At 32.3% G+C, this 57671-nt stretch carries 40 protein-coding genes, 1 tRNA gene and 1 pseudogene (2 of these 42 running past the window's edge); 32 read left to right on the forward strand and 10 right to left on the reverse strand.

The genetic code is table 11. From position 1 onward, the window contains the following. The 4 genes in view from GVV10_RS07770 to GVV10_RS07785 are tightly spaced (at most 41 nt apart) and all read left to right on the forward strand, a layout consistent with a single transcriptional unit that may run on beyond the window. Window positions 1–1031, forward strand: the 3' portion of a protein-coding gene (locus tag GVV10_RS07770) for a phosphoglycerate kinase (RefSeq protein ID WP_159521366.1). It extends 169 nt beyond the left edge of the window; the window shows 1031 of its 1200 coding nt (coding positions 170–1200); its start codon lies beyond the left edge, outside the window; its stop codon occupies window positions 1029–1031. 3 nt (window positions 1032–1034) lie between these two features. Further along, window positions 1035–1778: a triose-phosphate isomerase gene (tpiA, locus tag GVV10_RS07775; RefSeq protein ID WP_159521368.1), complete on the forward strand. Its 744-nt coding sequence runs from the start codon at window positions 1035–1037 to the stop codon at window positions 1776–1778. Window positions 1779–1800: 22 nt separating this feature from the next. Then, on the forward strand, window positions 1801–3096 hold the full coding sequence (eno, locus tag GVV10_RS07780) for a phosphopyruvate hydratase (RefSeq protein WP_159521370.1): 1296 nt from the start codon (window positions 1801–1803) through the stop codon (window positions 3094–3096). Between the two features lie 41 nt (window positions 3097–3137). Then, the gene (locus GVV10_RS07785) at window positions 3138–3728 is read left to right on the forward strand and encodes an SIMPL domain-containing protein (protein WP_159521372.1); all 591 of its coding nucleotides are present in this window, start codon (window positions 3138–3140) and stop codon (window positions 3726–3728) included. A gap of 229 nt (window positions 3729–3957) precedes the next feature. Here GVV10_RS07785 and GVV10_RS07790 read toward each other — a convergent pair whose 3' ends face one another. Both GVV10_RS07790 and GVV10_RS07795 read right to left on the reverse strand, forming a co-directional pair. After that, window positions 3958–4602, reverse strand: a complete 645-nt coding sequence (locus GVV10_RS07790; protein ID WP_159521374.1) for a hypothetical protein — start codon at window positions 4600–4602, stop codon at window positions 3958–3960. A 163-nt stretch (window positions 4603–4765) separates the two neighbouring features. Further along, window positions 4766–4841, reverse strand: a tRNA-Lys gene (locus tag GVV10_RS07795). Between the two features lie 200 nt (window positions 4842–5041). Between GVV10_RS07795 and GVV10_RS07800 the strand changes: the two genes are divergently transcribed. From GVV10_RS07800 to GVV10_RS07820, 5 genes are all read left to right on the forward strand, one after another. Then, window positions 5042–5914: an NAD(P)/FAD-dependent oxidoreductase gene (locus tag GVV10_RS07800; RefSeq protein ID WP_159521376.1), complete on the forward strand. Its 873-nt coding sequence runs from the start codon at window positions 5042–5044 to the stop codon at window positions 5912–5914. 5 nt (window positions 5915–5919) lie between these two features. Further along, window positions 5920–6684: an HAD family hydrolase gene (locus GVV10_RS07805; RefSeq protein ID WP_159521378.1), complete on the forward strand. Its 765-nt coding sequence runs from the start codon at window positions 5920–5922 to the stop codon at window positions 6682–6684. A 112-nt stretch (window positions 6685–6796) separates the two neighbouring features. Further along, on the forward strand, window positions 6797–7111 hold the full coding sequence (locus GVV10_RS07810) for an ArsR/SmtB family transcription factor (RefSeq protein WP_236261884.1): 315 nt from the start codon (window positions 6797–6799) through the stop codon (window positions 7109–7111). Between the two features lie 16 nt (window positions 7112–7127). Next, window positions 7128–9200 (forward strand): heavy metal translocating P-type ATPase, encoded by a 2073-nt coding sequence (locus tag GVV10_RS07815; protein ID WP_159521382.1) that lies wholly within the window; start codon window positions 7128–7130, stop codon window positions 9198–9200. Window positions 9201–9281: 81 nt separating this feature from the next. Then, window positions 9282–9656 (forward strand): Inorganic pyrophosphatase, encoded by a 375-nt coding sequence (locus GVV10_RS07820; RefSeq protein WP_159521384.1) that lies wholly within the window; start codon window positions 9282–9284, stop codon window positions 9654–9656. A 28-nt stretch (window positions 9657–9684) separates the two neighbouring features. On the opposite strand, the gene GVV10_RS07825 is transcribed toward GVV10_RS07820, so the two are convergent. Beyond that, window positions 9685–10227, reverse strand: a complete 543-nt coding sequence (locus tag GVV10_RS07825; protein ID WP_201290022.1) for an NADPH-dependent FMN reductase — start codon at window positions 10225–10227, stop codon at window positions 9685–9687. Between the two features lie 157 nt (window positions 10228–10384). Continuing rightward, entirely contained in the window at window positions 10385–11737 is a 1353-nt protein-coding gene (locus GVV10_RS07830) for an MATE family efflux transporter (RefSeq protein WP_159521386.1), read from the reverse strand. A gap of 62 nt (window positions 11738–11799) precedes the next feature. Here GVV10_RS07830 and GVV10_RS07835 point away from each other — a divergent pair, with 62 nt between their 5' ends. From GVV10_RS07835 to guaA, 3 genes are all read left to right on the forward strand, one after another. Continuing rightward, window positions 11800–12618 (forward strand): MerR family transcriptional regulator, encoded by an 819-nt coding sequence (locus GVV10_RS07835; protein WP_159521388.1) that lies wholly within the window; start codon window positions 11800–11802, stop codon window positions 12616–12618. A gap of 140 nt (window positions 12619–12758) precedes the next feature. After that, window positions 12759–13892 carry an IMP dehydrogenase gene (gene guaB, locus GVV10_RS07840; protein ID WP_159521390.1) on the forward strand — a complete coding sequence of 378 codons (1134 nt, stop codon included), beginning with the start codon at window positions 12759–12761 and terminating at the stop codon, window positions 13890–13892. Window positions 13893–13902: 10 nt separating this feature from the next. Continuing rightward, a complete protein-coding gene (guaA, locus tag GVV10_RS07845) occupies window positions 13903–15195 on the forward strand; it encodes a glutamine-hydrolyzing GMP synthase (protein ID WP_159521392.1) in 1293 nt (430 codons plus the stop codon). Between the two features lie 140 nt (window positions 15196–15335). On the opposite strand, the gene GVV10_RS07850 is transcribed toward guaA, so the two are convergent. Beyond that, the gene (locus GVV10_RS07850; protein ID WP_159521394.1) at window positions 15336–16088 is read right to left on the reverse strand and encodes a class I SAM-dependent methyltransferase; all 753 of its coding nucleotides are present in this window, start codon (window positions 16086–16088) and stop codon (window positions 15336–15338) included. A gap of 1303 nt (window positions 16089–17391) precedes the next feature. Between GVV10_RS07850 and GVV10_RS07855 the strand changes: the two genes are divergently transcribed. Next, window positions 17392–18507, forward strand: coding sequence for an ABC transporter permease (locus GVV10_RS07855; RefSeq protein ID WP_159521396.1), 1116 nt, complete (start codon window positions 17392–17394; stop codon window positions 18505–18507). 10 nt (window positions 18508–18517) lie between these two features. Continuing rightward, on the forward strand, window positions 18518–19189 hold the full coding sequence (locus tag GVV10_RS07860) for an ABC transporter ATP-binding protein (protein ID WP_159521398.1): 672 nt from the start codon (window positions 18518–18520) through the stop codon (window positions 19187–19189). A 97-nt stretch (window positions 19190–19286) separates the two neighbouring features. Here the strand turns inward: GVV10_RS07860 and GVV10_RS07865 are convergent, their stop codons facing one another. Beyond that, window positions 19287–19622 (reverse strand): transposase, encoded by a 336-nt coding sequence (locus GVV10_RS07865; protein ID WP_159521400.1) that lies wholly within the window; start codon window positions 19620–19622, stop codon window positions 19287–19289. After that, window positions 19619–20530 carry an ISL3 family transposase gene (locus GVV10_RS07870; RefSeq protein ID WP_159521402.1) on the reverse strand — a complete coding sequence of 304 codons (912 nt, stop codon included), beginning with the start codon at window positions 20528–20530 and terminating at the stop codon, window positions 19619–19621. Before GVV10_RS07870 ends, GVV10_RS07865 begins: the two co-directional genes overlap by 4 nt. Window positions 20531–20633: 103 nt before the next feature. Here GVV10_RS07870 and GVV10_RS07875 point away from each other — a divergent pair. Then, a protein-coding gene (locus GVV10_RS07875; RefSeq protein ID WP_201290023.1) for an IS3 family transposase occupies window positions 20634–21997 on the forward strand; the annotation gives its coding sequence in 2 pieces (ribosomal slippage) (window positions 20634–21134 and window positions 21137–21997; 1362 coding nt in all). A 129-nt stretch (window positions 21998–22126) separates the two neighbouring features. On the opposite strand, the gene GVV10_RS07880 is transcribed toward GVV10_RS07875, so the two are convergent. Both GVV10_RS07880 and GVV10_RS07885 read right to left on the reverse strand, forming a co-directional pair. Then, complete coding sequence (locus GVV10_RS07880; RefSeq protein ID WP_159521406.1) at window positions 22127–22978, reverse strand: KilA-N domain-containing protein; 852 nt, start codon at window positions 22976–22978, stop codon at window positions 22127–22129. Window positions 22979–23639: 661 nt separating this feature from the next. Further along, window positions 23640–24512: a toll/interleukin-1 receptor domain-containing protein gene (locus GVV10_RS07885; RefSeq protein ID WP_159521408.1), complete on the reverse strand. Its 873-nt coding sequence runs from the start codon at window positions 24510–24512 to the stop codon at window positions 23640–23642. A 1234-nt stretch (window positions 24513–25746) separates the two neighbouring features. Between GVV10_RS07885 and GVV10_RS07890 the strand changes: the two genes are divergently transcribed. The 13 genes and pseudogenes from GVV10_RS07890 (at window position 25747) to GVV10_RS07950 (ending at window position 53570) form a co-directional block, all read left to right on the forward strand. Next, on the forward strand, window positions 25747–31440 hold the full coding sequence (locus GVV10_RS07890; RefSeq protein WP_159521410.1) for a DUF4011 domain-containing protein: 5694 nt from the start codon (window positions 25747–25749) through the stop codon (window positions 31438–31440). 232 nt (window positions 31441–31672) lie between these two features. After that, a complete protein-coding gene (locus tag GVV10_RS07895; protein ID WP_159521412.1) occupies window positions 31673–33268 on the forward strand; it encodes a type I restriction-modification system subunit M in 1596 nt (531 codons plus the stop codon). Beyond that, complete coding sequence (locus GVV10_RS07900; protein WP_159521414.1) at window positions 33258–34415, forward strand: restriction endonuclease subunit S; 1158 nt, start codon at window positions 33258–33260, stop codon at window positions 34413–34415. Before GVV10_RS07895 ends, GVV10_RS07900 begins: the two co-directional genes overlap by 11 nt. A 12-nt stretch (window positions 34416–34427) precedes the next feature. Further along, window positions 34428–37577 carry a type I restriction endonuclease subunit R gene (locus GVV10_RS07905; protein ID WP_159521416.1) on the forward strand — a complete coding sequence of 1050 codons (3150 nt, stop codon included), beginning with the start codon at window positions 34428–34430 and terminating at the stop codon, window positions 37575–37577. Window positions 37578–37889: 312 nt separating this feature from the next. Further along, a complete protein-coding gene (locus GVV10_RS07910) occupies window positions 37890–40436 on the forward strand; it encodes a P-loop NTPase fold protein (protein ID WP_159521418.1) in 2547 nt (848 codons plus the stop codon). A gap of 3 nt (window positions 40437–40439) precedes the next feature. Next, window positions 40440–43022: an amidohydrolase family protein gene (locus tag GVV10_RS07915; protein ID WP_159521420.1), complete on the forward strand. Its 2583-nt coding sequence runs from the start codon at window positions 40440–40442 to the stop codon at window positions 43020–43022. Window positions 43023–43811: 789 nt separating this feature from the next. Then, complete coding sequence (locus GVV10_RS07920; RefSeq protein ID WP_201290024.1) at window positions 43812–44093, forward strand: hypothetical protein; 282 nt, start codon at window positions 43812–43814, stop codon at window positions 44091–44093. 89 nt (window positions 44094–44182) lie between these two features. Next, a pseudogene (locus tag GVV10_RS07925) lies at window positions 44183–45365 on the forward strand (IS3 family transposase). A 108-nt stretch (window positions 45366–45473) separates the two neighbouring features. Continuing rightward, window positions 45474–47063 (forward strand): hypothetical protein, encoded by a 1590-nt coding sequence (locus tag GVV10_RS07930; RefSeq protein ID WP_159521424.1) that lies wholly within the window; start codon window positions 45474–45476, stop codon window positions 47061–47063. Between the two features lie 267 nt (window positions 47064–47330). Continuing rightward, the gene (locus GVV10_RS07935; protein WP_159521426.1) at window positions 47331–48185 is read left to right on the forward strand and encodes a GIY-YIG nuclease family protein; all 855 of its coding nucleotides are present in this window, start codon (window positions 47331–47333) and stop codon (window positions 48183–48185) included. Window positions 48186–48486: 301 nt separating this feature from the next. Next, entirely contained in the window at window positions 48487–50673 is a 2187-nt protein-coding gene (locus GVV10_RS07940; RefSeq protein WP_159521428.1) for a hypothetical protein, read from the forward strand. A gap of 390 nt (window positions 50674–51063) precedes the next feature. Then, window positions 51064–51942 carry a helix-turn-helix domain-containing protein gene (locus GVV10_RS07945; RefSeq protein ID WP_159521430.1) on the forward strand — a complete coding sequence of 293 codons (879 nt, stop codon included), beginning with the start codon at window positions 51064–51066 and terminating at the stop codon, window positions 51940–51942. 56 nt (window positions 51943–51998) lie between these two features. Beyond that, window positions 51999–53570 carry an ATP-binding cassette domain-containing protein gene (locus GVV10_RS07950; RefSeq protein WP_159521432.1) on the forward strand — a complete coding sequence of 524 codons (1572 nt, stop codon included), beginning with the start codon at window positions 51999–52001 and terminating at the stop codon, window positions 53568–53570. Between the two features lie 147 nt (window positions 53571–53717). On the opposite strand, the gene GVV10_RS07955 is transcribed toward GVV10_RS07950, so the two are convergent. Further along, window positions 53718–54599, reverse strand: a complete 882-nt coding sequence (locus GVV10_RS07955; RefSeq protein ID WP_159521434.1) for a MurR/RpiR family transcriptional regulator — start codon at window positions 54597–54599, stop codon at window positions 53718–53720. 191 nt (window positions 54600–54790) lie between these two features. Between GVV10_RS07955 and gnd the strand changes: the two genes are divergently transcribed. The 4 genes in view from gnd to GVV10_RS07975 are tightly spaced (at most 18 nt apart) and all read left to right on the forward strand, a layout consistent with a single transcriptional unit that may run on beyond the window. Then, window positions 54791–55675: a phosphogluconate dehydrogenase (NAD(+)-dependent, decarboxylating) gene (gene gnd, locus GVV10_RS07960; protein ID WP_159521436.1), complete on the forward strand. Its 885-nt coding sequence runs from the start codon at window positions 54791–54793 to the stop codon at window positions 55673–55675. Window positions 55676–55688: 13 nt separating this feature from the next. Beyond that, window positions 55689–56513: a PTS mannose/fructose/sorbose/N-acetylgalactosamine transporter subunit IIC gene (locus tag GVV10_RS07965; RefSeq protein ID WP_159521438.1), complete on the forward strand. Its 825-nt coding sequence runs from the start codon at window positions 55689–55691 to the stop codon at window positions 56511–56513. Between the two features lie 18 nt (window positions 56514–56531). Next, a complete protein-coding gene (locus GVV10_RS07970) occupies window positions 56532–57392 on the forward strand; it encodes a PTS system mannose/fructose/sorbose family transporter subunit IID (protein WP_159521440.1) in 861 nt (286 codons plus the stop codon). 16 nt (window positions 57393–57408) lie between these two features. Beyond that, window positions 57409–57671 carry the 5' portion of a PTS system mannose/fructose/N-acetylgalactosamine-transporter subunit IIB gene (locus GVV10_RS07975; RefSeq protein ID WP_159521442.1) on the forward strand. Its footprint extends 232 nt past the window's final position, so 263 of the gene's 495 nt are visible here — the first part of the coding sequence; its start codon is at window positions 57409–57411; its stop codon lies off the right edge, out of view.

Genomic DNA, 57671 nt, shown 5'->3' on the forward strand with positions numbered 1-57671 from the left:
TGTCGCATTTGGGTAAAATCAATCATAAAGATGCTGAAAAAACAGAAGCAGATAAAGCTAAAAACACACTAGCACCAGTTGCTAAACGTTTACAAGAGTTATTGCCTGATACAAAGATTACCTTTGTTGGAGCAACACGTGGAAACGAATTAGAGGAAGCAGTAAATTCATTGAACGATGGCGATATCGTCTTGATGGAAAATACTCGTTATGAAATTGGTGAAACAAAAAATGATGAAAACTTAGCACGTTACTGGGCAAGTTTGGGTGAATTATTTGTCAGTGATGCATTCGGTACGGTTCACCGTTCTCATGCTTCAACTGTAGGGATCGCTCAATTCTTACCTTCAGCACTTGGTTTCTTAGTAGAAAAAGAAGTTAAGTTCTTAGGTGAAGCGATTTACTCACCAAAAAGACCGTTTGTCGCAATTCTAGGTGGGGCAAAAGTTAGCGATAAAATTAATGTTATCGAAAACTTATTGGAAGTTGCTGATAAAGTTATTGTTGGTGGAGGAATGGCTTATACATTCTTTAAAGCTCAAGGTTATGAGATTGGGACTTCTTTATTAGAAGAAGACCGTATTGAAGTAGCTAAGGCTATCCTTGAAAAAGCGGATGGAAAACTTATTTTGCCAATTGATACAGTTGTTGCAAAAGAGTTTGCACCTGATGCAGAAGCAATCGTTGTTAACTCAACAGAAATTCCTAGTGACTATATGGGTCTAGATATTGGACCTAAGACAATTGAACTTTTCAAAAAAGAATTGGAAGGTGCAAAAACAGTTGTTTGGAATGGTCCAATGGGAGTCTTTGAATTCGAAGCCTTCGCAAATGGTACAAAAGGTATCTGTAAAGCTATTACAGAAGTGCCTGATGTCTTAAGCGTTATTGGTGGTGGTGATTCTGCTGCAGCAGCAATCCAACTTGGATTTAAAGATCAAATTTCGCACATCTCTACAGGTGGCGGAGCTAGCTTAGAGTTTATGGAAGGGAAGGAGTTGCCTGGTATAGCTATAATCCAGGACAAGTAAAATATGAGAAAACCAATTATTTTTGGAAACTGGAAAATGAATAAGACCAATGCAGAAGCAAAAGCATTCTTTGAGGGTGTTGATGCACATGTAACAGATAAAGCAGACTTTGGTGTTGCTGTTCCTTTTACAACATTGGGAACATGTGTTGATAACTCAACAAAATTACACGTTGCAGCTCAAAATATGCATTTTGAAGCAAACGGTGCATACACTGGTGAAATTTCAGCAGGTATGTTAAATGAATTGGGCGTTAAGTGGGTTGTTTTAGGACACTCAGAGAGACGTCAATACTTTAATGAAACAGATAAAGACATCAACAAAAAAGCAGCTGTTGCCATTGAAAATGGTATGATTCCAATTGTTTGTGTTGGTGAAACATTGTATGAATTTGAAGCGGATAAGACAGAAAGTGTTGTTCGTAAACAAGTTTCAGGATGCTTAAGTGGTTTGAATGCAGACGATGTTAAAAATCTTGTCATTGCTTATGAACCAGTATGGGCTATTGGTACAGGTAAGAGTGCAACCGTTGAAATTGCACAAAATACATGTGCTTTAGTTCGTGATGAAGTTCGTAACTTATTTGGAAATGATGTTGCTGAAGCAGTTCGTATTCAATACGGTGGTTCAGTAAAACCAAATAACATTGAAGAGTATATGTCACAAGCTGATATCGATGGTGCACTCATTGGTGGAGCATCATTAGAAGTTGATTCATTTAAAGAAATTATTGACGCAATTAAATAAAACAAATAAGGAGGATATTTAAATGCCATTTATTATTGATATTTACGGACGTGAAGTTATTGACTCACGTGGTAACCCAACAGTTGAAGTTGAAGTACGTACAGATTCAGGTGCTTTCGGACGTGCAATCGTTCCTAGTGGAGCATCAACAGGTGAGCGTGAAGCTTTAGAATTACGTGACGGTGATAAAGATCGTTTCGGTGGAAAAGGTGTTTTAAAAGCAGTTGAAAATGTTAACAATGTTATTGCTGATGCATTGTTAGGTTACGATGTAACAGAACAAACATTAATTGACGAAGCAATGATCAAACTTGATGGAACAGATTTCAAATCAAACTTAGGTGCTAACGCAATCTTAGGTGTTTCATTAGCTTGTGCTCGTGCAGCAGCTGACTACCAAGGTATGCCATTATACAAATACTTAGGTGGATTCAATGCGAAAGAATTACCTGTTCCAATGATGAACGTTATCAATGGTGGATCACACGCTGACTCATCAGTTGATTTCCAAGAATACATGATTATGCCAGTTAGTGCAAAATCAATCAAAGAAGCATTACGTATGGGTGCTGAAACTTTCCATGCATTAAAAGATGTATTGAAAGAAAAAGGACATGTTACAGCTGTTGGTGATGAAGGTGGATTCGCTCCAAACTTAGCAAGTAACGAAGAGCCACTAGAAGTAATCGTTGAAGCAATCAAACGTGCTGGATATGTACCAGGAAAAGACATTGTCTTAGCAATGGACGTTGCAGCTAGTGAATTCTATGATGCAGACAAAGGTGTTTATGTCTTGTCAAAGAGCTCAGGCGAAGAATTAACAGTTGACCAAATGATCGATATGTTTGAAGACTTTGTTGAAAAATATCCAATCGTATCAATCGAAGATGGATTGGCAGAAAACGACTGGGATGGTTGGAAAACATTAACAGATCGTTTAGGCGATAAAATTCAAATTGTTGGTGATGACTTGTTCGTTACAAACCCAACATTCTTGAAAAAAGGAATTGAAAAAGGAATTGCTAACTCAATTCTTATCAAAATTAACCAAATCGGTACAATTACTGAAACATTTGATGCTATGGAAATGGCAAAACGTGCTGGTTATACTTCAGTAGTTTCACACCGTTCAGGAGAAACAGAAGACTCAAGTATTGCTGACATCGCTGTAGCATTCAATGCTGGTCAAATCAAAACAGGTTCAATGAGTAGAACAGATCGTATGGCAAAATACAATCAATTACTACGTATTGAAGATGAATTAGAAACATCAGCAAAATACTCAGGAATGGACACATTCTTCAACATTAAAAAATAATTAAAGCCTCGTTTGAGGCTTTTTTACTTTGGAGGTAAACAATGAGAACAATTAAAGTAAAAGGAAGTTCACAAATATTTGCTCGTCCAGATTCGATGGAATTGAAGTTTGAGTTGGCATATGAAAATCCGTTGTATGGAGAAGCTCTTAAAAGTTTACGTAAAGATCATTTGTCATTAATTAGGAGTTTGAGTGACCTAGGTTTTAAAAGTGACTATTTAAAGACAAGTGCAATGAATGTGCAAGTGTTGATGGCACATGATGAATTACCCAAGCGGTTTAGAGTATCACAGAGATTTGTTTATCGTGATAAAGTTGATTTGGATCGCTTAACAAATCTTCTTGAATCAATGGAAATGAGTGAAGATCTAAATTTTTCAATCCAATACTATAGCAGTAAGCTTGAGACGCAAGTCGAAGAAGCATTAATATTGGCATTGAAAGATGCGAAGGCAAAGGCTAAGGTTTTAGCCTTAGAATCAGATTGTAAACTACATGAAATCATTGAAATTGTTGAGCATGATGAACATTATCCAAATATGCTTAGGACGATGCAAGAAGACTTTCTACAAACATCACCGGATGATATCAGTATAGCTCAAACTATCACAGTAACTTGGTCTCTTAAATAATACAAAAGTCAGCTTCTATCACACGATAAAAGCTGACTTTTATATTTATTAATATAGAGAGAAAGTCTTACTTGTCCTTTTGTTAACGTCAAGAAGTATGGGTAAAGCTCGTTTTAACCTAAGAATACTAATCTTAAGCAGGCATCGACTATATTCACGAATCTATACGAACTCAAATTAAAATCAATTTTTTAATTGGTATCAATCAATGGTCATAAAAAATTAATAATTAATTTTCTTTTACTTTTGCGTTTAAAAGTTTTTCAATCAAAACTTCATATGATTCCGTATCATCTAACGGTTTATATGAAATATCTGATTCTTGCATTTCAAAGTTTATTTTTGAAAGCTTGTCGGTGATTTCTATAGCAGGATAGGCTTCCATTTGACGAATGTCACTCAAGAGATTATGTATTTCGGATAGATGAAGTTCTACCTTATCTTCTTCACCCGTAAACCAATAAACATAATCAAAGCCATGTAGCATTTTATTGTTTGTTAAGTCACTGGCTAAATAAAAAGCATTTGAATTATCTATTTTGTTGTAATCATCATATTTGTTTGAAGTATCAAATTCGTTTGTATAGACACCGTCTGAATTTGCATAATAGTCAAAAGTATAGATTTCCTCATTAGAATATACTCCATAGAATGTTGTTTCATGTATTTTTTCATTTGGTCCAATTTTTATTATACTAAAGCGCATATGGTCTTGTGATACCAGACTTGTTTCCTTTATTTTTTCAGGAACTTCTGTTTCGGATATGAATGTCATTCCTTCATATTTCTCAATTATTTCGGAAGCCTTTGATTCGTTACTACTGCATGATGTTAAAACAAAGATAGTACACAACAAAATCAACAATTTTTTCATGATATCCTCCTCAAATTATTTAATTACATTGTATCATATTAAAGCGGTTATTAACATTTCTCAGTAAGCTAAAAGAAACATCCGACGTTGTTAGTGAAAAGTAGGAATAGGTATAAAAAAACTGAAAGCGTAAATTAATAGAGGCTTTCAGATCAATTTATATTGGTGCTCCGTCACGGGATCGAACCGTGGACCCACTGATTAAGAGTCAGTTGCTCTACCTACTGAGCTAACGGAGCGTTTACTAGTAAATTATAACGCTTTGAGACTAAAAATCAATGGTTTTGTCGTAAAAAAATAAATATTTCGTCTAAAATTATGCGATATTTATCTATTGTATATTTTATATAAAGTTTATTGTGATTTATTACAACGTTTGCTTCATCTTGAAGTAGCCGAGGTGATAGTCTATAATTAATAAATGGTATAGAGGTGAAACATGAGAAAAGTTGAAGCTTTAATAATAGGTAAAGGACCGGCAGGCGTTCAAGCGGCTATTTACCTAAAACGTGGTGGAGTCGATCCGATTGTTATTGGCAAAGATATTGGGGCTAGTGAAATGGCTCATAAAATTGATAATTTTTATGGCTTTCCTGGAGTGAGTGGCATTAATTTAATTCAACAAGGAATTGAACATGCACTGGCATTAGATATTGAAGTCCTAGAAGATGAAGTAACTTCGATTAGTTATGAGGATGGATTTATTGTTGAAAGTACTTCGGGGACTTTTCATGCCCAAACAGTGTTAATGGCAACAGGAGCGCATCGAAATATTCCCAGAATCCGTCGAATTAGAAATTATGAAGGAAAAGGAATTTCGTATTGTGCAGTCTGTGATGCCTTCTTTTTTAAAGGTAAACATTTGGCGGTACTTGGGGCTGGTAAATATGCTGAAAGTGAAATTAAGGTCTTAGAAGCAATCAGTGATCATGTTATGTTATTAACAGATGGTCAAGAACTTGAAGGTGAATTTCCAAGTGGTATTAAAATTATTACAGATCGGTTAAAAGCTGTATACGGTGATGAACACTTAGAAGGTATTGAATTTAGAGATGGTAGTAAACTGGAACTTGATGGCTTATTTGTAGCAGTAGGAACTGCAAGCAGCAGTGATCTTGCTCAAAAACTTGGGGTTCAAGTTGAGGGAAATAAAGTGGTGGTTGATCAGAAAATGATGAGTAATATTCCAGGGTTATTTGCTGCTGGGGATTGTGTGCCTGGAGTACAACAAATTGCGAAAGCTGTCGGTGATGGTTGTGTTGCTGGTATGAGTATGGTTGACTATTTAAGAGATAAGAAAAGAGGAAAATAGATTTAATGAAGCTTTTTGCGAGTGATTATGATGGGACCTTGTATAAAAATAGAGAAATTACAGATTATGATTTAGGAATGATTCAGCGTTTTAGGGAAGAAGGGCATAAATTTGGAATTGTGACTGGGAGAACGATTGATTCTATATTATTCGAAATCAACAAGCATAATATTCCTTATGATTTTGTTGTTGGAATTAATGGTGGTGTTGTTTTAACGAAGGATCATGAAGAATTGTTTGTTAGTGAGTTATCTCAAAATGTTGCGGAAGCTGTCATGGAGACACTTCAAGATGAACGGGTCCTATATTATGGCGTTAATGATGGATATGGGATGTCTAGGGTTCATGTTGATGCTGAAGACAATGAAACAGAATTTAATATTAAGTTAAGCACACTTGATGAGTTGAAAGTAAGAGGATTTAAAGCAATGTATGTACGCAGTAAATCTGATGAGCATGCCTATCAAGTTGCGAGTAAAATCAATGAAATGTATAACGATTATGGTATAGAAGCTTATCCTAATACGAGTGCAGTTGACATTGGTTGTAGAGATGTTAGCAAATCAACCGGTATTCAACATATTCTTGATCACCTTGGATACACTAAAGATCAAGTTTATACGGTGGGTGATGCGCATAATGATGCCCCGATGTTGGTTGATTATACTAGTTTTGTGATGAGTAATGGTGTCGATGCGGTCAAAAAATATGCGAATCAAGTGGTTGATAGTGTAGGCGAAGCGATTGCGTTGACTCTCGAAAAATATTAAAGATGCGACAAGCATCTTTTTTTTGGGAGTAAAAGTCATAATGACTTGCAAAGGGTAGCGAAAAGGACTACAATATGAATACATGAACAACCACTCATGTATTGGAGGGACTATGGAAGATATCGATTCATTAAAAGACTTTCTTCTGGATGAGGAAGAATATCATGATTTATCAGAACTATTTAAAATGTTTTCTGATCCAACACGTTTACGTATTTTTACTGTTTTAGCTCAAGGTGCCATCCGTGTTGATGACTTAAGGTTGACGCTTGATATGACGCAGTCGGCTATATCACATCAATTGTCATCGTTACGTAAATTAAATTTAGTCAAAACTAGGCGAGTTGGACGAAATATTTACTATTCATTAAGTGATGATCACGTTATGCAAATCTTTATGCAAGCATTGGAACACGTTAGAGAATAAAGGGGTATATAAAAAGATGGAAAAGATTAAAGAAATTAAATTTGATTTGGAAGGCTTAACTTGTGCCGATTGTGCAGGTAAGATTCAAGATGAACTTGGGAAGAGAACTGATGTAAAACAGGCACGGGTTGATGTTGTTTTAGGTAAGGCTATCTTAGAAATGAATGAGGAAACAGACATTACTGAGGACTTTCTTGCAGATATTACATCGACAGTTCATAAGATTGATCCAATTGGAGTTCGTTTAGAAGGAACAAAGAACCATGAACACGACCATGATCATGAGCATGCGCCAATGAGTCGTTTTATTTATTTAGGCGTCATATTGATTGGTTTACGATTACTTCTAGGGGAATCGATTTGGCTGAATGCATTGATTGTTGCTGCCTATTTTCTAGTCGGTTTTCCCGTTTTAAAAGGTGCATGGAATAGTATCAAAAATGGTAACTATTTCGATGAGACTGTCTTAATGTCTGTCGCAACCATTGGTGCTTTATTCATTAGAGAATATTCAGAAGCGTTAGGTGTTATGGTCTTTTATAGCATTGGTGAGTATTACCAACATAAAGCCGTGGATGATTCACGTGCTTCAATCAAAGCATTGCTTGATAAACGTCCTGAGTTTGCTCGACGTTTAAGGGATGGTGTTGAAGAAGTCGTTGCCTGTGAAGAGATTAATGTGAGTGATGTTATTCGTATATTACCTTCTGATCAAGTTCCACTTGATGGCGTAATTATTAAAGGTCAAACAAGCCTAGATATGTCTTCTTTAACTGGCGAATCGGTACCTGTTAATGTTGACTTAGGACAAGAGGTTTTATCAGGTAGTTTAAACGTAGCGGCTCCAATTGAGTTAGAAGTTACGGCAAGTTACTCAAATTCAACCATTACCAAAATGTTAGATCTGATCGAAAATTCATCACAAAACAAGGCAGAAACAGAAATTTTTATGACTAAATTTTCGAAGGTCTATACTCCAATTGTGTTTGCATTATCATTGATTATTATGATTGTGGTAGGATTTTTGAGTCAAGATTTATATTCTGGACTCTATCGTGGTCTTGTTTTCTTAGTTATCAGTTGTCCATGTGCCCTTGTTCTCTCAATTCCTTTGGGATATTTTGCAGGGATTGGTCGAGCCAGTCGCTCAGGTATCTTAATAAAGGGTGGCGAGTCAATTGAAGCAATGTCAGCAATTACGGGGGTTGTCTTTGATAAAACAGGAACATTAACCCAAGGAAAAATGCAAGTAACAGAGGTTGTTGGCGATGATAAGATTCTTGAGATTGCCGCTCATCTTGAATCGTTTTCAAATCATCCAATCGGAAAAGCAATCGTTGATCACTATGATGGTGTGATTGAGCAAAGCAAAGTAACGAATTTAAATGAAGTGTTTGGAAAAGGGATTACCGCACAGTATGAAGGAAAAGATGTCTTTGTGGGTTCACTAAAAGAGCTTGAAGCACAAGGGTATGATGTGGATGTTTATAAGAATAATAAGACATCGGTTGTTGTTTTGTGTGATTCACAAGTACTAGGTGCTTTATATCTTGAAGACGAATTAAGAGATGATAGTATTGCCCTAATTAAAGCACTGCATGACCGTAATATCAAAACGGTTGTGTTGAGTGGTGATCGCCAAGAGGTTGTCGATGAAACAGCTCAAAAAGCTGGCATTGATCTTGCGCTTGGAGGTTTACTCCCAGATGATAAGGTGAATGAATTTACACGTTTAAAAAATGAAATGACAGGCTCATTAGCTTATGTTGGCGATGGCATGAATGACGCGGCAGTTCTTGGGATGAGTGATGTTGGATTCTCAATGGGTCAAATTGGTAACGATTTAGCCATTGAATATTCTGATGTTGTGCTTGTTAATGATCAACCACTACAAATAATAGAGGCGATTGATATTTCAAAACGTACTCAAAAAATTACATGGATGAATATTATTTTCATTCTTTTGATAAAAGTTTCAGTCTTATTATTAGGAAGCTTGGGAATGGCTAAAATGTGGCAAGCAGTCATTGCGGATGTTGGTGTTAGTTTATTAGCTGTTCTAAATGCAATGAGAATAATGAGAGATTAGTCATCTGAATCCTTTACGTCATGAAACTATTTACATTATTTGAAACAAGATGTATAATACTTGAGAGAGGTAAGGGCAGATATGGACAAATTACTAAATAATGGATACTTTTGGCAGAAAATTGATTCGTTAATTCTATCAACGAATGTTGTTATTTCTCAAGAAAAAGGATCCCGTCATTCAAAATATATTAATATGGTGTATCCTGTTAACTATGGTTACCTAGAAGATACGGATGCGATTAAAGTCTTTAAAGGCAGTGATAAACGTTCCAAAGTTGATGCGGTTTTGGTTGTTGCCGATATCTTAAAGCGTGATCTTGAAGTTAAATTACTTTGGGGATGCACTCCGGAAGAAGAAACAGAAATATTACTATTTATCAATCAGACAGATTATCAAAAAAGTATATTAGTACGTCGTGGGAATGAAATTCCTGAATGGGCGATTACAGATTAAAAAAAAGGAGCTTAAGCTCCTTTTTTGTTTAGCGAATTGTTTTTAGCGCTTTTGCCCATCGAGTTACCTGATCCATCATTTGATTCATATTATGGTCATGGTAAGTTTGAGGTTTAAAATCACTCATATTTTCAAAGTCTGTCATTAATGAAAATGTAACCATAGTTCTAACAGTGGCGACTTCTTGTTCAGCAAGGCTGGTACGATAAGCTTGAATTGCTGCAAGACCACCTAAACCACCATAGGCAACAAACCCAACAGGTTTATTGTGTAATTCTGGTTGTAAATAGTCTAAAGCGTTTTTAAATGCGCCTGGAATTGAACGATTATATTCTGGTGTTACAAAAATATAGCCGTCAAATGATGCGATTTTCTCAGACCAAGCTTGTATAAATTTAGCTTGATCATTGCTTGGTGATGTTCCTAATAAAGGTAAATCGTAGTCTTTTAAGTCAACAATTTCATATGTGTTGCCATCTTGGCGTTTTTGGGCAAAGTCAAAAGTCCACTTTGCGACGGCTTCACCATTTCGTCCTTCTCGGATACTTGCTAAAATAATTCCAATTTTCATGATGTAATCCTCCATTTTTATCAGTATATGTGTGCTTGTTTTGTTGCACTTTAATTATAATTCTAGGAAACTTTCTCGTGGATGGAATTGTCATGAAAACTAGCATTTATGGTATAAAAAAATGATGCTGTATGGTAAGCATCATTTAGATCGGAGTTTACTGACTCCATTGGTTTTCGTATTGGTGAACTGTTTCACTGACTTTGGCTTGTTTAAACAGAGTGAGTGCGAATATCAGTGAAAGTGATTCTGATAAAAGAAGGGATAACCAAATACCAGGTTCACCGAATAACTTAGGCATAATAGCTAAGGATATCAGAACAAAGATGAGACCTCGTGCTAAAGAAATACTAATAGCTCGGTTAATGGATTCTGTTGCCGTAAAATAACCATAAAAGATAATAACGAAGCCTAATGGTAAATATGAGAAGGCAAAGAGTCTAAATGCATAAATTGCATGGTTAAATAAATCAAGGTTATCTGGACTGATAAACATGCTAATAATAGGGGCTGGTAGAATCATCGCGATCAGAAATGCAATCAATGAAGCGATCCCTGCCGAAATAAGAGCGACTCTAAGAATGTACTTGTAGGATTTGGAATCTTCTTTTCCATAATAATAACTGACCAAGGGTTGCATTCCTTGATTTAACCCTAACATTGTCATTAAAACGAGTTGATAAACATAAGTAATCACGGTATGGATGACGATGCCATCGTTACCGATATTCGTTAGTAAGACATGATTAAATAGGAAAGTAATGGAAGCGACCGATGATTCTGTTAAACTATCCGCAATCCCGATTTTCGCCATCGATAAGATCTCACTAAGTCTTAATTTTACTTTAATAAAAGTGAAACCATTTTTATTGATTAAATAATGACTAAAGAATATTCCAAATGTAATAAGTTGAGATAGTCCGGTAGCTGCTGCGGCACCCTTAATGCCATAACCAAAACGAATCACAAATAAATAATCTAAAATTATATTTGTAAAAGCTCCAGTTAAGACGGCTGTCACAGCTTTCTTTGGAAAACCATCGGCTTTAATAAGAACTTCTAAGTTATAAGCTGTCATATAAAATGGGAAAAATAAAACAATAACTGATAAATAATCCTTCACGTAGTGATGGGTTTCAGGGCTTGACCCTAAAAGTTTTGCAAAGAAATCAAGATTTGTAAATGTTACGAAGGTAAAGATTAATCCTAAAACAAATACGGTAATCGTACTAATTGTAAAGACTCTATTTGCATTTTCTTTATCATTTTTTCCTTTGAAAATTGAGGCTCTAGTACTGGCTCCAACAGCCCATAGAATACTAATACCAAAAGCAATATTGATTAAAGGCATTGAGATATTAACGGCTGCAAGCGCTGTTTCACCGACACCTTTTGCGACAAACATTCCATCAACCATGGTGTATAAAGTGTAAACCCACATGGAAATGACGGAAGGAATCGCTAATTTAAAGAACTCAAATTTAACGTTCTTTTGATTTAAAACTGTCATTTTAACACTCCTTGCTTAAGATTATAAACCATAGTACCATACTAGAGTAAAGGAGGAAACACATGAAAGATGAAAAAAGATACAAAATAGGTGAAATATCAAAGGCATATGGTATCGGTGTTGACTCGTTAAGGTACTATGAAGAGATTGGAATTCTCCATCCCAAGCGTGAGGCAAATAATTATCGTATGTATAGTGTTGAAGATATTCGTCGCTTAAATGTATTAAAAGAGTTGCGTTCTCTTGGGTTTTCTTTTGAAGATATTAAGCATCATTTACTTGATTTTGACTTAAATGATACGCACTCCTTATTTAAAAATGAGATTGAAATCATTTATCAAAAAATTAAACGATTAGAAACTTTGAAAGATATCCTAGAACAACGCATTGATAAGATTGAGAAGAAAAAAGATTTACAGTTATCGGATACGCCTATAATTAAGGACATCGATAAGCGATATATCATTCAATTTAGTGATAATTTGTATCATGATGAAGAAGTTGATTTTGTTCTTAAGAATATTCAAAATACTGATAATGACCTCTATATGATTGGTCGAGAGGAAACGGGCGCAATCATACCCTTAGATGAGATTGCGAAAAAAGGGTATGGAACCTTTAGTTCTGTTTTCTTTTTGAGTGATGAGGATGTGCATAATAGTATTATTGAACAAGGGACTTATGTTTGCATGGCGGTTTATGGATCTTATGATAAATTACCATCAGCATGGAACAGACTACTGGCTTATCTTGAAGACCACAATTTAGAGGCCATTGATAATCCGATTGAGTTATACATCGTGGATAATCACTCAACATCTAAAGTTGATGAATATATTACAGAATTGCAAGTTAAAATAAATCCTCTTAATCACAAATAAAAGGCATGAGACTTGTGGGAATCATTAAATTACGAATTAAACCTTTAAATGTAAGTGTTTACTGAAAAAAACGACCAAAACAATGGAAATTGTTGGTATAATTCTGTATAATATAGCATAAGATTTAGGAGGAACAGATTATGATGAACGGTAAGGTAGTAAAAGAAGCATACACATTTGATGATTTATTGTTAGTGCCTGCAATGTCACAAGTTGTGCCAGCAGAGGTAGAATTAAAGACGAGATTAACTGAAAAAATCACGTTGAATATTCCTTTAGTTTCTGCAGCGATGGATACAGTGACGGAATCAGAAATGGCAATTATGTTAGCAAAACTTGGTGGAATGGGTTTTGTTCATAAAAATATGCCGATTGAAGATCAAGCAGGAATGATTGCGAAAGTTAAAGAAGCAATCATTGAAGATGAATTTACCAATGCGAGTGTTAATGCTGAAGGTAAACTTGTTGTTGGTGCAGCTGTTGGGGTTGGTCAAGCAAGTTTAGAGCGTGTTGGAGCGTTAGTAGCGGCTGGCGTTGACATTGTTGCGGTAGATAGTGCTCATGGTCACTCACAAGGTGTCTTAGATACTGTGAAGATGATTCGTGCAGAATTCCCTGACTTAGATATCGTGGGTGGTAATGTTGTTACTGCACAAGCAGCAACAGACTTAATTTATGCTGGAGCCAATGTCATTAAAGTCGGTGTTGGGCCAGGTTCGATCTGTACAACACGTGTTGTTTCAGGTGTTGGTGTTCCTCAATTAACAGCTGTTAATGATGTCTATCAAGTTGCTAAACAATATAAAGTCGGTGTTATTGCTGATGGTGGAATTAAGCTTTCAGGTGATATCGCTAAAGCTCTTGCAGCAGGAGCAGACTGTGTCATGTTGGGTGGATTACTTGCTGGAAGTGAAGAAACTCCTGGTGAAGTCATTGAAGTATTTGGTAAAAAAGTAAAAGCATACGTTGGAATGGGGTCACTAAGTGCTATGAAACGTGGATCCAGTGATCGTTACTTCCAAGGTGGCGTTTCAGAATTGAATAAACTAGTTCCTGAAGGAATTGAAGCCACAGTCCCTTACAAAGGAACAATTCGTGATGTTGTCTATCAAATGATGGGTGGTGTCCGTTCAGGAATGGGATATTGTGGTTGTGCAAGTATTGCGGAAATGCACGCCAAAGCTCAATTTGTAAAAATCACAGGGAATGGCTTAACAGAAAGTCATCCTCATGATGTTGATAATGTAAAAGATGCACCAAACTATAAAGGATAGGAGAGAATTAATGAAACAAGATACAATTGTTGTAATTGATCTAGGAAGTACAGAAAATGCAGATATCGCACGTTTCGTAAGAAAACAAGGTGTTTATAGTGAAGTCTTGCCTCATGATATTACCAAAGAGGAATTACTTGCAAAAGATACTGTTAAAGGAATTATTTTAAATGGTGGGATGAATCGTAACGTAGATGGGAATAACGTTGTCATCGATGATGCCCTTTACGCACTAAATATTCCAATCATCTCAATTGACTATCCAGAAACTAAGGCAAGCGTAACCTATGATGAAATTCCAAGTGAAGAAATTCTAAAAGACTTTGTCTTTGACACTTGTAAAGCAAATCCAACTTGGAACGCACAAAACTTTATCGAAGCAGAAGTCAAACGAATTCAAGATGAAGTTCAAGATAAGAAAGTCTTACTTGCACTATCAGGAGGGGTAGACTCCTCAGTCGTTGCTGCATTATTAATCAAAGCCATCGGCAAACAATTAGTCTGTGTTCATGTTAACCACGGTTTAATGCGTAAAAACGAATCAGAAACAGTGGTTGAAGTATTTGGAAAAGATTTAGCAGAAAACTTAGTCTATGTTGATGCTAGCGAACGCTTCCTAACAAAACTTGAAGGCGAAGCAGACCCAGAAAAGAAACGTAAAATCATTGGAAACGAATTCATCAAAGTATTCGACGAAGAAGCAAGCAAACTCAATGGTATTGATTATCTTGCTCAAGGAACCATTTACTCTGATGTCATCGAAAGTGGAACCAAAACATCAAAAGGCGTCAAATCACACCATAACGTCGGTGGTTTACCCGAAGATATGCAATTCAAACTCATCGAACCGATGGCACAACTCTTCAAAGACGAAGTTAGAGAATGTGGTGTTGCCCTCGGACTCCCTGAAAGCATGGTTTATAGACAACCATTCCCAGGACCAGGACTTGGTGTTAGAACACTCGGCGCAATTACCCGCGAACGTCTCCACGCAGTCCGTGAAGCCGACGCAATCCTCCACGAAGAATTTGCGAAAGCAGGACTCGATAAAAAAGTATGGCAATACTTCACTGTCATTCCAGAATTCAAATCAGTCGGTGTCACTGATGGTCACCGCACCTACGAATATCCAATTATTCTACGTGCAGTCAACACCGTCGATGCCATGACCGCATCCATCGAACCCATCGAATACGAAGTACTCGGAAAGATCGTAGACCGCATTCTTTCAGAAGTCGACAACGTCAACCGCGTACTTTACGATCTTTCTCCTAAGCCAGTCGCGACGATTGAGTGGGAGTAGTAACACTTTGGCTATGTAAAAAAACGAAAGTCCACTATTTAGTGGACTTTTTTGATGTTTATTTTAGAATAGTGTGATAAATAGATTAAGTGATGTCAAAAATTATAACTCAATATAACTAGTCATTTGGTTAAAACTACTTATAAAGGTTTCATTAAAACGATTAGATATCGATGTTCAATAGTATCAACAAAGCCATTGGTTTTAAGCTTAATATCCAATTCGTTTAGCTTCTCAAAATGCTTCCTAACTGAGAAACCAGGAAATTCCCATTGAATGATCTTAGCATAATAAACAAGAGCACCGATATCGAAAAATTTTAGTGATGCATATGCTTCATCACGTTCTATCATAGTAAATCCAATCTTTTTAGCAAGATCTAGATTGTAAGCTAATGTATTCACTACATCTACTACATGAGGTGTATCTAGAATAAACTCTGCTAATTGATAATTATTCATTGCCCCCACTTGTTGTGTAACAAAGTAACCACCAGGTTTAAGTGTTCTAAATACTTCTGATAAGCTGAGGCTCTCATGACGATTAATGATCAGGTTAAAAAAATCATCATCGAATGGTAAAATATCATTATCACAAAAATGCACTTTAATCCCAAGCGGAGCTAGTTTTTTCATGCAGAGTTGATAGTTTGGGGGGTAACCTTCGGTGACGTATGTTTTATCTAATGGATGTGATAAAGATAGCAAGTATTCTCCGTCGCCAGTTCCCATATCTAATAAATTATCTCGTTTATCAAGGTATTTCTTTACTATTTTTGAGTAATCCCAAGGTAAATCTTCCATATGCCAACGATTGTCGATACGAGAAAAATCCCATCCTAAAAAACTTGCACTTTCCTCTTCAAGCCAAAATTTTAATTTATTGTTTTTCATTTTTATTTTATCCTTTCGTAACAGTAGATTGTTTACGATACGATAAAAATACGACGGTACTCGATACGTTGTCGAAATTTATCGCATCGAGACGATAATTCGTTTCATATAAATGCCTCCTATATAGATAGTTTACTCTATTTTATTTAACTTATCCAGAATTAGTTGTATTGAAGGAAGTCTTGAGATAACACATTGTAGTTGAATCTCGTATGCATTGCTTATTGTAATTTTTGCTTTTTTAAAGTCATCAAAATCTAAGCATGACCTTGCTTGATTTTGATAAATGAACGCTTGTATCAAAATCATTCACAGTTTCAATGTTCATAAAGTAAATGTATTTATGAACTTGTCTTTCAATGATAACCAGCTCCATATAACTTAATGAATATTTTTCTTAATTAAACTATTTATATAAATATAAAATGTATATTACTATACATCTACTTTCATCATTGCTATTATTGACTAAAAGAGTATTATTTCAAGGTAATTGTTCTAACTTATATTAAGAATTTTATAGTTGTCACAATCGTATTTATAGTAGTTGATTATTTATAGATTGATAAAGTTACTCTAAGGTTCTATTGAAAAGAAATAAAGTATTTGTTCTAAAAGGTTAGTTATCTTCTGACTATTGATTTGATTAATGAAAAAAGGGTTTTAAATAGATAGTAGAGTAGATTAAAATTCAGACGAAGAATGTCTATCTACGTACTTATTTATAATTCGTATTCAAAGACAAAGTCTAGAAGAGTTCCTTTGAAACTTAGCAATTACTTTAAAATCAAACTGATTTCTATCTATTATGTTTAGAAATTGTAGTTTTATTATTTTAGATTATCTTTTAAAATTTATTAGATCATTACTGATAAAATTAAATGTTAAGATTTGAGAAAATATGATTTTGGGAGGTTGGATCGCCTGAAGAAGTCCCATATTATTTTGGTAAATGTTTTTCTTGGTGGTAGTAATTTGTATGTCTTTACAAGAACTATTACTCGTATATCAAGATTATTTTACAGCATTGGTAAACAATGGCATTTGAATTTCTTTACTTAAACTCAAAATATAAAAGTGAATTTTGGATTACTATTGTATATTTTGACAAAATGGGCTAGAATCAAACAAATTAATCTTGAAAAATTTTAAATTTATGAATGATTTTTGAAAAACATTATGGGAAAGATAGTCTTTTTGTTCAATTAGAATTTCTGACATCGAAAGAGGTATTGTTCTTAGCTATTTCAAAACTAGAGCTAGTAATGAATGATGATATTAAATTGTAGAGGAGGGCAAAAAAATGTATTTAGCTTTAAAGGAAATTAAGAAAGAAAAACTAAGGTTTATATTGATAATTGTAGTTACAGCGCTTATTGCTTTTGTTGTCTATTTTTTAGCATCACTAGCTTTTGGACTTGCACAACTTAATCGAACTTCCATCGATTACTGGAAATCGGAAGGAATTATAATATCGAAATCAGCCAATAGGAATATTTATAGTTCTACTATTGATTTGAATAAAGTTGAAGAATTATCGCTCAATATTGTAGATGGGATTAATGTTGCTAGTGCTACAGTCTACATTAATGATGAAAAACAAGGTACACCTACTGATTTAGTATTCATGGGTTATGACCTTAATAGTAGAAAAATAACTGCACCTGTTATAGAAGGAAGAACAGTTAACTCAGAAAACGAGATTATTATATCATCAAATATAAGAAATGAGATAGATATCAAACTAAACGACACAGTAATTGTTGCGAAATCTAAAAGACAGTTTAAAGTAGTAGGATTTACTCAAGACTCTAACTATAATACAGTTCCAGTTGCATACGTAAGTAAGAAAATGGCTACGCAGGACATGTTATTATATGAGAAAGATGATCCAGAAATAGCTTCTGTTGCATCACCTAACACTAATTTGCACGAGCGAGTATCAGCAATCTTAATATATGATTCAGGGTATACAGATAATTTTAAGGATACTGATTTGGAGTATATTAACATTGATGATTTCATTAAAAATCTTCCGGGGTATCAAGCTCAAATTCTAACTTTTGGACTAATGATTGTATCATTAGCGACCATATCATCTATAATTATTGGTATATTTATGTACATTTTGACAATGCAGAAGAAATCAATATTTGGTGTTCTCAAGATACAAGGATATCAAAATTTATATATTATGAAATCAGTGCTTTATCAATCCATACTATTGATTATTGTAGGTTTCAGTATCGGACTTTTGTTAACAATAGTAACTGTCAATTATTTACCGGCGAAGGTGCCTGTTGAAATATTCTGGCCCTTAAACATTGTTGTGACACTATTTGCGGTTGTTTGTTCTTTTTTAGGGACATTATTTTCAGCTAGAAATGTTTTGAAGATAGATCCGCTTGAGGCATTATAGGAGGTATACAATGATCGAAGTAAAAAACATATCAAAGGATTTTATAGATGGTAATAAAGTCAACACAGTTCTTAAACCTACTAATATCACAATTAATAAAGGTGAGTTTGTCGCCATTGTTGGACCCTCAGGTTCTGGTAAATCAACACTTTTGACAATTATTGGTGCTCTTCAAAAGCCAACCCTAGGAGAATTATACATAAATAATAACAATGTTTATAATTTTAACGAAAAAGAGCGTTCTAGTTTAAGATTTAATACCATTGGCTTTGTATTGCAAGGATCTAATCTAGTGCCTTACTTGACGGTTAAAGAACAGTTTCAATTGAAACTTAACCAATCAAAAATGAAGAACAAGGGGGATAAAATCGATGAGATGTTAGAAAGACTTTCCATTTCTCATATTGAAAACAAATATCCAGAAGAAATTTCAGGTGGAGAAAGACAAAGAGCAGCGATTGGTTTAGCGTTGATTCTTGAGCCTCCTATATTATTAACTGACGAACCAACTGCAAGTTTAGATAGTGATAAGGCTTTTCAAGTAGTGGAATTACTTGAAAAGATTTCTAAGGAGAGCGAGACTAGTATTATAATGGTTACACATGATAAAAGAATGCTATCTTTTTGTGACAGAGTTTTAGAAATGAATGATGGTGTTATTAATGAAATTAAAAACTTCTAGAAATTTAGTATTGGTGGACCATAAATCATAGATATTTAGTCGAAGGCTATCACAAAAAAAATTGTGGTAGTCTTTAGTCTATTGGTACCATTGTACTTCAAGTTAATAATATTCGTGATTTAAAGTTATCAAAACTTCTATAACCAAAAGCAATTCGTTTAATAACTTTGATTAAGTTGTTTGTTCCTTCCAGTTTTCCATTTGAATATTCATGAGTTAAAGCATTATTTATAGAATCCTTGTGGTATCTTAAAGTTTTAATTGTTGTGATAATACATTTAGGATAATCAGAGTAATCATTTTTAATTAATCGATTGAAACTGGTGACATCTCGATTGCGTATTGCCATTCTCAGTCTTTGCATCAGATGATAGCTTTTATCTAAATCATCATCTAATCGGAGGAGTTCATGAACGACTTGTGCTTGTGTCATTTTATAATAAAAACCATACAGTGAATCTGATCAAGTTCTTCATAGTTCTTTAAAAGCAATTTACAATATCTTTTTGATAAACGAAAGTTGTCTTTGTTTAGCTTCATACACTGTATTCGTACATTGTTGAACGAACGATTAATTAATTGAACGACATGAAAGCGATCTGTAATGATGATCGCATTAGGGAAGCATTGCCTTATGAGCTCAATATAGCCTTTGTACATGTCGATGCATACCGTTTTAACCTTAGCTCTAACTTCCCTTGGATACTGATAGAAGTAGCTTTTTAGATAGTTTATATGGCGATGTGTTAAGATATCGATCACTTTACCTGTTTTAGAATTTGCATAAATAAAAGACATTTTTCCTTTGACCTCTTTAACTGATTTGAATTCATCAAATGCCAAATGTTCAGGAAGACGATGATAGTTAATGATGAATCCATCTTTAATCGAGTGGACCCATTTATGAATTGTTGTGTGAGAAATATTATATCGTCGGCTTATATCATAGACAGATTGTTTTTCTTTTAATTCAAGTAACACACTTAGAAATGTGTTCTTAGAAATGCTCCGGTTATAATCGACAAGTCTTGTTTTTGCTAGAAATGTCGCATCACAATGTTTACAGTAAAAGCGTTGTTTTTTTAGACAAAGTAAAGCGTTCATCGATGATATTTGAGGTAAAATAATGTTGCACTGTTTGAATCCGTACTTAATGACATCGTGATTATCATTAACGATGCCACAACATGGGCAAGAACTGGGTGGATTATAAGTGAGTTTAGCATGAATTATTTTAGTATCGACACCATTCACTTTCTTTGTTTCTATGGCATCTTCAGAAATAGTAATATTTTTGTCTTCAATATTAAGTAAATTTGTAGTATTATTACAGTTAGACATTGATGATCAGCTCCTTTCGGTTTCGCGACTATATTATATCGGGCATGATCATCAATGAACCGAACCCCAAATCTTAGACAAAGATAAGGAGGTTCGGTTTTTTATGGCTAAATTGACTAGAAATCAAAAAATAGAATTATATAATAGACGGAAGCGAGGTGAAAAAGTAACTGACTTATGTCGAATATTTGGGATACGAAGATCTAATGTAAACTATTTAATTTCTTTAATTGATACTCATGGTACTGATATATTAAGAAAAGATAAGAATAAGAAGCATTCTTCTGAGTTTAAGTTACAGACCATTAATCGTGTTTTGATTAATTATGAAGCAGTAAATTCGGTTGCTATTGATGTTGGATTGGTATCTCCCGGTATGCTTTGCAATTGGATACGAAATTATAAAGAAAATGGGTATAATGTTATTGAGAAGAAACGAGGTAAATTATCAATGACAAAACCTAAAAACAATAAATCAAGTGACTTATCAACCAAAGAAACAGTTAAATCCTTAGAAGAGCGAATTCAATATTTAGAAGCGGAGAATGAGTATTTAAAAAAATTAGATGTTATAGTGAAACAAAGGGTGGAGCACGAAAAGAAGAAAAAGTAAAAGTTGTCTCCTCACTACGACATAAATATCCCCTAAAGATTTTGCTTAAAATTGCCGGTTTATCCCGTTCGACATATTATTTTTATATGTCGAAAATTGATAATGATTTTAAAAACGATGACATAATGAACTTGATTATCAAAATTTACTACGACAATAAAGGACGTTATGGCTACCGTAGAATCACGCTCGAACTGCGTAATAGAGGTTTTATCGTAAACCATAAGAAAGTCTTAAGACTCATGAATAAAATGGGATTACATTCAATCATTCGAAAAAAACGTAATTTTTCAACCTATAGAGGAACCACGGAAACAGTTGCACCCAACCATATTGAGAGAGATTTTGAGGCTTCTAACCCCAATGAAAAATGGTTTACCGATGTCACAGAATTTAATCTTAGAGGTGATAAAATATACTGTTCACCAATATTGGATGCTCATGGAAGATTCATCGTTTCCTACAATATCTCAACGAGTCCAAACTTAAACCAAATTAAAGATATGTTGACTAAAGCTTTTTTAAACAATTCAAACTATGATGATTTGATTTTGCATAGTGAACAGGGTTGGCAATATCAACACGCATATTTTGTAAAAGAACTGAGTGAGAGAAATATTCAGCAAAGCATGTCTAGGAAAGGAAATAGTATAGATAATGGTTTAATGGAAATTTTTTTTGGAATTATGAAATCAGAAATGTTTTATGGTCAAGAAGACCAATATGAAACAATTGAAGATCTAATAAAGGCAATCGATGAGTATATGGATTATTACAACAACAAACGAATTAAAACCAAACTAAAAGGATTAACTCCTGCACAGTACAGGAATCAACCCTTAGTAAAAGCTTAAAATAAACCGTCCAAGAAAACGGGGTCAGTTCACAATGTCCTTTTTTTTTGCTCAAAGCATAAGAAAAGGTGTTGGTGAGATAATTCTCATCAACACCAGAGTTTCAAGAGCCTGTTTCTTTGTATATATTTATTTTTCAATAGATTTATTCCCTTCTATTTTCTTTAATGAAGAGTTTTTTAATAGAGATTTTAATTGGAATCGAGCCATTTGATTTAATTTTTTTAGTCTTTCAGTTTGTGGTACATTCTCTGCAATGAATTGAGCATTAGCAGACTCAAGGTTTGCCATTACTATTAATTCTTCTATAGTAGCGTAATCCCTCATGTTTCCTTCTTTTTCTGGGTTGCTCATCTTCCATTCCTTAGCAGTGGATCCAAACAAAGCAACATTTAACAAATCAGCTTCATCTGCATAAGTTATACCTATTTGCGCTTTAGTTAATTTATTATGGATGAGATTTTCATTTATAGAATCAGTATGGATACGGTAATTAGTTTTTGATAGCTGCCTTCTAAGGTTCCAGTCTGTAGACAACCTATATTGCTCTTCTTCTCTTAGTCTTTGATAGTCTTTGATTATATATAACTTAAATTCTGGTGAAACCCATGAAGCAAACTCAAAAGCTATATCTTTATGAGCATAAGTACCGCCATATCTTCCTGCTTTTGAGACGATTCCAATAGCGTTAGTTGACTCAATCCATTGTTTAGGAGTTAAAGAAAAACTATTAAGTCCAGCTGAATTTTTAAACGTATCGAATTCGACACGGTTAAAATTTTTGTTATGTATTTGTTCCCAAAGACCAATAAATTCCAATGTATTCCTATTTCGCATCCAGTTTTGAATTACAAACCTAGGATCAGTAGCATTTTTTTGCTTTGCAATATCCGTTAAACTAATAAAATCATCTTGATTTTCATAGGCAATTACTGATATTTCATGTCCCTGAGCTTTTAATTTTAATTTTTTTTCTGGCATTTTATCTCTCCTTCAGTTAACTTTATTAAGATTACAAATTAAACGGAACATTAGGGAAAATAATTTTTTTGTTATATAGATGCTTATCATTTAAACCTAGAATTTTAAGGTAAGATAATTACAAACATCAAATTACTCATCAGAAGTTTCTAGATTATATTGTTTATTCTCGTCTCATCTCATTCAATAAGTAAGTTTTTTAGATTCATATTGTGTAAAAGTAACGCTATTGTAGAGTCTTTTACTGAGGGTCCAATTTTTTAAACCTCTTCTTAATCAAAAAGATATTTCCTAAACTAAAAAAGAAATATGAGTGTGGTTACTCAAGGTAGAGACAACACAGCCCAAGACTTCAGTTGATTTTATATCTAATTCCTTTTATATAAATTCCCTAAGTAATTTTAGTTTTTTACCTGAAAGTTCTTGGTACATCTTCAATTAGTATTTTAACTGATTATATCAAAAGATATCATTTAGAGCAACGTCGAATGATTACACTTAGGTAGACACTCCAATTCCTTTCTTTTAATATTAAACAACAACTAAATGTAAAGTAAAGTATTGCATTTCCCTCTCATTGTTTGATTCGTTTTCCTTTTGGGGTTTGAAAGTAACACTTCAGGCTTTCTCAATAGGAGCAGAAATTATTTACTTGTTTATATTACAAATGTTCTTGAGAAGCCTGAAAAAATTCATTAAGTTCTTTCGCGATTTCTTCAGGGGTCATTATTCCTGTGTTCATTGCTAGTTTTCCTGCTAGTGTAGGGCTAAAATCTTGAATTTCTTTTTTTGTAATATCATGCCAAATTGGTAAAATAACCTTCCCACCATTAGACTCAATTTGGAAAAGAGCTTCTAGTTCATAGTTTGTCCAATACTTTTTGATATAATTTCTCGATAAAATAACTACACCGAATTTGGACTTTTTAAGCCCTTTATCAATCTCTGCCCTAATACTATCACCCCATTTTATGGAAATGCCGTCATACCAAACTTTTAAACCATATTTTTCTTGAAGAATTTTTGAAAAATCATTACAGAAAGATTCCTTATCCTCAGCTGCATGAGATAAAAACACATCAAATTCTTCTGTTCCTTCAGAATTGAATATATTTTTTTCAGTGGTAGAGATAGTGGCTTGTTCAGTCACTTGTTTTGTTAATTCTAAAATTTGCTTTTCATAAGTAGCGAAGACCTTCTCTTGCTGTTTGGCTAATGATTTTGCTTGTATAGATTCTTCCTTCTGCAACTTTAGTGTTACAGCAGATAGACTTTTCCTCTTATTAGCAATCTTTTTGTTAATATTAGCTTTATCTGAAAGGATTTTGTCTAGTTCTTTTTGATAACCTTGAATCTGCCTCGTTTTCGTTCTTAATGTAGAGGCAGAAGTGTTTTTAGTGATACTTCTTTGCGTTGTTCCAATCTTCTTTGTCCTGTCAGCTTCTTTTTTAACCAAATCAGCCATTTTTTTTTCTAATGTTGCTATATCTTTGTTTAATTGATTTACTGTTCTTTGCACTTGTTGAACGCTCATTAAATAACCTCCATTTGTTTTTCTCTTATCTAATATTATATCAAATTAAAGATTATACAGCATTATGCAGTGTCAATACTTTTTAAGACAACTCTTTGAGATTTTTTTTAGCTCGCAAGTGGTGGTTTGAAACCAATCCTGAAATGCATTAGTTGAATGTAATATCAATTAACATAATCATCTGTTTTTTGTTTTTTAGTTCCTCGATCGATGAAAATTCTTCATCTACCCATTCTAGTTTCAAAGTACTTATTGTTTACTCGGCTACCACATTAACTAATGGTGTACCACTTCGACTTAATGAATGTTTAATATCAAAAGTTGAGGGTATGGATTGAATTTAACTACCACCAAGTTCATTTCCTCTATCTGTATGAAATATTTGATTCTCAGTAAGTAGAAAGTCAATAGATGCAAAGGCTTTTGAAACTAATGTAGTTCCATTTACCATTGACACGAACATATGTTAAATCGCTTACGATTGTTATATGTGGTAATGTAGCAGTAAATTTTTGTTGTAACTTGTTCTTGTTTAAGGCTAGTTTAATACGAAGTGATTCTTAGTTTTCTTCGATCTATCAAATATTTTCTTAATTCTATGAGTTTTTTTGTCAGGACTTTTATTATCTAATTCTTTAAATAAATTTGAAACTGAATATTGATTCAACAATTTATTAAGTGATGAAGGTGTAAGATCATTTTCACCGATATAATCTAATGGTGTTTTCCATTTTTAAGCAATTCTACTATCTATTATAAATTTGTCTGTAAAAGTTCCTCTAGCTCTTCTAGTTCTTTTTGTCACAAGTAATGCTTTCTTTTCTACTATTTTATCATGTTTCATAAAGTGACCTGGTTTTACTGTCTTAACTAGTGTAGCTTATTCAGTCATTCGTGATCATCTAAATGTACATTAAATCTATGAAAATAGTATATAAACCATAACGAACTAACGAACTGGTGAATGCCAGAAATTTAATGAAATCGTGAGATGTTTCTGTGTTAAATATTCAAGTGTGAACGCATGAATTATAAGAAAAATAATCCACGATACTCATTAGGATTATGAGCAAGTGATCACAACAAAGTCATTAATTAGGATGGTCGTTGGTTAATGGAGCAAAGATCACATTTATACTTAATTTATAGAAAAATGATAGTTTTTTTGATTCTGGAAACTAAATCGTATTTATTGTAATATATAGATAAAGAATAAAGGAGAGGGGATATTAAGATGTTTAATGTTTATGTAGATTATAATCCCAAAATTAATTATACTACAGGATTAAATGGAATTAATTTAGTTAGAAATATTAGGATAGAAAATAACTCCGACGAAAGCTTTGAAAACATCTCTATAGAGATTGATTTACCAACTGAGATTTCTAATAAAAAGTATGTTAAAAGCTTTGATATCACAAAAGAATCATATTTTAATGTCAGTGTTGGTCAAGAATTAAAAATAGATTTATCTTATTTATCAAAGATTGAAGAAACAGGCCAATACAAATTCGATGTAAATATCATAAAAGACGATAAAACAATATATTATAAAGAATACGAATTTGAAATTTTACCTTTTAATCACTGGCTTGGAATATCAGTTCATCCCGATCTTGTGGCTTCTTTTATTTCACCAAACAATAATTCTATTACCAGCATAGTTAGTGATGCAGCAAAGATTGCAAGAGATAATAATTTTTCGATGGCAGGATATCAAACAGGTTTACAAAAAAACGTTCGGAAACAGATCAATGCAATTTTTGAAGCAATTAGAAAATTAGAGATTAATTATATTCCTTTACCACCAAGTTTTGAAGAAGTTGGACAGAAGATTAGAAGCATTGATGAGATTGTTGAGCATAAAATAGCTAATTGCTTGGATATTGCTGTATTAGCAGCATCTTGTTTAGAAGCCGTGAGCCTTAATCCTTTCATTGTGATTGTTAAAGGTCACGCTTTTGTCGGTGCTTGGTTGGAAGATAAAACTTATCCTGATTCAATTATTGAAGATAGGTCATTCTTTCTCAAGAGACTTGCAAATGGAGTGCGTGAAGTCGAATTATTTGAATCTGTTCTTTTAACATCAAATGATACCTACACCTATAATGGAGCTATTCAAGCAGCTGAAGATCAAATGGAAATTGCAAATAATTTCATTATGGCTATTGATGTTAAGCAAGCTAGATCAATGATGATAAAACCTCTTCCTAAAGCTAGAGATTTAATCTTAGATACGCAAACTGAATCAACTCATAATTCCAATGGATCAATATATATTGACGATATAGATTATCAAAAAGATGATATTTTAGTCACTGATAAGAGTGCACGAGATAAAATGCAGTCATGGGAATCAAAACTACTAGATTTAACCCTACGAAATAACTTATTGAATTTTATACCAAGAAAAAGAAATGTGTCATTGGTTGAGCATGATTTGGGTATACTGGAAGATAAGTTGTCAACAGGAACTGAGTTTAGTATTTTAGCAGCACCTGAATTTATTGAAGTAGAGAATAAAAAAGAAAAAGTATTTTCATATACTCGTACAGCCCAAAAAAAATATCTGGAGTTCATGAACAATGAGATTAAAAATGGACGTTTAGTTTCTTTACATTCAGAAATTGAACTTGATCGTAGCCTAAAAGAATTATATAGAGATTCAAAAGTTTCGATTCAAGAAAATGGTTCGAATACTCTTTTTGTTGCTTTAGGATTTTTAAAGTGGTTTGAAAGTGATTTAAGTGAAGTGCCACGGTTTTCACCAATTATACTTTATCCTGTTGAAATTGTTAGAAAAGGTGGAGGAAGTGGATATAAAATTCGTTTTAGTGATGAGGAAGTTCAAGTTAATACAACACTATTAGAGAAAATTAGAAATGATCTTGATATTGAAATTCCTGGACTGAAACCTTTACCACAAGATGAAAATGGTATTGATGTTCCTTATATTCTTAATACAATGAGAACAGCCGTTAAAGATAAAGATCGCTGGGATGTTGTTGAATGGGCTTATTTGGGTATTTTCTCATTTAACCAGTTTGTAATGTGGGAAGATATCAGAACAAGAACAGAAGATATTCTGGAAAATAAAAATGTTAGAAGAATATTGGGGCATGAACAGGAAAAAACTAAACAAGAGGAGAAGATAGATAACATTCCTTTATTTTTGATGCCTGCTGATTCTTCACAAGCTCTTGCAGTTACTAAATCATTAAAAGGTGAAGACTATGTATTATATGGACCACCAGGAACAGGAAAATCTCAAACTATTACAAATATTATAGCCAGCTCCTTGTATAATGGTAAAACTGTATTGTTTGTTGCAGAAAAAATGGCAGCATTAGAGGTAGTGCAAGATCGATTAAACAGTATTGGTTTATCGGACTTTTCATTAGAACTTCATTCAAATAAATCTAAAAAAACAGAGGTTTTACAAAAAATAGGTAAGACTTTAGATGTTGAAAAAAGAGGAGAAATAGTTGGTTTGGAACAAGAGTTAGAAAAGTACAAAATAACTCGTAAAGAAGCTAAAAACCTACTTTTAATGGCAAATATAAAACAAGATAATGGTATGACTCTGTATGAAATGATGAATATCTATGCCCAATCAATTGATGAGGAAGATATTGATTTACCAAAAGAAGTATATTTAAGATTCAATGAAGAAAACATGAATGAGATTCTGACGCAAACAATTGAAATTGATGAGCAAGCTAAATTATTGTCTGATCTAAAAAACCATCATTTAAGTAGTATAAAAACATCAATGTTAAAAATGAAAGACAAACAAATCTTAGAATCGTTAATCTATGAAATATCTGAACTGACAAATGACGTTGTCAAAATAAGTAAAGAATTAGGCGAACAAGATTATATTTTAGGTAGATTAGAAGAAAAAAACGCAATTTTAGATGTGCTAGAAAAAACAGTTAGTGACGAAATTTATTTTAAAGCCTACTTTGAAAGTAAAGACACCGAAGCGTTTGACTCTGTTGTGTCTATATTGATAAGTTTGGAAGAAGAAAAAAATAATAGACTACAGAAAATCACAAATAAATTAAACGATTCTGTTTTGAATGAGAATATTTCAATAATTGAACAAGAGTGGCAAAGCTCTCAGCTGACATGGTTTCTACCGAAGTACTTAAAACAAAATGCGATTTTAAAAGTTTTGAACCGACATGCAGATAAAAATAAAATTACAAAAGACGAAGTAGGGTTATTGATAGAGAATATCAAAAATTATAATGGACTTGTTTTAGAGATTCACGAAGTTTTTGAAAGTAATAACCAATTGTTTACGGAAGTAAAGAAAGGGAAAACGTTTGATTTCAAGAAATTTGAACTACTATATGAAAAATCTCAAGAATATAAAAAATTGAGTGACAGGTTACTGTCCTATGATAAAAGCATAAATTTTGATGGATTTGTGAATAAATTTGTGGAAAACAGACAGGACTACAAAATAAAAAAAGACCTAATATCTAAGCTGATTCAATCGGATAGGAATTTAAAATATAAATTAGAAGAGTTTGAGAAACTAGCGTTAGCAGATGTGTTTACGAATGAAGATGAGTCTTGGCTAGAATCAATGCTTACAAAATTTGAAAACATGAAAATATCACTCGATGAACTAGACTTATGGTTGAACTATAATCAATCAAAAGAAAAGTTGGTTTCTGCAGGTTTTTCAGAGTTTGTACAAGCCTATGAAGAGAAAAATGGGGATTATAATTTATTTGATACAATTATAAAAAATCTATCGTATTCCTATATTGTTAATTTAATTGACAAAGATCAAAAATTATATGGGTTTTCTGGTACAACTTCGAATTTAAAACTTGAAGACATTAACACCTTCAAGAACTCTATTAATAAATTACTAGAAATAGATCTATATGAACGATTAGCTCGTGAACTACCCGATAACAAGTTTAATGCTAACCCAAATTCTGAGATAGGATATTTAAAGAAAGCGGTTGGTAATGGTGGAAGAGGTATTTCACTGCGTGAATTGTTTAGTAAAGCACCAAATGCCTTACAAAAAGTGGCACCTTGTATGTTAATGAGCCCTATTTCAGTGGCTCAGTACATTAGTCCGGATAATCCCAAGTTTGATTTAGTTATATTTGACGAAGCGTCACAAGTCGAAACACATCGTGCGATTGGAGCAATCTCAAGAGGATCTCAGGTTATCGTTGTTGGTGATCCGAAGCAACTACCTCCTACAAGTTTTTTCAAATCTAATGTTGAGGACGAGTCATTTGAAGAGTCGGATTTACCAAGTATTTTAGATGAATTAATTTCACTTTCATTTCCTGGTTATTATTTAAAGTGGCATTATCGCTCTAACCATGAAAGTTTGATTACATTTTCTAACCAGACATACTACAATGATGAACTATATACATTCCCATCAACAAATAATAAAGTAAAAAAAGTAAAAAATATAAATGTAAATGGAACTTTTGGTGTACCAAAGAGTGGTCAAAATATTAAAGAAGCGAAAGCAATACTTGACTATTTGAAGAATCTTTTAGTTTATGAAAAAGATTTAACGAGATCTATAGGAGTTGTAACATTTAATCAACCACAAAGAGCTCTAATCCTTGATATGGTAGAGGAAGAGATGGAAAAGTCAAAAGAATTTTCAGAAGCAGTTAGAAGTTTAGAAGAGGAGTTTTTTGTAAAGAATATTGAAAATGTTCAAGGAGATGAAAGAGATTTAATTATTTTCTCCATTGGTTTTGGACCTAAAGAAAACGGTCAAATGAGCATGAACTTTGGACCGATTAATCAAAAAGGCGGATCAAAACGATTGAATGTTGCAGTCACAAGGGCAAGGGATGAGATGGTTCTGTTCTCTTCATTTCCTGCATCAAGAATTGATTTGAATAGAACTAGTAAACAAGGTCCAAGTGATTTAAAAAACTTCTTGGAATATGCTCAATCAAATTTAATAATGCAATCGGAATCTACGAAATATAACGAAGAAAAAAATTCAATATTATTACAATTAAAAAAAGAATTAGAAAAAAGAGGTTATAGTTCAGAGATAAAGATGGGATCTTCAGGTTTTAAAATTGATTTAGCGATTGAAGATAAAGACAATCCAACACAATATATTGCAGCGGTTATGGTTGATGGTGGATTTGGAGAACAAGATTCTCTAGATGATCGTGTAAGTACACAAATGACAATGTTAGAAAGACTTGGTTGGAAAACAATTAATCTTTGGTCAGTTGATTGGTTTAAAAATAGAAGATTAACAATTGATTCCATCATAAGAAACATCGAGCAAAAAGAAGATAATCACGAAATAGAAGATATAACTCCAATTCTTGAATTTAACGAAATAAAGTCAGATGAATACTATAAATATGAATCTGTATTATCTAAAGATTTTCTAGCAGATATTGAATATGTTACCGTTGAAGAATTTTACGAAAATTCTAGACTAAAAGAAAAAGCAGTCCAAATTTTAAAACAAATAGTTGAAGCAGAAGCGCCAATTATGTTTGACACATTATGCCGTAGAGTAATGTTGAAATTTGACTTGAAAACTCTCACAGATAAAATGAGAAACCATTTTTTATCAATTCTCAGTAAGTCAGGAGTCTATATGGATATTGAGAATACTGTTTGGAGTAGTGTAGAAGATATGCATGAGTATAATTCTTTTAGAATTCCTGGTGAAAAAAGGGACTTTTTAGAGATTCCTAAAGTTGAACTAAAAAATGCGATTATCTTTACACTTAAAAATCAATTATCCTTAACAGAGGAAGAGTTGCATAGAGAAATATTTAAAGTTTTCGGCTATACTATGTTAGGAAAAAATTCTAAGATTCATTTATCTACTGTTATCAAAGCTATGGAATCAGAAACCATTAATAAAGTTGATAATCAGTATAATATAGTTTAGTCCTAGTGATTAATAATTAAGTCTTAAATTTAATCGTTAAATATAGTTTTTGACCAAAGTTTGAGCTTATAGGTTAGTCTGTGTCTTTTTGAAATTAGATGTAGTTAATCATTTTTAAGGTTCTGATGCTTAACTCATAATATAGGGAAATATACATAAATAATCACATAAGTAGCATGGTATACTTATAAATGAAGTAATAATACATTAAGATTAATTATAGGAGGATTTAATGAGTACAAATTTAAATCAAAGACTATTCAATGCAGCTGATTCATTGAGAAGTAAAATGGATGCATCTGAATATAAAAATTATTTATTAGGTTTAGTTTTTTATAAGTATTTATCAGATCAGTTACTACAAACGGTTGTGGAACAAGCTGGTGAATTACTTAAAGAATATAATTCACTTGAAAAACAAGAAAAGTTATATAGAGATTTCTTGGAGGATGAGTCTACTAAAGCTGACTTAATTCAAACACTAAAAGATGTTATTAACTATGACATAGAGCCAGACTATTTATTTCATCATTTAGCAAAACAAGCTAAACAAGGAACATTTCAATTGAATGATCTGCATAAAGGATTCATTTATCTGACTACAAATTTTGAACAATTCGAAGGTTTATTTGATGATATCGATTTAACATCACGTAAGCTAGGACAAGATGATCAACAACGAAATATAACAATAACCGAAGTCATCAAACAATTAGATGAAATAGATGTCCTAAGTCATGATGGTGATGTTGTAGGGGATGCCTATGAATACTTGATTAGTGAATTTGCATCAAGTGCTGGGAAAAAAGCAGGAGAATTTTACACTCCGAAAATGGTTTCTAAAATGATGGCGAGAATTGTAACACTAGGAGAAGAAGATCGTAAGATCTTTAGCGTTTACGACGCCGCAATGGGTTCAGGATCATTAATGTTAAATGTTAAAGATTATATTAAAGATACCCGAAACATTAAGTATCATGGCCAAGAGTTAAACACTACCACATACAACTTAGCACGAATGAATTTAATTCTTCATGGTGTTGATAACGAAAACATGAACTTAAACAATGGAGATACATTAAACAAGGATTGGCCGACAGACGAACCTTATCTATTTGATAGTGTTTTAATGAACCCGCCTTACTCAGCAAAGTGGTCATCAGATGACTCTTTTATGGAAGATTCAAGATTCATGAGATATGGAAGACTTGCGCCTAAATCTAAAGCGGACTTCGCATTCTTACTCCATGGTTTTTATCACTTAAAAGATACAGGGACCATGGCAATTGTTTTACCACACGGAATTCTCTTTAGAGGTGGGGCTGAAGGAGCCATCAGACAAAAACTACTTGAAGATGGAAGCATCTATGCAGTAATCGGAATGCCATCAAACTTATTCTTTGGAACATCAATCCCAACAACCGTTGTGATACTAAAGAAAAATAGAACGGATAGAGATGTACTCTTTATTGATGCGAGCAACGACTTTGAAAAAGAAAGAAACCAAAATAAATTAACTGAAAAACACTTAGACAAGATTATAGAAGCATATACAGATAGAGACTTTAAAGATAAATATTCTTACTTAGCATCATTTGATGAAATCAAGGAAAATGACTTTAACCTAAACATCCCAAGATATGTTGATACATTCGAAGAAGAAGAGCCTGTGGACATGGCTCAAGTCGGAGCAGAAATTAAAGAAATAAGAGAAGAACAAAAACAATTACAAAAAGAGCTTTACGATACAATCTCTGAACTTACTTATTCAAAAGAAGATGAAGATTGGATCAAAGGAGCCCTTGAGGTGTTTAAGTATGAAGACTAAAAGAAAAACACCTGATATTAGGTTTAGAGGCTTTTCTGACGATTGGGAACAGCGTAAGTTAAAAAATATATCGAAGATAAATCCTAGTTCAAAAATACCTAGTAAGTTTAACTATGTAGATTTAGAATCAGTACAAGGCACTGAGTTAAAATCATTTAAGAGAGAATTGATCGAAACAGCTCCAAGTAGGGCTCAACGTCTAGCTAATAAAGGTGATCTATTTTATCAAACTGTAAGACCATACCAAAAGAATAACTATTTATTCAAGAGAGATGATACGGACTTCGTTTTCTCTACTGGTTATGCACAAATTAGACCTGAAATAGATGGAGATTTTATACTTTCTTTAGTGCAAACTACAAAATTTGTTAACTTAGTATTGGTTAGATGTACTGGTACAAGTTATCCGGCAATTAATAGTAACGATTTAAGTCTTATACCGATAAAAATTCCCAAAAATAATTTCGAGTCTATGAATATCGGAGCATTGTTTTCGAATATAGACAAGATTATTACTCTTCATCAGCGTAAGTTACAGCAATTACAAGAAGTTAAGCGTGGGATGTTGTTGAATATGTTTCCTAAAAGAGGAAATAAGATTCCGAAATATAGAGTTAAAGAGTATTGTACGGAATGGGATAATCAGTATCTCGGGAATTTGACGGAAATAAAAACAGGCTCAAGTGATCTACAGGATGCAAGTGAGAATGGAATATATCCTCTTTACGTAAGATCTGAAGAAATAGAGAGAAGCGATAAGTATATCTATGATGGTGAAGCTATATTGATACCGGGGGAAGGTCGATTAGGAGAAATATATCATTACATAAATGGGAAATTTGATTATCATCAGAGGGTTTATAGAATTAGTAATTTCTTAGATAGCAATACCAATGGTAAGTTTATACTATACAGTCTTCAAAACAGTTTCAAGAGGCATGCAATGACACATACAGTGAAGGCAACAGTTGATTCGTTAAGATTACCAATACTAACTGAATTTCCGATATTAATACCAACATTTGAAGAACAAGTGAAAATTGGGTTATTTTTTGAAAAGCTAGATAGAATGATTGAATTACAAGAAAGTGAGATAGAATTACTGGAAGAGACTAAAAAGGGTTTTTTACAGAAGATGTTTGTATAGGAGGTGTTTGCGATGTCTGTGGGTGATTATAATAGTGAGGCGCAAGTTGAAGAACGTCTTATAGAGGTATTAGCTGAGGGTGTTAATCAATGGGTTTATCGAGATGATTTAAAGTCTGTTGATGATTTATGGGGTAATTTGAGAGTTAAGATTACTCAAAACAACTTGGCGGAATTGAATGATGTTCCTTTATCTGATAATGAGTTTGAGAAGGTTAAAGTGGAGTTGATGTCTAAGACAGTGACTCCTTTTGATGCTGCAAGATGGTTAAAAGGTGAGAATGGATTTGCTCGTATTAATATTGAACGTGATGATACATGTTTAGGCCGGGTATCTTTAGTTTTATATTCAAATCATGATATCGCTGGTGGAATATCAAGTTATGAAGTTGTCAATCAAATAGCGACTTCTAGTGATAGTGAGGCGAGTCGTTCACGACGATTTGATATAACCTTACTGATTAATGGATTACCTTTAATTCAAATTGAATTAAAACAGATCAAAGCTAAAGATGGTTTCTATCAAGCGTTTAATCAAATTAAGAAGTACACTGAGGAGGGGACGTTTAGAAATAATATATTTTCCACATTACAGTTATTTGTAATTTCTAATGAACAGAATACACGATATTTTGCGAACTCTTTATCCAAAGACATGGATCCTAAAAATCTTTTTACTTGGAGAACACGCGATAATAAAAAAGTCGATGATATTTATGAATTTACGAAGCAGTTTTTAAGTATTCCCCGTGCTCACGAGATGATTGCAGATTATACTATTCTGAGTGAGGATCAAAGTCATAAACGTCTAATGGTTTTACATCCTTATCAAGTTCATGCAATTGAGCGAATTTATGAGTCGGCCTCACGACATGAAGGCGGGTATATTTGGCATGCAACAGGATCTGGTAAGACTTTAACAAGTTTTGTCTCGACCAAGCTTCTAGCGAAAAAGCCAGGGGTTGACCGAACAATTATGCTTGTGGATCGTAAAGACTTAGACAATCAGACAACGAGTGAATTTACCAAATTTGCGTCTGAGTATAATACCGGTATATCAAGTTATAAAGGTGCTGAGAATGCTTTAATTGTTGGGACAGGGAGTTCTAGGGAACTCAGTAAAGTACTATTGTCTGATGCAAATTCTAATGTAGTTATTATAACAACAAGGCAAAAATTAGAAGCAGCTTTAAAGTATGCTCGTGAACAAGAAGAGAGTAACAAAGAAAATCGTTTTAAGAAGTTAATTGGACAACACATAGTATTTATTGTTGATGAGTGTCATCGTGCTATCAGTTCTGAAGGCATGGCGTCTGTCAAGTCATTCTTTCCAAATTCAACATGGTTTGGATTCACAGGGACGCCTATTTTTGAAGTGAATAAAAAAGAAGCGAAAGGGCAGCTAGCAAGAACGACACCTGATCAATATGGAAAAGAACTTCATACGTACACAATAAAAAACGCTTTGGATGATAAGTCTGTGCTAGGGTTTCAGGTGGAACATGATCATACTATTCATGACACAGATATTGACAATGTAATCTTTGATGCATTAAGGGCAAAGAGAGTTAATCAAAATAAATCAGATGATCAACTTCATTCAATTATTGGTAGTATGGATGGAATTAAAAGAGAAACGTATATTGATGATAAGGTTTATGAAGACGATATGCATGTTGAATCTGTTGTAAAGAAGATGCTTAAGCCAGATAATGCATATGTTAAATTTGATTTTGAGAATGGTAGGCCAACCAAGTCAGCTATTTTAACTACGAACTCGATCGAGATGGCAAAAAAATATTATAAAAAAATTCAAGATATTAAGAAAAACTCAAATTGGATAGAGGAGTTATATCGTGATAGCCCAGTACAAAAAGGACGTGTCATTGATGATCCAGACTTCCCAAGGATTGCGATTACTTATTCAATAGATGAGAATAGTGTTGAAGCAGCTCATAAAGAAACAGAAATGGAAAATATTATCGATGATTACAATAATTACTATAATACCTCGTGGAATATTAGTGAGATTAATCGTTACAATAGTGATATCAATAATCGCTTAGCTCGTAAAAAAGCTGAGTTTAAGAAATTTGGACAACAAATTGATTTAGTCATTGTTGTGAACAGACTATTAACTGGATTTGATGCTCCACAAGTTCTTACTTTATTTGTCGACCGTAATTTAGAGTACGCGAATCTTATCCAGGCATTTTCGAGAACAAATAGAACTTATCCTGGAAAAAATAAAGGGTTAATTGTAACATATCGAAAACCCTTAAGTATGGAAGATAATGTAAATAAAGCGGTAGAATTATATTCTCATTCAAAAGAGCATCACGCTTTGATTTATCCAGATTATGAAGAAAGTAAAAAAGAATTCAAACTTGCTTTTGATGCCTTGAGCAACTACTCACTAGAAGTAACGGATGAAAATGTTGATATTGAAACAAAGATCCAATATGTGAGGGATTTTCAACGGTTACAAAAAGCACAAGAAGCTTTAATCACATACGATAAGTATAATGAAGAGTACGAAGAATCTGAAGCCATGAGATCTATGGTTGCTTTAATTAAAAAACATGAGGGTACCTATAATAGTATAAAAGGATCGCTTCAACATGAAGCAGAAGAATCAACGGAGAATGACCTAACGGAAATTAATTTTTATAGTGAACATAAAGCAAGTTTGTACAATATAGATTCAAGATATATAGATCAGCTTTTAGATGCATATACTCCACATGATACAAGCGTAAGGTCAGAAATAGAAAAAGCACTTCAGAATATGAATAAGGCAGACGTAGTAAAAGAAGTATATAAAAATATTTTAGATGAAATTGATACTGGTAATCTTGCAGAAAATGAAGATATCTTTTCAGTTAGAAGGAGATATTTTAGTGATGCTAAAGAAAACATTATAGACAAGTTCTCTAAGACATGGTTTGTTGATAGAAACTTATTATACACGTCCGCATTTCAGTATGAAATTGGCTCGAAAAATATCCCAAACTTACCAGATATATTAAAAAGCAAGGATTTTTCTAAATATAAAGAAAATAATATAGAAGTAAAACCTTTTAAGTACACGCAGGATATAAGTAGAGAATGGATGAAAGTGTTAAATGAGAATATTGTTCTCTACGATAATGAATTAAAGTAGCTACAGATTAATTTTTGTAGTCGGATATGAATTGTATAGACTATTAAAAAAAATTGCATATTTAAATGGAGTGTCCACTAAAGTGTTGACACTCCACCAAATGAAATTAGAAATACTTAAATCTATTTATACATTAGTGTTCCAAAATTGCTCTACCACTACATACAGAGTATGAGTAGAATTTAGATGTTTTTAAACTAACTAAAAATATCTAGAGGATTTATTTTAAATGAAGGTGGTATTTTATGTATTGAGCTAGAATGATAAGAAAAAATAATTTGGTCTATTTAGAATGATAAAAAGGAGAACAATATGTTACAAAATAATAAATGGAAAAAAATATACAAACCAGTTGCTTTGAGTAGAGAAGAAACTATTGCTGTTATCGATCACGGAAATGATTATTTATTTAAAGATCAACTAATAAAGATGGTTGAATTAACTAACGAAAATGACAATGAACATCATACGAATATTATCGGTGTGGTTGGAGAACGAGGATCAGGTAAATCATCATTACTTCAGACATATAAGAACTACGTGCATGATCAGAAAGGGAACTATGTGTTAGATATAATTGACCCGAATGAGGTTGAAGGTGATTTATCGATTATTGTATATTATCTAACTCAAATCTATTCGCTTGTTAAAAAAGAGTTTAATCGTTTGGGATCGTCATGCAACCTTTCTGAAATCGTATATAACTTAGAAGAACTTGTTGGAATGTTACATGATGCCAAAAATAAGCGATTGTTTGATGATCGAAATGTTCCAAACATTGACCTTCTAGATGAATTTGAGAAAAAAATGTCATTCGATAAGATGCTTAAAAAACTTACAGAAGATGTGATACGCGAGCTGTCCAAACTTAGTAACTACAAAGAAATAAAAAGATTTGTTCTTATTGTCGATGATATTGATTTGACTGGGAATAAATCTGTTAAACACATATTTGATGATGTCATTAAATATCTTTCAGGATGTGCAACTATTGTTTTGTCATTTAGAGACAGTCAACTTCAAAATGCTATTGTCAATGGCTTAATTGAAGACAATGACCGATTACTAAATAAGAAAATTATCAATACAGAAGAACTCAGGACACAAGCTAAAAACATGGTTGATAAAGCTATTCCACAGTCAAAAAAAGTATACCTACCAACGAGTAATGATTTTTTAGAAGCTCAAATTAAATCAATATTCGAAGATCTTGACTTGGTATTAGAAAATTGGAGTAGTCTGAATACTGAAACAAACGTTTTTGATACAATTTTTAGAGAACTCTTTTATAGAACGAATTTAGATATTAAACCAATTGATACTAGAGAAAATGAAAGGCTATTTATGCCTTCCAATTTAAGGGGTCTTCTTCAACTTTGTGAATTTATTGATCGATCTCTAAAATACGAAGTCGAGAGTAATGAAACTAATGCAGAACGTTACTATAAGAATTTATTGATTTTTAAATCGTACTTTGTTGATAAGTTAGAAAAAGAAATGAATACTGAAGAAATTCTCTTTTTTAGAAACTGGATGAATGCTCCGGTTCAACTCAAAAATCACATAGCTTTTTCCTATTTATATTATAATGCAATCGAAAGTGTTAAAGATAACTATGGAGAAGATGTAGTATCGTATCCTCGTAATCTTGGTGCGGAGCCTCACAACATATGCTTGGGGGATGTCGTACAATCGATGGAAGACTATAAAAAAATTAATACGATGGGTTCAGATAAATCAAACCCTGGCTATTTTATCTATAATTTTAAGGTTCTTTACTCTATAGAGTTTAGTCTCCTAACTTCCAGTATTTTACATGATATTCAAGTTCGTAAAATTGATTTATCTACTTTAAACACGCATTTGGACAGTGATGTTAATTTTAATGACTATTTAGAACTAATGAATGGGCTCATAATCCCAGAAAATTATAATTTTTACTCTTACTCGAGATCTGATGAAGTTGCGGTTGTGAGACTAAGAGATCTAGATGGATTTTCGTTTGAACGTCAAAATTTTAAACCTTCATATTTTACATATTCAGGTTTCTCAATTACCAGTGATGTATCAAAAAACATCAATGAAACGGGCAATGGATTAAAGTATCGTCACTATTTTGAATATAGAAATGATTCCATTGAAAATGTTAGAGAAAATACTCTATATAGAACGAATCCCTTCGCATATTTATCAAATAAATCGTACATAGTCGACGCCATTAGAAATCAAATTGACCCTGATAATGGACCCGAAGGCGGATCATTTCTTCTTTTCAGTAATATGTTCACCATCGACTTTTTAATAAGAAAAAGCTTACATAGAAGATCAGAGAATAATCCAGTTACATATACTTTAAACAGACTTACTAAAGGTATTTTTTCAGAGTATAGTTCAATGATAAAAGAAGGGAAAATAATAAGGCATTTTGGGATTAAAGATATTCATTTGATTAAGCAATTTACAGACTCATTTAAGGAACCAAAGATGTATGAAAATAATGTGATTCAGAATAAAATGAGAGTATATTATCCACCATATACCGAAAAAGATATTAAGGAAATAGAAAAAAATAACATTATTAATCTTAGTAAATCAATGAAAATAAATAATGCTAAGAATAAGATTTATAATTTTGATAATAAAGATGAGGTAAACTTAAATAATAAAAATATAAATGATGTGCAAGAATATATCAATTTTTTAAAACAGTTCCAAGATTATTTAATTAACCAAAATGCAACTACAAATGAAGTTGAACTTTTAATTGATAAACTAAAAAGAAATAGAAGAAAAACTATTAAAGAAGATGAAAGAAGGCAAATTGAGATTATATATAATAAGTATGAAGAGAAGGAATAAATCATGAATAGTTTAGATAGAATAATTGGTGTTTTATTTAAGGATATCAAATTTTGTGAGTTACTAAAGCAATTTGAAAAAATTAAAGATCCTTTAGGAAATGTAGGATTACCAAATTATAATTCTTCATTAAATTTTTTATCAAAAAATCAAAGTAATGGTTTAGAATTTATAAATGACCAATATTTTGAAAAAATTAAAAAGGTATATAAAACCAGGTATAATTTTGATTATAGCGATGATGAGCTTGATATTTTATTGTCTTGGATAGTAAATAATATGACAAATCAACCACCTAAAAACAACCAACAAACTAGAATTAATACTGATTCAAACTATACGGGTATAGATCTTATTCAGTATATCTCGTCTACATACATAAAGAGAAATAAAGGTGTTGCAACTGTGACATTCAATAATTTACTCGAGTGGGATGGATTTATAAATAAACTTGATTCTAATGTTTTTTATTCTTCTTATTTGTACAATAATCGATTAGATCCTGAGGAAAATATTAATCACTCTTTATTCGTAGATCATGATGCTGAAGATATTAAGCAATTACTTAGAGAAGGTATTTCAGAAAACCATATGCATCTTAAGGGATCTGGGTATTCAGTAGATTTAAGTTGGATTGCATATGTATTGGATTCATTTTATAAGGTTGACTCTTTTACAAAGTGTGTATATTCGAAAACTTCAGGTAAAACAGTAAGAGAACTACAGGAGGAAAATTTTGCTTTTAATAAACTTAGGTACCTCCATTTTTATATATGGTCACTTAGAGAAAGTATCCCTTCAGAATATAAAATAAGTTCTAGTGAAATGATTGATCTTTTTACAGTTCGTCAACAAGATCGCAAAGAAATGATAATTCTGTTAAAAAAGGAACCAGAAAATTATCAAGAAAAAAATAAAAAGAAAATAAAATCACTTGAAGTTCGTTTTAAGTATTTACAAAATAAATTTAGAGAATGGTTTGAGTCTAAGACAACTACTACTTATAATATAGTCCAAAGAAGGGGAAATAAAAATGAAACTGCATTGGCTCCAATTATTGCTCAAAGAGTTCTTTATCATATAATCATTGAAAACTATAATAATAATTTTAATCAATTGGACTCGTTCCTATTTAACATGTATATTACAGGGATCAATCAATTCAAATTAAGATTAATTCATGACAATCATAATACTGGATTTGGTCAGTTTAAAGAACACGAGAATATAAAGTCGAATTTCATTGAACACTCAGACTATTTTAAAGGTCGAAACATTAATCAGATTATTTATGAAAGTGTTTTTGATAAGTATTATAGAGATGAAAATGTTGAACTGATTGAATTTAGAGTGACACCTTTAAATCCGACAAAGTTACAAAAATTAGTAAATGATCTTGATTTAATAAACAATAAAATGTTTGAGCATCACAACAAAATTAATTCTAAAAATAGAAAAAAAATTGATTATGGGATTATTTGTCATTACATAAAATCTAACGTTGAGCATAACAGTGGAATTGAAGTGGATCGATTTAAAATTGACAAGTATGAATTTGATACTGAGTTTACATCAATGAGAAAAATCTATGAAAGAAAAAACAAAAAATTTTTCAAGGAGAATACATTTGACTACTATAAGGACAAAATAGTAGGGATTGATACGGCAAATTATGAGTTAAATTGTAGACCCTACTTGTTAAGTGATATTTATCAAGGTCATCGACTATTAAATGATTTCACAAGCAATATTGGTTTTACATATCACGTTGGTGAGGAATTTAATACCATTGTTAATGGACTTAGAGCAATTGATGAAGTAATTTGTTTTCTAAATTTTGGTCGTGGAGATAGGCTTGGTCATGCGATTGCAATGGGCTTAGATGTAGATAAGTATTTTGCTGCAAAAAGATGTAAAATTCATACCTCAGTTGAAGATTATGTTGATGATATTGTATGGATGTTTCACATCATATCCAAAGAAAACAATGAACATGTATCGTTCTTAGAGTCTGAATATGAAAAGTACAAAATGGAATTTCTTCCATCTCGATTTGAAACATTATCTATCCATCATTATCTAACAGCGTACAAGTTACGCTCAAAAAAAACTAGAGATATTTGTAGTAGTTGTTTTGATAATAGAATTTCAAATAAACTGTATTTGGAGTATCACATGAACACTGAATACAAACTTGAGGCAAAAAAGAAAGTAGTCTTAGAAGCGAGCGATATCTATATCGATTGCGTTAAAATGGCTCAAAAGTTGCTGAGAGAAAAAATTACGAAATTAGGGGTAGAAATTGAAGCAAACCCAAGTTCCAATTATAAAATTTCTTATTTACGAAAAAGAATTGATTTACCACTGTTTTCTTTTAACTCAGACGGACTCTGGGAATCAAATTTTAAGAACCTAAGTGTAAGTATTAATACTGATGATAGTGCGATATTTCAAACGAATTTATCGATGGAGTATGCTTTAGTTGCGGCCACACTGCACAAGGAAAATATAGCTTATTCAGCAATTCTTAAATACTTAGAGAAAATACGAGTTATTTCAATGAGACAATCTTTTATTAACAGGTAGTTAGGTTAGTTTTTCTAGGTTATAGTTATTTAATCTATATGAACTAGTAAATAAATTGAATTATATCTATAATTTTTTCACTACACATGAGTAAAAAACGATTGATACAACTTCTATTGAAATAAGCTCAATCTTTCTAGAGACAGCGAGTCCGAACTAGAAAAAATTGGAAAACGTAATTATAAAAATGTTGTCATTTCAAACTGGTTGAATATTTCACTTGTCAATTTATAATAATGAAATGATTCAAAAATGAATAATTGATCTGGAATATAAGATTTAAAGTACATTTTATCAACCGAATAACTGCTAAATTTGCACTCAAATGCAGTTTCCAAATGATTTGGGACTTAACTTTTTTTCATTGTCAATTTTAATGAAGTTTTACAATAACTTTAGGAGGAAAAATGCAATTTAAAATTAATCCTTTCATAGGAGGAGGATATTATGCTTCAAAACTAGGATTCTTGTTGTTGGCGAAAGTCATTATACTCGAGATTTAAATCAATTCGAAAATATTGATGTTTTAAGGAACATAACAATTAATACAGTTGAAAAATATCTTAAAAACGATTGGTCAATTGAATACTTCAAACGCATTGCAAAATTTTTGAAAAAAAATTCGGATGTAAATTCATTTATTGAATTATCATTTATTAACTTCTATGAAAAAGTTATTATGGAAGGAGAAACTATAGATGGAACAAGAGATTTAGGAAATAGTCCTTCTGAATTCTTAAATAAAATAAAATATCTTAAGCCAGATGTTATCATAGTTTTTCAGCAAAAGTGGATGAACAATTACCTGACTCAAAAACGATGAATAATATTACGATAGAACAAAGTAAAATATATGTATCAGGGGAGGCTATCTCTGAACAATGGAAACGAGGAGGACAAAAAATTAATTGCTGGGATTTGTTCGTTAACGGTAAATTAATACCGGTATTTAAATTTAATCATTTCACAGGTTATCCTGGATATTATGATTTGATGATGAATTTTGAAAATGATTTCTTAGAGGTTAAGAAGAGATGGAATAAAGTTTTTAGCAAGAAATTGCTTGGATGAAAATATGGCTAAATTAAAATTGCAGTGGTATAGTTAATTTGTAACACCTGTGTATAATCCAGTACAATAGAAGAAACAGAAGAAAACATATGAAACGTTACAGTACAGAAATAGAAAATAAAATCGTTGCACCTAATATCCAAGATGGACGTAGCATTGTAAGTTTTGCCACTGAATATGGTGTATCAACCGCATCCATTAATAACTTAGTTCATGATTACCGCAAAGAATGCCAAGTAACGCTAGAAACAATGAATGAACTTGAGTTAATGGAGCAGAATCGTATACTCAAGAAAAAACTCTCCGAAGCTGAGAAGGAAAATGACTTTCTAATAAAGACGGCGGCATTCTTTGCGAAGGAAACGAGCAATTAATCTATAAATTTATTGAACAGTATAAGGATTACTTTGGCTTACGTTGGTTATTAAGGAGTTTTGGTGTTTATGCTAGTGGGTATTATAACTATCTCAAAAACACAAAGCGGGAGTATCTTCAAAAGAAGCATTCCATCAAAAATTAAATTAAAGATGTCTTCCAATCTACAGGTGGCATTATAGGCATCGTGGAATGGTCGTATTCTTAGCTCGTGATAACTTCAATAACAGTAAGACTACTGTTCATAAATATATGAATAAAGAGTTGTAACTCTACTGTGTACCTAATAAGAAGCGCCCTCAACACATTGAAGGAACGAAGCATGAGATATTTCCAAATCACTTATCACAAGACTTTGATGTAAACGAAAAGAACACAGTTTGGTGTACCAGCTTTATTTATATCAAAGGATGGAATGGTAAGTTCCAATACAACTGCAGTATTTTGGACCTTGCAGACCGAAGCATTGTGCCACTAAAACGAGTCGAATGATGACAAGTTCACTTGCAAAAGAGACTTTAGATACAGCGTTGTCTTCACAAAAGGAAAGGCCTAAAGGTTTAATCCTTCATAGCGATCAAGGAAGCCAATTCGCATCCTATGATTTCACAGAAGATTGCCTACAAAACGAGGTGATTCAAAGTTTGAATAAAGCTGGATGTCTTTATGACAATGAGGAGACGGAACGATTTTTGAGAACCTTGAAATTTGAGCATATCAACCGATTACAGTTTAAAAGTGACAAACAACTCGAAACTGGAATATCAGAATATATATGGGTGGTATAACCAGGTTAGACCACATCCATCAAACGGTTATAAAAATCCCAATAAAATTAGAAATACTACAACTTATTTAAACATTTGTGTTACAAAAAAGCTTATCCACTACAACTAAAGTATTGACACTCCGGTTTATAATATGTGTAATAGAGATTTTAATTTAGAGTTAGATTCAAATCACATTGTTCTAATGAAAAGTTATATATAAGGAGGATTGAGTAAATTGAGCTTAGTAACATTACTGGATATTAGTAAAGAATCAAATATTATTTCTAGAATTAGTCAAGAAGATAAAATGATAAACAAGCTTCTAATATATGAAAAAGAGTCTAAAACTGATTTAGAAAAAATCAAAAATTATCTATTATATCAAAGTTATTTGAATCATGAAAACGACTCATTATTTGCAAGTGGAGAAGAACTAAAAAGATTTAATAAGATTATGAGTGTATTAAAAAGAATCTGTGAACTTGAAATCGGCACACGCAATATTTTGATTAATAGATACTATTCAAAACTAATTAAAGAATACCTTTTCTGTAAAAATGAAATTATTATGATTGCATCAAATAAAGGAATAGATTCAATAGTTAGAGAGTATATTTTTGATTGTTGTTACCATGATTTGCTTATCCCCAAAAATTTTAAGTTATATATATCATATTTAAAAGAGAATATTAAAATTCTCGAAAAGTGGTTTGAAAGAATAGTTGTTGAGAATGTGTATTACATAGATTCGTCCATTGTTGATAATCTAGAGTTATTAAATTCTTCTCAATTTAAGGATCAAACCGAATCATTCAATAAAACTGTAACATTAGATTTCTCACGGAAAGTTCAATCTGATTTAACAGGGACAGAAAAAGACCAAGTGTTTTATCTATATGATAAATTCTATCATGATTGGCTAAAATACCTTAAAAATTCAAAGTCACCAGAAGTATATAATTTTGAGTCCTTACAGAAGGTGATTTCACCGAAGTTTGATCAAGTTCTTAGGACCTATGGACATGTTTTCTCTGACAAAATCGATTCATCTGAAACTATTGAATTACTTAAAAAAGAAATATCTAGACATGGAATAGTACTCTATGAATATACTCATAGACCACAACAGAGAGATAGCATCTTTTCAATTCTCGAAGAAATGGAACTATCGGTATTTGATGGTGTTTTCTCAAATAATTCTAATTCATTTTTTACACATAGTAGGATAAAACAGTTGGACTATTTAATGTTTAATTTAATGAGTATTACACATTATATAATATACAATGAACCAGATTTATTGATTAGCTCAATGAGCTCTTATGTCGAACTTATTGACAGTGAATATAGCATAAATGATGACTATAAATTGAACGATGATTTTAATACATTGTTTGATATAATTAGAAATATATCGGAGAAAAAAGACGAAACTAATTTGAACCAAAAAATATCAATTGCTAATTATTATGGACCAACTATGTATATGTGTAGTTTGATAGAAAAAATTCTTAGAAATTTTTATAAGTTTCAACGTAGGGAAATTGATTACATAAAAGATAAAAGCATTTCACTCAACTATTTGCTATCTGACGAAAATCAAGAAATTCAACAACTTCTTGGTAAATGCCAATCGAAAGTTATCCGGTACTATCTATTATCCGATGAGAATGATGAAGGGTTGAATATAAGAAATGATCTAGCACATCTAAATAATGATCACGAAATAGAATCTTTCTTTAACAAATTTCTATCAACTACTTTTTTATTGTTTTCAGTTCTTTCTTCAGTAGTTTTGGATAGTATCAAGAAGAACAAATTGTGAATCAAAAATGAATATTGTACTGGATTATATACAGGTGTTACAAATTCACTAAACCATTACATTGATGGAGTATCTTATAGATACAGCGAATAAATAAGAGTCTTATTTATAAGAATGAAAATCGATTTTTTTGAACTTGCAAGCAGAATAGGTTATTCGTATAGACCTTCAGTGCCGAATTGAAAAGAGAAACAGTGGGTTTAGTAGTAACTGGATTCCCCTCAATATTGAAGGGATTTAATATATAGCAAAGAAAGGTTTGATACTATGAACTACATAAAACTAAATAATATCCTTGGTCTAACTGATGAAGAAATTAATAACAGTAAAATAGAACTCAATATGCAAGCTGGAGTAGGAGGAGAATCAAACATTGATCTTTGGCTTTATTGTGATGAAAAAAACAAAGAAAACGGAACTTGCCCAAAATGTAGTTATTGGGGTTGGTATGGTAATCAGAGGAATTTTAGACCAGGTCAATGGGTATTTAGCTTCGCAAGGTTAAGAGATGATGAATGGCTCTTCACATCAGCTGCAGAAATTATTGATGTTCCAGAAAATGCATTTGGAAAGGTAAAAATTATCGATAAATATAAGCCTTACTTTGGTAGGTTGGTTATTCAACTTGTTAAAGGAAATACTTTTGCTCGATATACTTTTAATCTTTGTAAGTATATTGAAGAAAGTAGAGTAAAATCTATTTTACCAGCATTATATGGAGGTGAAGATTTTCCGGGTTATGATAAGGTTAGATTATCTTATAAACAGTTGTGCACAATAATTAAATATGGTAAAAATGATTGGCTTGCAGCGTTGGAAAATCAAAAGGCAGTATATTTGCTAACAGATATTACTAATGGAAAGATGTATGTTGGCTCTGCTACAAGTGATTATGGAATGTTACTTCAACGATGGAAGAACTACATAGAAAATGGTCATGGTGGGAATAAAGAACTGATAGAATTAGTTTATCATAAAGGTTTCGACTACATAAAAACAAACTTCTATTATTCTATTCTTGAAAATTACAATGCTAAAGTAGATGACCATATTATTTTAGAAAGAAAATCATGGTGGAAAGAAGTATTACAAACTAGGAACTTTGGATATAACAGCAACTAAAGGGGTATCAAAATTGAATAATGCAGGAACTAGTTTCAAATAATGAGCGAAACCTCAAGAAAAATATTACTCAATTTTAGTAGTAATAAGAGACTTTAAAATCGATTTATATAAGACTACATGACGACAGCACCAGAATATCTCACTTAGGCAGACACTTCTCAATATAACGAAAATGTAATAATAAGAGAAGGTGAGAAATGATAACATGGATTCAAAGAAAAGATGTGTTGTTTTAGACGTATTGTCTGTTGTGTTTAATAGTGAGATAATTCAGTTAAGAAAGCTGAGAGGGCATAAAATGAGCGAGAATAATAATCCGAACGATTTTTTTAGAACATCAAAGAAGTTAACAAAACAATTTGGCGATATTACTAAAGACATTACAGATTCAACAATTAAAAAATCTCTAGAAATTGGTTCAGGTATTTCTGATATTGGTCAAGAAGTAATAAAAAACACTTCAGATATTGCATTAAGTGGTCTAAAAACTGGTGGAAAATTTGTTCAAGATGTAACGAACTCTATAAATGTTCAATTTCAAGAGAATAGAGTAGAAAAAGAACTAAACAAAATTTACTCTAAAGTTAAAAAAAACAATGAAATCAAAAGTATTATTGAAGAGTTAGATATTACATATTTGACGAAAATGATGGGAGAGTTGGGTGAATCTCCAATAGAAATTAATGACAAAAGAATTTCATATTTGAAACGTTTTTTTTCTATTCCAATAGAGCAAAAACTACTTTGGGTAGATGCAGAATTTGACCTGAAACCAAGTGGTATTGTGCTAACAAATGAAGGGGTATTTATTAGAAGTAATGTAGAAGTATTTAGTAAAGGGGTTCCAAATGTATTCTTTTTTACATGGGGAAGTTTTGATCCTTTATGGTTTGTTGTTGAAGATGAGGAGAATATTGCGCTTCAAGTTGAAGCACCTCACTATGTTAACTTTGTTGCGGTATGTAGAAAAGTTTCTGATTTTAGTATTGAGGACTATGAAAAAATTGAAAAAGAACTAAATTTGGAAATTGATAAAACCAATAATGCGGTTCACAAGAAATCTTTAATTATTTCTGGAGGTGTCCTTTCAAATCAAGAATCTATTTTTGTTGACCAAAAGTCAATTTATAATACAAAATCTGGTCACGGAGAAATGGTTGAAGAAGAACTAACCAGAATAGATAAGTTGATGGGTAGAAATGCGAAAGTTCTTGGTCGAGATAATGCTAAAAATGGAGCAGATAGAGTTGTAAATGGTATGTTAGTTCAAACAAAATATTATAATTCTGCAACAGGTTCGATCGAATCTTCATTTGATAGTGAAACAAAAATGTATCGTTATATAGATAATGGAAAACCAATGCAACTTGAGGTTCCAAAAGATCAATACCAAGATGTCCTTGAGAAGTTCAAGAAAAAAATAGAAGCTGGTCTTGTGGATGGGATTAAAGATCCAGAGCGAGCGTCTGAAATTGTTATAGAGGGAAAACTTACCTATAAGCAAGCAGTTAATTTAACGAAGGCTGGGAATATAGACTCTATTTCATATGATGTGAAATCAGGGGCAGTAATTAGTCTTAGTGCTTTTGGGATATCCTTCATCTCATCGTCATACACTGCATGGAAGACAACTCAAGATGTAGAGAAAGCAACAAAAATTGGCCTCTTAAGTGGAGTACAAACTTCTGGATTAACGTTGATTCAACATGTATTAGTTCAACAAGCTGTCCGCACTAAGGCTATGCATATCCTTCTCAAACCAAGTCAAGTAGTTGTAGAAAAAATAGGAATGAAATCATCACATTTTTTGGTTAATTCGCTAAGATCATTGTCAAATAAACCACCTATTTATGGTTCGGCAGCCACGAAACATCTTTCAAAATTAATGAGAACTGGAGTTATCACTGCCGGTATTTCGATTGCTATATTCTCGATTCCAGATACCTATAAGCTTTCAGCAAGTAAAATTAGTGGAGCGCAATATTCAAAGAATCTAGCAATATTAACGACAACTCTCATAGGAAGTGTTGGAGGAACGATGGTAACTGGAGCAGTTTTAGGCTCGGTAGTTCCTGGATTAGGAAATGTAGTTGGATCAATGATTGGATTTTCGGGAGGACTTGCTGGAGGAGTAGTGGCTTCAAAGGGAGCTAAAGGTGTCAGTAATCTATTAATGGAAGATGATATAATAGTTTTTAACAGAATGCTTAACATATACCTAATGCTCTTAATTACAGAATATATGCTAGATGAAAATGAAACAGCTAAAGTATTTAAAGAATTATCAGTAATTACGAGTCAAGAATTTCAAAAAATGTCAGAAGAGGTTTTTAAATCATCTGAACAAGAAAAAGTTATTGTTGAGTTCCTGACCCCGATCTTCGAAAAAGTTATTATGAATCGAGCAACATATGTCACTCCAACAGATGAACAAGTTGAACAAGAAGTGTATAATTTTTTTACAAATCTTGAATATAGTTTATAAACAAAGTTAACCTTTCAGGATCCATTATTAACTTCATTGAGTGATAGATACTTCTCTCTATAACGAAAATTGTTATAATAAGTTGAAAATGAAAACATTTGTTTTAAAAAAGATTTATACAGATTCACTGAAAAATCAGATGATTGATTTGTAAGAATGAACCGAACCCAAAATTTGAGTTGCTTTTATATTTAATTTATAGGAAAGGTAAAATTTCAAGTTAATCAATCATTGTGAATTTAAAGAAAGAGTTAATTAAAGAAATTTGGTGGAAAGAACTTGTAAGTAGTTTAATCATGGAACAAGTATTTTCTTAAGTTCATAAATCTAAACAGTCCAGTAATTACTATGTTATCATATTTAAAACAGTCGTTAGTGGGAGGGGTTAAAATGAATTACAGTTCTATCTATAGAGAATTGCGAAAAGGAAAGAAACAAACAATAGAAGAAGTATCTCGAGCAACAGGTTATAGAGTGTCCAAATCATTTATTTCAAAATTTGAACGTAATGAGAGTGATGTATCGTTTAGTCGTCTCTGCTTACTTCTTGATGCGCTTAATATTAGCCTTAATGAGTTTTCATTTTTGCTTGATGATTCACATGTTAAGGATGATATCGACATATTTCTAGAACAAGTTTCATCCAGTTACTATAAAAAAGATGGAAATAAACTACAAGAGATTGTTGAAAGAGAAAGACAAGAGTATCAAACGACTGGAGTATATGATCATCTTTACAAATCGATTCTTGCTAATGTATTTTATTGTGATTTACATCAAATAAAGTTATCAGATAATGAAATTAAGTCTCTTTCCGATTACCTTTTTGGTGTGGATTATTGGAGTAAATATGAACTGATTATTCTAACCAATTGTATGACCATGCTACCTAATAGTATTGCTGTAACCTTGACTGATGAACTTATTAATAAAAACCAACTTTTTGGTGGTTATGATGAAAATATTGAGGTGAAAACACTCCTAATCTTTAACACCATGATTAACTGTATTAATAACAATAAGATGTATTTATTACAAAAGTATATAAATGAATTGGATAAAATGAATCTAGACGATAGGTTTCTACTAGCAAAAATTTTGACAAAGTTATTCAAAATAATTGATGAGACGAATATAAAGGGTGTAGACTTTTTAGAATCAGAAGTCAACAAACTAACGTCATTCTTAAATTATATTGGTGCTGATCGTCTCAAATTATTAGTTGATGAAATATCAGATAACTATTTAGTGCACTATAGTGGAAATTAAAGTTTCTTGAAGTATTGATTGTATGATTAGACTATCTTTAAAAAGGAGATGAGTCTATGACAAACATATATAAATACCTAAGAATTGAATGGAAAAAATCAATAATTGTATTATTTTTGATCTTTATAGTTACTGTTTCTCAAGTAGCAACCTCATATGTTCAAGTATGGTCATTCAACAGACTATTGAGGAATGATTTTTTAGGCTTTTTAAAACTTGAATTACTGGGTATAAGTTTATGGATTGTACTATTATCGTTCAATCATCGGCTGGTCATCAGCAAGGAGAAATTAATCACTCAAATATCAAATAGTATTCGAGAAAGATATATAAGAGCAATTGCTAGTAAACCATATAATGAATTTATCGAGTACGATGCTAATTATTATGCAACAGGATTAAGCAATGATATTGCCTTGATCGAAACGAATGGTTTCGTGTCATTTTTGAATATGATTGAAACAACTTTCTTGATGAGTTTTTCTCTTATTGCACTTTTTTCTTTTCATTATTCAATTGCTATATTGACTGTAGTACTCACAATCGTAGTGACGTTTCTTCCCCGTTTTTTCAACAAAAAGTCACAAGTTATTACGGAGAAATATCTAAGTTCGACGAATCAGTATTTATCTAAAAATTTAAACATTCTAGAAGGAGTCAACATCCTATTTTCATTAAATAGAATCGAACTTTTGACGAAATTAATCACTCAAAACAATCATAAGTTTAAAGATGAGAAAATATTATATGTTAAACAGAATGGAGTGATTAACCTTTTCATTGCACTCATAAGTATTACTAGTCAGATGAGTTTATCAGTATATACCGGATATATTGCTACAGAAGGACTGATTACCTTGGGAGTTCTTGGTTCGGTAGGGAATATTGCAGCGAATGTCTTTAATTCACTCACCGTCTTTTCAAGGGACATGATATCAATTAATTCAGTATCTTCAATATTACAGAAATTCGAGATTGATGAAATAGTAAAGAACGATTCAAAAATTAGTAATCAGTTTACTTCATTAGAAATTTCAAATCTATCTTTAGATTTTGGAGAGAAAGAAATTTTTAAAGATGTTAATTTATCGTTTCAAAAAGGTAGAAAATATGCAATTACTGGAGAAAGTGGAAGTGGTAAAACGACACTTTTAAATTTGATTCTAGGTAGAGTTAAAAACTATGAAGGGTCAATTTATTTAAACAATATAGATATTAAAGAACTGTCCAATCGTGATATATCTCAATTAATTGGATATGCTCAACAAGATAAACACTTATTCAATGATACAATCTATAATAATATTACCTTATGGGGATCCATCGATGATTCCAATCTGTTAAGCGTGTTAGAACTCGTTAACCTTAATAACTTAAACACTACGTTAAATGCAGTTAAAGCCAATCTATCAGATGGAGAAAAACAACGACTAATTCTGGCGAGATTGATATTACAAGGTAATGATGTCTTCTTTATTGATGAAGGGACTTCTAATCTTGACAAAAAGAATGCAGATGAAATTGTTAGAAAATTACTGGAATTGAAGGAAACTACAATTGTAATGATTACTCATCATCTTTCCGACGAATTCGAAAATGAGTTCGATCAGGTCGTTAATTTAAGTTGAATCAATGATAGTTTTTGTTCGGATTGTTTTAAATGTTGGAATAGAAAGGAATAAACATCAAATAAGATTGAATGAAAAAGCGATAAAGTTACACATTAGACTGTAATTTTATCGCTTTTTTTAATTGAATTTAGATCACAATGTACTCTATTGGATTCTTGTCTCATTAATAAGATCTCTAGCTAGAGCATAGTAAGACATGTCTTTGTCTACCTTAACAGAGTATAAAATGAATAATGCATCAACTAATAATAACTGAGCTACCATAGAACTTAAAGCCTCTGGTTGATAGTTTGTTTCTTCGGATATGGAAAGAAGAATGCAATCGCTAGCTTGAGCAATTGGTGAGGATACATTACTGGTTATAACAATTATTGGAACATTGTTTTTATTTAAAATATCCACGATTCTTATCATGTCTTTATTCCTTCCGGTGTGAGAAATAATAAGAGCACAATCGTTTTCGTTGAGTCTGTTCGCTTGAATAAGTTGCATATGGAAATCCATAGGAATTGAACAGTTTAAAGAAGATTTTAAAAAACGATGATAAGCATTAAGTGCTATAACAGTCGAGCCCCCCATGCCAAACGCTATGCAATTTTGAGCTTTTTCTAATATTTTCACCGCTTTTAGTAAGTCAGATTCATGGAGTATTGACTGGGTCGATACCAATGAATTAATTCCAGTTTGAAAAACACTGTTGCTTATTTCCAATGCCGAATCGTCTGGACTTATTTTTGCTGGTAAGATTTTATTTTTAAAATCACTTTGGTGATCGATGTGAAAACTAATTCGCATCTGTTGGTAGTTTTCAAAGCCTAGTTTTCTTACAAACCTGGAAATACTTGAGTTAGAACTATTAGTGGCAGTAGCTAACTCATCTAGATTAGTAAATTTTAAATTACTAATATTTTTTTTAATATATTCAGCAATATCTTTTTCTTTATTACTGAGGTTATGATAATGAAGTTTTAATGCAGTATTAAAGTCAATATTCATGAATAATACTATGAATCCAAAAAGATTCATACACTCCTTTCTAAAGATTGATTTAAGAATTTATTCGTAAAGATTATAACATATTTGTAAATATTTTGATAAACCAATTATACCATACATTACTCCTTAAGGAAAAGATTTCCGTACAGTTTGTTGACTATTGGAAATGATTTCCGTATAATGTGGATGTAAGCGCTACACAAACAGAAAGGGGTCATAGATTGAAAGTAGGTATTATTGGATTAGGTAAAATGGGATATAACATTGGTTTGAATATGTTAAACCATAATATTGATGTTGTTGGCTATGATATTCATAGTTTGGAAGGTAAGATTGAAAAAGTTAATTCATTAGAACAATTAATTTCAGTTCTACCTAAGCCACGTATTGTTTGGCTAATGGTTCCAGCAGGGGATGTAACTAACGGAACAATCAAAAAATTATCAGTCTTGCTTGAAAATGAAGACATCGTGATTGATGGTGGTAACTCATTCTATAAAGATTCTATTGAGAACTATAAAATCTTGAAAGAGAAAAATATTCATTTTTTTGATTGTGGTACATCTGGAGGTATTTCAGGAGCATTAAATGGTGGTAATTTTATGATTGGGGGAGATTTAGAAGCATTTCATAAAATTGAACCAATCTTCCAAGCAATAGCTCAAGAAAATGGGTATTTATATACGGGTGAATCAGGAAGCGGTCATTATTTGAAAATGATTCATAATGGTATTGAGTATGGAATGATGCAATCTATTGGTGAGGGTTTTTCTATATTAGAGGCAGGACCTTATGATTATAAAAATGATGAAGTTGCTAAATTATGGAACAGTGGATCAGTTATCCGTTCTTGGCTAATGGAACTTGCACAACAAGCTTTTAACAAAGATGAAAAACTTAGTTCAGTAACTGGAACAATGTATTCAAGTGGTGAGGGAAAGTGGACTGTACAAGAAGCTCTAGATTTAGAAATATCGGCCCCAGTGATTACGACATCACTATTGATGAGGTATCAATCTCAAGATGATAAGGAATTTTCTGGTAAAGTCGTAGCTTCATTGCGTAATGAATTTGGCGGACACGCCGTAGAGAAAAATACAAAGTAGGAGGAGATTTTGAATGGAAATTACAGTTGCTCAAGCATTAATCATTTCAACTTGGGTTGCACTTGTTATGTCACGATCTTTATTGGGAGGTGCAACAACAACCTTAAGATTTACACCAATGATGACTGGTCTTATAGTAGGGCTCGTCTTTGGTAGAGTTGCTGATGCTATGGTCATTACAGCAGCAATACAGTTAATTTATATGGGAGTATTTTCTCCAGGTGGACAAATGCCTTCAGAACCAGCAATTGCAGCAGCGATTGCCGTTCCAGTTGCTTTATTGGGTGATTTGGAACCTGAGGCAGCCATTAGTATTGCTGTTCCAGTTGGGCTTTTAGGGTCCTATTTATATCAATTTAGATTTTTTGTTAATACATTTGTAATGCAAAGATTTACAGACAGATACGCTAAAGAAGCAAATAGTAAGATGTTAACTGTTTCTATTGTTATCATTCCTATTATCGTAGCATTAGTTATCTTTATTCCATTTATGTTTGTTGCTCTATTCTATGGAGCACCAGTCATTGCAGAATTTGTTAGTTCTAATGCAGGGACAGTTCTTTTCCACATTTTATCTGTTATTGGTGGTGGCTTAGCAGCAATTGGGATAGCTGTTACAGTTTATGTTATTGGTAAAAAGAACTATATTGCTTTTTTCTTACTGGCTTATTTCATGGCAATTATCTTAAAACCATTAAATGTAACGATGGTTACTTATGCAATTGTTGGTTCAATTATCGCGTTTATCTATGTATTAGTTAAAAAAGAATCGTCTGAATTAGTAAGAACTTCATCAAATTCTTCATCTGATTTTGATGACGAAGACGATGATTACTAGGAAGAAGAGGGAAAAACAATGAGTGAAATTACACAAAAAACAATAATGTTAGAACCAGAAGAAATTACAAAAAAAGATGTTGGTTTAGCATGGCTAAGATTTTACTTTGTTAATGAAATTCCACATTCATTTGATAAGTATATTTCTCCATCGCTTATGTGGGCCCTAATGCCGATCCTGAAAAAGCTATATAAAGATAAAGAAGATTTAGCTGCTGCTTATGAACGTCATCTTTTATTTTTCAATACTCAACTCTCATGGGGTGGAGGTACAATTACAGGTATTATGGCGTCGTTGGAATCAGCACGTGCGCAAGAAATGTATCTCGATCAACCTATCACAATTGATGATGATTTAATTTATAATACTAAATCTGGATTAATGGGTGCCTTAGCAGGAATTGGTGACTCAATTGATTCAGGAACTATTCAATACATATTTATTGCTATTGCTCTACCATGGGCTCAGTCAGGTAGTGCGTTGGGAGCTTTATTTCCATTTTTAGCTTTTTCATTATATCAATTGTTTATTGGTTATTACTTTGCGCAACTCGGATTCAAACTCGGAAGAACTGCTGCAACTGAAGTCGTCGGTGAACAAATGCAAAGTGTCATTGAGGGGCTATCGATACTTGGATTATTTATGATGGGTATACTTGCTGGAAATTACGTTAAAGTCTCATCATCTCTAGCCTTTACGCTTTCAGGTAAAGAATTTGTTATTCAAGAAATTCTTGACAGTGTGTTACCAGGACTACTACCACTCTTAGTTGTAAGTGGAGTTTACTATTACTTTAGCAAGAAAGGTTTAAATGTTACAAAAGCACTGATTGGTTTAACAGTAATATTAGGTGCTCTTGCATTTATTGGAATTTTATAGAAACGAGGTTTATTATATGGGAAAAGTTGTATTGGCACGTGTAGATGCTCGATTAATTCACGGACAAGTCATGACCAGTTTATCAAAATCTGCAGGGGCAACCGCAATATTTGTAGCAGATAATCCTACTGCTTATGATGATTTCACCAAGAATATAATTCTTGGTGCTGGATCAAGAACCGGATTAAAAGTAAGAGTTTTAAAAGAGGATGGTGCAGTTCGTTATTGGAATGATAGACAATATGATGATTATAATGTCATCTTATTAACGAAGAGTAT

The organism is Erysipelothrix urinaevulpis, assembly GCF_009828835.1.
In the GTDB taxonomy this organism is placed as follows: domain Bacteria; phylum Bacillota_I; class Bacilli_A; order Erysipelotrichales; family Erysipelotrichaceae; genus Erysipelothrix; species Erysipelothrix urinaevulpis.

Excerpts from the sequence above, each read along its gene's own strand:
- tpiA (WP_159521368.1), top strand. The coding sequence starts at position 1,035 with ATGAGAAAACCAATTATTTTTGGAAACTGGAAAATGAATAAGACCAAT.
- eno (WP_159521370.1), top strand. The coding sequence starts at position 1,801 with ATGCCATTTATTATTGATATTTACGGACGTGAAGTTATTGACTCACGT.
- GVV10_RS07785 (WP_159521372.1), top strand. The coding sequence starts at position 3,138 with ATGAGAACAATTAAAGTAAAAGGAAGTTCACAAATATTTGCTCGTCCA.
- GVV10_RS07790 (WP_159521374.1), bottom strand. The coding sequence starts at position 4,602 with ATGAAAAAATTGTTGATTTTGTTGTGTACTATCTTTGTTTTAACATCA.
- GVV10_RS07800 (WP_159521376.1), top strand. The coding sequence starts at position 5,042 with ATGAGAAAAGTTGAAGCTTTAATAATAGGTAAAGGACCGGCAGGCGTT.
- GVV10_RS07805 (WP_159521378.1), top strand. The coding sequence starts at position 5,920 with ATGAAGCTTTTTGCGAGTGATTATGATGGGACCTTGTATAAAAATAGA.
- GVV10_RS07810 (WP_236261884.1), top strand. The coding sequence starts at position 6,797 with ATGGAAGATATCGATTCATTAAAAGACTTTCTTCTGGATGAGGAAGAA.
- GVV10_RS07815 (WP_159521382.1), top strand. The coding sequence starts at position 7,128 with ATGGAAAAGATTAAAGAAATTAAATTTGATTTGGAAGGCTTAACTTGT.
- GVV10_RS07820 (WP_159521384.1), top strand. The coding sequence starts at position 9,282 with ATGGACAAATTACTAAATAATGGATACTTTTGGCAGAAAATTGATTCG.
- GVV10_RS07825 (WP_201290022.1), bottom strand. The coding sequence starts at position 10,227 with ATGAAAATTGGAATTATTTTAGCAAGTATCCGAGAAGGACGAAATGGT.
- GVV10_RS07830 (WP_159521386.1), bottom strand. The coding sequence starts at position 11,737 with ATGACAGTTTTAAATCAAAAGAACGTTAAATTTGAGTTCTTTAAATTA.
- GVV10_RS07835 (WP_159521388.1), top strand. The coding sequence starts at position 11,800 with ATGAAAGATGAAAAAAGATACAAAATAGGTGAAATATCAAAGGCATAT.
- guaB (WP_159521390.1), top strand. The coding sequence starts at position 12,759 with ATGATGAACGGTAAGGTAGTAAAAGAAGCATACACATTTGATGATTTA.
- guaA (WP_159521392.1), top strand. The coding sequence starts at position 13,903 with ATGAAACAAGATACAATTGTTGTAATTGATCTAGGAAGTACAGAAAAT.
- GVV10_RS07850 (WP_159521394.1), bottom strand. The coding sequence starts at position 16,088 with ATGAAAAACAATAAATTAAAATTTTGGCTTGAAGAGGAAAGTGCAAGT.
- GVV10_RS07855 (WP_159521396.1), top strand. The coding sequence starts at position 17,392 with ATGTATTTAGCTTTAAAGGAAATTAAGAAAGAAAAACTAAGGTTTATA.
- GVV10_RS07860 (WP_159521398.1), top strand. The coding sequence starts at position 18,518 with ATGATCGAAGTAAAAAACATATCAAAGGATTTTATAGATGGTAATAAA.
- GVV10_RS07865 (WP_159521400.1), bottom strand. The coding sequence starts at position 19,622 with ATGACACAAGCACAAGTCGTTCATGAACTCCTCCGATTAGATGATGAT.
- GVV10_RS07870 (WP_159521402.1), bottom strand. The coding sequence starts at position 20,530 with ATGTCTAACTGTAATAATACTACAAATTTACTTAATATTGAAGACAAA.
- GVV10_RS07880 (WP_159521406.1), bottom strand. The coding sequence starts at position 22,978 with ATGCCAGAAAAAAAATTAAAATTAAAAGCTCAGGGACATGAAATATCA.
- GVV10_RS07885 (WP_159521408.1), bottom strand. The coding sequence starts at position 24,512 with ATGAGCGTTCAACAAGTGCAAAGAACAGTAAATCAATTAAACAAAGAT.
- GVV10_RS07890 (WP_159521410.1), top strand. The coding sequence starts at position 25,747 with ATGTTTAATGTTTATGTAGATTATAATCCCAAAATTAATTATACTACA.
- GVV10_RS07895 (WP_159521412.1), top strand. The coding sequence starts at position 31,673 with ATGAGTACAAATTTAAATCAAAGACTATTCAATGCAGCTGATTCATTG.
- GVV10_RS07900 (WP_159521414.1), top strand. The coding sequence starts at position 33,258 with ATGAAGACTAAAAGAAAAACACCTGATATTAGGTTTAGAGGCTTTTCT.
- GVV10_RS07905 (WP_159521416.1), top strand. The coding sequence starts at position 34,428 with ATGTCTGTGGGTGATTATAATAGTGAGGCGCAAGTTGAAGAACGTCTT.
- GVV10_RS07910 (WP_159521418.1), top strand. The coding sequence starts at position 37,890 with ATGTTACAAAATAATAAATGGAAAAAAATATACAAACCAGTTGCTTTG.
- GVV10_RS07915 (WP_159521420.1), top strand. The coding sequence starts at position 40,440 with ATGAATAGTTTAGATAGAATAATTGGTGTTTTATTTAAGGATATCAAA.
- GVV10_RS07935 (WP_159521426.1), top strand. The coding sequence starts at position 47,331 with ATGAACTACATAAAACTAAATAATATCCTTGGTCTAACTGATGAAGAA.
- GVV10_RS07940 (WP_159521428.1), top strand. The coding sequence starts at position 48,487 with ATGAGCGAGAATAATAATCCGAACGATTTTTTTAGAACATCAAAGAAG.
- GVV10_RS07945 (WP_159521430.1), top strand. The coding sequence starts at position 51,064 with ATGAATTACAGTTCTATCTATAGAGAATTGCGAAAAGGAAAGAAACAA.
- GVV10_RS07950 (WP_159521432.1), top strand. The coding sequence starts at position 51,999 with ATGACAAACATATATAAATACCTAAGAATTGAATGGAAAAAATCAATA.
- GVV10_RS07955 (WP_159521434.1), bottom strand. The coding sequence starts at position 54,599 with ATGAATCTTTTTGGATTCATAGTATTATTCATGAATATTGACTTTAAT.
- GVV10_RS07965 (WP_159521438.1), top strand. The coding sequence starts at position 55,689 with ATGGAAATTACAGTTGCTCAAGCATTAATCATTTCAACTTGGGTTGCA.
- GVV10_RS07970 (WP_159521440.1), top strand. The coding sequence starts at position 56,532 with ATGAGTGAAATTACACAAAAAACAATAATGTTAGAACCAGAAGAAATT.